Here is a 57671-nt window from a genome sequence, read left to right as displayed (position 1 = left end):
AAGAGCTTACGGATCTATTCTTTCTATCTGTAAGCCTAGAATTATATTGTCAAAAATTAATAAAGAAATTAGTTGTTTTTTATCTCAGTTCTTTGTTAACAAACGTCTTTGGGAATACCCCAATATAGTTAGTTTTATTTCTATCGGCCTCCTCTCCTTCTACTTCACAGAAATTTAAATATTCATCTAAAATTTCGTGCTTATTTTCGAAAAATCTATTTTGAATATTTTTCTGAGCTCCGCGACCATTTAAAGTTTTTTTAGACATACTGAAGTTGAATTATTAATTTCAAAGTTAAACACTATATTGGAATTTATCCTTTTTATCTTGGATTATTTCCATAGATATATTTATTCAAATTCCAATAACTAGCAGTTTATTCTTCAATATTCAACCTTAGAAACAACAGAGTTACATTGATATCCAAGGCTTTAATAGTAAAAAGGAAATTCAGTTAATGTCAATTATTACAAGGGTTTAGCTCAGTTTTTAATTTTACGAAATCTATTTGTGTTTTATTAAAATCGATGTAAGTTTGTTAGCAAAACCCTAATTCTCTAATTAAATAAACATCTTTTATGAAAAAAATTTTACTTGTTTGCATGTCTTTTGCTTGCACAGCAATAGGTTTTACTCAGAACATCGAAAAGGAATTCTTACTTTCTGAATATCGATCTTCAGACGGATTTGAGTATGAAAAATACACTTATAACTCAGATATGTTATTGAGTTCTACAGACGCACTTCTTATAGATGACAACGTTAGATATAGAGATACTTTAACTTACGATGTAGCAAACAATGTGATTAAACTAGATGGATATCAATAAATAAACGGCAACTGGACCCACGTTTATTATTTGGACTACGAATACGACCAAGATGGAAATCTTACCACCCGAAAAAATTACAATAGTTTTGGAGGCTCGACTTTTGAGCTAGGAGGAATTTATAAATATTTTTATAACAGCAACAACCAACTTGAGTCTTGGGAGCTATACTTTAATGAAACAGATTTGATTGAAGTTGGCACCGTTACCTATAATGCCGAGGGTAAAAAATTAGAAGAATTTGTAAAAGACACTTGGCAAACGGGAACTTTGAGCGACTCTTGGAAAATCGAATACACTTACAATTCTGATGGTACATTATTAAGCTCAAAACCGTCAATTTGGGATGGAACAGCGTGGTATGTTCCTGGAGTAGAATGGTTTTACTACGACGACAATAAAAACTGCATTAAGTGGGAACACAAAACCCCAAGCGGAAGTAGAGTTACAAATAAACATTTATATGAATACGACACCGATTACATAGTTGAACAACTAGTGTTACCTGTAAATCCAGAGGACGGTGCAAAAACAAAAAGTTTAGTTGAAATGGTTAACAAACCAATACTTGAACACTGGTACACCGAGAATGATTTAGGTGAGTTAATTTATGTTTGTGATTATATCTATGATTATGAAGAACTTGGAACAATGGGCGTTTCAAATCAAAATTTATTTGCAAACAATTTACGTATGTTCCCTAATCCTGCTACAGACCAATTTACAATTTCAAGCGATAAAAATATAATTACCGCCATTGACATTGTAGACACAACTGGAAAAGTGATTTTAAAAGAAACTAATTTAAATAAGAAGGAAGCAAATTTGAACATCGCTAATCTTCAGTCTGGTGTTTACTACATTAGATCAACAACTACAAAAGGAATTAACACTCAAAAATTAGTAGTTCAATAAGTTAGAAACATTAACAAATGTTATTTATAAGTTGGGTTTTGCTTTGTGCATTTCCCAACTTATTTTTTTATTTCGAAACCAGATTGTTGTTAATTAAATCACTCCAGCATGCTTTTTGAAAATAGGATTTCATTAAAATCTAACACAAATTCAAACAACATTCATTATCATTTTCACGCTAAGCTTTGAAATGTTCAGGCTCCAAAAGATTTCCTCAACTTTAAATAATTGTTAATAACCATTTGACAACAAATTGACGAATCAATCAAATCACATCGATATAATTTTCATCTTTATACTTTGAATACTATTTATAATTTTTAGTACGCATTCTTATGGAAATTACCCACGTTATTAAAAGAGATTTTACCACCAAACTCTTTCATTTACAAAAGATTACAGATGCAATTTTAAAAGCAATGACCGCTGCAAATCACGGTGGACCTGAGGATGCAAAGCGCATATCTGAGATGGTTTATGAAGCTTTGCTAGAAAGAAAAAGCATGGATGGGAAATATATCCCAACTGTAGAAGAAGTTCAAGATTTTGTGGAAACGAAATTGATGGAAAGTGGATTTTTCGATGTAGCAAAAGGGTATATCCTTTACAGAAATCAACAAACCCAAAAACGAAAGCTAAACATATTCGAGAAACGAATAAATTTAAAGCCATACGAATACCCAGCGCTTTACGAATATGTTCCAGCTATTCGTCATTCATATTGGATTCACACCGAATTCAACTTTACTAGTGACATCCAAGATTTTAAAACTCGTCTTACCGACGTAGAACGCAACGCCATTAAAAATACAATGCTGGCTATTTCTCAAATTGAAGTAGCAGTGAAAAACTTCTGGGGCGATTTATACCATAGAATGCCAAAACCAGAAATTGGATCGGTAGGATCGACCTTCGCAGAAAGTGAAGTTAGACACCACGATGCATATTCACACCTTCTTGAAATATTAGGCTTAAACGAGGAGTTTAAAAACCTAAAAAAGAAGCCAGTAATTATGATGCGTGTTCACTATTTAGAAACCGCACTGAAAAATGCAAAAAGTGAAGATAATAAGGACTACGCCGAATCTGTTTTACTTTTCTCACTCTTTATCGAGCACGTTTCATTGTTTTCGCAATTCTTGATTATCATGGCTTTTAACAAGCATAAAAACATGTTGAAAGGTATTTCAAACGTGGTCGAGGCTACTTCAAAAGAAGAGCAAATTCACGGTGACTTTGGAATTGACTTAATAAAAATCATTAAAGAAGAGAATCCAGATTGGTTTGACGAAGGCTACCACAATATGATTCAAGAAATGTGTAGAGAAGCTTTTATCGCCGAGAGCAGAATAATCGATTGGATTTTTGAAGATGGCGAATTAGACTTCTTGCCAAAAAATGTTGTAAACGAGTTTATCAAAAATCGTTTCAACAAGTCGCTTGAAAGTATCGGAATTGAAAAAATATTTGACATAGACGAAAGTTTATTAGCGGAAACTGAATGGTTTGACGATGAGATTATCGGTACCAAGCATGGAGATTTCTTCGTAAAACGCTCAATAAACTACAGCAAAAGAACCCAAAGTATAACCAGTGATGACCTTTTTTAAATGAACGAACTAAACACCAACCTCGACACACAGACTACAACGTCAAATTCAGAAACTGACCACTTAGTAAACGCTAGAAAAGAAGCACTACACAATACAAGTGAAGAAAAACAAGGCTTTAAATGGCTTACAGAACACAGCCGTAACTTTTTAGCTTCTGGCTACCTTACACCAGGGGTGACTCCAGAAGAACGCATTAGAGAAATTGCAGATAGAGCGGAACAAATTTTAGAAATACCAGGTTATGCTGATAAATTTTACCATTATATGTCTGAAGGGTTTTTCTCTTTAGCATCACCTGTTTGGTCTAACTTTGGAAAAGAACGAGGACTTCCTATCAGCTGTTTTGGATCGCACATTAGCGATGATATGGGGAATATACTTTACACCCAATCTGAAGTTGGTATGATGTCTAAACTTGGAGGAGGAACTTCAGGGTACTTTGGAAAAATTCGTCATCGTGGAGCTGAAGTAAAAAATAATGGTCAAGCCTCAGGCGCTGTTCATATTATGCAGCTTTTTGAATCTATGGTTGATGTTGTAAGCCAAGGTTCGGTTAGAAGAGGACGTTTTTCACCATACCTACCAGTTGAGCATCCAGACATTATGGAGTTCTTAGAAATTGGTACTGAAGGGAATCCTATACAAGAATTAACGCACGGTGTGACTGTAACCAACCAATGGATGCAGGAAATGATTGATGGAGACGAAGCTAAGCGTACTATTTGGGCAAAAGTATTGCAAAGAAGAGGTGAAATGGGCTACCCTTATATCTTCTTTAAAGACAACGCAAACAATTCGGCTGCAGATGTTTATAAAGATAAAAACCTACCTATTTACGCCAGTAATTTGTGTACTGAAATAATGCTACCATCTAACGATAATTGGTCGTTTGTATGTGTACTATCTTCAGTAAACTTATTACACTATGACAAATGGAAAGATACCGATGCCGTTGAAACTATGGTATATTTCTTAGATGCTGTAATTACCGAATTCATTGAAAAACTAGAAGTTTATCGTGACTCTGATAGTCGTGAAGACAAACAAACGTTCCTTTTCATGGAACGCGCTTATAATTTCGCTAAGGATAACCGCTCTTTAGGACTTGGAGTTTTAGGATGGCACTCGTTATTACAATCTAAAATGCTTCCGTTAAATAGCCAAGAAGCTTATAACTTAAACAGTGAGATATTTAGAATTATTAAAGAGAAGTCGTACAAAGCTTCGGAAGAATTAGCTGAAAAATTTGGGGAACCAGAAGTACTTAAAGGTTATGGCAGACGTAATGCTACCTTAAATGCTATTGCACCAACAACTTCCTCTGCCTTTATTTTAGGACAAGTGTCACAAGGTATCGAACCTATCTGGTCTAATATTTATGTAAAAGATATCGCCAAGATAAAAACTACAATTAAAAATCCATTCTTAGAGAAATTACTTGAAGAGAAAGGTATGAATACTCTTGAAGTTTGGAGAAATATTCGAGATTACGACGGTTCCGTACAGCACTTAGACTTTCTAACCGATGAAGAAAAAGATGTGTTTAAAACTTATTCTGAAATCGATCAAATGGATTTAATATATCAAGCTGCTAACCGTCAAAACCACATTGACCAAGGTCAGTCTTTAAACATTATTATTCATCCAGAAATGCCAGTTAAGGAGATTAATAAAATTCACGTAACTGCCTGGAAACTTGGTTTGAAATCACTGTACTACCAACACAGTATGAATGCTGCACAAAAGTTTGCTCAGAAAAAAGATTGCGCAAGTTGTGAAGCCTAAACTTCTTGATTAGCCAACTATTTTATAAAAAAACAGGTTCAATTAATTTTGAACCTGTTTTTGTTTTTATTGATAACTTCAGCAAATGCCGATTAAAGGCATTAGTACTTATCCTTCAAATTTGTAAGCATAATCTCTGTCATTTCATCCAATGAAATTTTGCTTTCCCAACCCCAATCTTTTCTAGCTTCGCTATCGTCTATACTTTGTGGCCAACTATCGGCAATATCTTGTCTAAAATCTGGTTCGTAAGAAATTTTAAATTCTGGAATGTGCTTTTTGATACTTGCAGTAACATCCTCAGGATCAAAACTCATCCCAGCAAGATTATACGAACTTCTAATTTTAACATCTTCCTTATCGGCTTCCATAATGTTCACAGTCGCTCGAATAGCATCATCCATAAACATCATTGGCAACGTTGTTTCAGCATTTAAAAAGCAAACATACTGTTTGTGCTTAAGTGCCTTGTGGTAAATATCTACTGCATAATCGGTAGTACCACCACCAGGTAAGGTTTTGTAGCTAATTAAACCGGGGTAACGGATACTTCTAACATCTACCCCATAACGCTTATTGTAATATTCGCACCATCGCTCGCCAGTTTGTTTACTAATTCCATATACTGTACTTGGCTCCATAATAGTGTGCTGTGGGGTATCATTTTTTGGAGTTGTAGGTCCAAAAACAGCAATACTAGATGGCCAAAATACCTTTTCTACTTTTCTATCTTTAGCTAAGTTTAAAACGTGAAAAAGTGAATCCATATTTAAGTTCCACCCACGCATAGGGAATTTCTCTGCAGTAGCCGAAAGCATAGCTGCCATTAAATAAACTTCAGTTATTTCGTAACGAATTACAACCTCTTGTATGGCTTCATAATTGGTAGCGTCCAATATTTCGAATGGACCACTATTCATAAGCTCTTCATCGCCTTCACGGATATCACTTGCAATAACCTTATGTGACCCAAATTTCTGTCTTAAATACATTGTTAGCTCTGTTCCTATTTGTCCACAGGCCCCAATAATCAGAATCCTCTTTTTCATCAATTTTCTTTTTATCAAAATGAGGTGCAAATATACGGATAATCAACTCTTTCCCTTTAAAAAAATTAACGTGTCATTTCGTTAATAACCAGTATATTTGTGGTTCTTTAATTTTTTATGAAGTTTATAATTCCTATTTTAATAGCTATTAGTTTCTTTTTTTCCTGTGGAAATAATTCTGAAGAACAAAAAGTAGAATTGCCAAATACCAATATGTCTATAATTTTTGGCGATACAACCTATACATATCCTCAACTTTCAGAACCTGCAAAAGAACAAGCTGTAAAATGGGGAGTTTTGGAAGATCTTATTCAAGAAGCAAAAAGTGCTAACGGAAGTAACTACCGCGACTTACGAGAACATGCCGTGAGGCTTAGAGAAATTTCAGATTCTCTATTTAAAAAAATTCCAGATACGCTTAATACAAATCCTATAAACAGCAGGTTGTTAGTTCTAAAAACTAGATCAGAATTATTATACCAAACATCACATCAAGACAATATAGACTCTTTAAATATCCAAGAATCTGTAAAAGAACTAAACATTGCAGTGGAGAATTTAATCATTCACTTAAATGAGAAGTTTTTAAAAGACAAAATAGATTATCAAAGAAAAGAAGACGAAGAGAATGAATTAAAAAAGCAAGAGCGTTTTCGAGATTCTATTTTTGAACTAGAGTTACAAGATAAAAAGAACTAGAAGTGTAACAATAATTCCGAATGAGCAACTTATTGCATAGAAAAAATAAAATAGCCCAATACTAATAATTTCAATTGAAGATGAAAACAATGGGCAGTCCTTGCCTAACAAGCAAGTAAGCATCTTCCGCTAAAAACAAAAATCAATATAAATGAAAACAAAATTTTTAAAACCCGTTGTAGCTTTCGCGGTAATCGCAGCTGCTACAACCGCTTGTAAAGAAAAAACCGAAGTGGCGGTAACTGATACTGAGCCACACGGAATTATCTTAGCAAACATGGACACTACTGTGAACCCAAAAGATGATTTTTACAACTACGTGAACGGAAACTGGATGAAGAACAACGAAATTCCAGACGATGAAACTAGTTGGGCTGGATTTACAATTCTTCGTAAAAAGACAAGTAAAGACATGCTTAACATCTTGGAAAAAGCAAGAAAGAGCGGAAAATATGCTCCAGAAACCGACCAAGCAAAAGCTTTGATGATTTACGAAACAAAGCTTGACACTTTGGCAAGAGACAAAGCTGGAATCGAACCAATAAAACCGGCACTTGAAAAAATTGCAGCTATAAATACTATTGAAGACTTTCAAAGAGTAATGAGTGAAAATGCTGTAGAAGTTTCACAGCCATTTTTAGGACTTGCAGCTTTTTCAAACCCAAGCAACAGTTCGATGAACTCTGCATATATCACTCCAGGTAGTTTAGGGCTTCCAGATCGTGATTTCTACACCAATACCGATCCTGCTTCTGTAAAAATTAGAGAGCAGTATGTAGATCACATTACAAGAATGCTTCAGTTTTTAGGTGATTCAGAAGAATCTGCCCGTAAACAAGCCGAAACTATTCTTGCTTTTGAAACAAAACTTGCTACGCCAAGATTGGATAAAGTTGCAAGCCGTGATTTTAGAAATTTCAACAATCCACGTAGTATAGACGAACTTCAAAAAATGCTTCCGCAGCTTCAGTGGAAAGAAGCCTTTAAAGGAATGGGCATTACAAAGGAAATGGATACTGTTATCGTAATGCAACCGAAGTATATGGAAACATTGAAACAAATGTTTGCTAAACCAGACTTTGATACTTGGAAAACGGTAATGCGTTGGTCTACTTTAAACAACGCTACAGGAATGTTAACCACAGAAATTGAAAAAGCTAACTTCGATTTCTATGCAACTACTTTAAACGGAACTAAAACACAAAAGCCAGCAGATGAACGTGCACTTTCAACTGTTAATGGAAGTGTTGGAGAAGCTTTAGGAAAGCTTTACGTAGATGAAATGTTTCCACCGGAAGCTAAAGAAAAAGCTGAAAAAATGATTGCAAATGTAATTGCAGCGTATAAAGACCGTATTAATGCTTTAACTTGGATGAGCGATAGCACTAAGGTAAAAGCAAACGAAAAGCTTGACAAATTCACTGTAAAAGTTGGATATCCAGACAAATGGAAGGATTATTCAGACATGCAAGTAAAAGAAGGCAATACCTATTACGACAATATGATTGCAGTACAAGCTTGGGGATTAAAAGATAATCTTTCTAAAATTGACGAGCCTGTAGATCGTACCGAATGGGGAATGAGCCCGCAAACTGTAAATGCTTATTTCAATCCATTCAACAACGAAATCGTTTTCCCAGCTGCAATCCTTCAGCCACCTTTCTACGATTACAAGGCAGATGAAGCTGTTAATTACGGTGGAATTGGTGCCGTAATTGGTCACGAAATTTCCCACGCTTTTGACGATAGCGGATCGCGATTTGATGCTAATGGAAACTTAGCAAACTGGTGGACAGAAACAGATCTTAAAAACTTCACTGAGCGCGGCGATAAACTTGCTGAGCAGTACAGTAAAATTGAAGTACTTGACAGTGTTTACATCAACGGAAAGTTTACCTTAGGCGAAAACATTGGGGATCTAGGAGGTGTGTTAGGCGCTTACGACGGATTACAGCGTTTCTTTAAAGAAAATGGACGTCCTGATAACATCGACGGATTCACTCCAGAACAACGTTTCTTTATGAGTTGGGCTACTGTTTGGCGCACCATGTCTCGAGACGAGGCGCTACGCAACCAAGTAAAAACAGATCCACACTCTCCAGGAATGGTAAGAGCTACACAACCTTTATTAAACATCGATGCTTTTTACGAAGCCTTTGATATTAAAGAAGGAGATGGCATGTACCTTGCACCAGAAGATAGAGTGCGTATTTGGTAGTTAATAAACTGTCTCATTGAGCGCAGTCGAAATATTTTGAATTGAAAAAAGGAGCTTTAATGGCTCCTTTTTTTATATGGAAGTTTTAAAAGCATAATCCAAAACTTTTTTCAAATTCTCAGAATCGACCTGTTTAAATTTTTCATCCACATTGCTTTCGGCAAATGTAGGTGGCTCCAAACTTAGCTCTTTTGCTTTCTGTATATAATATTCAGATTTTTTGGGATGGTATGGATTTACAGCATTAAAAACAGTTCCAAAAGCGTCTTGCTTAATAATGTTTACTAAGATATTAATGCAGTCGTCACGATGAATTAAATTAACCGGGGCATCTCCATCATTCAAATCTTTACGACCTGCCAGATATTTTGCGGGCTGTCTACTACCACCTATCAAACCACCAAAACGAACAATAGTAGTTTTTAATCCCTTAGAATTTGCAAATAATTGCTCCACCTGCCTTAATTGCTTGCCCGATATAGTTTCTGGTTGTGGCTCGTCCTTTTCAGTTACTTTTCCTTGGCTATCATCATAAACCGAAGTACTACTCACCAAGATTATTTTTTCAACCTCAGTTTGTTTTATCTCTTCTAGAAAATGCACCATTTTAAGTACATAGTCGGCGCCAGTGTTGCGTCTTAATCCAGGAGGTATCATAATTATTAAATAATCGGAATTCTTCAGTAATGCTTTAACAGACCCCTGCACTCCTCTATCTGTAATTTCAACAGGATAGGCCTCTACTCCATTCTTCTGTAATAAAGTAGCTTTTTCCATAGTTGTAACAGAGCCTTTCACCTTATAACCTAATAAGTGTAAACGATAAGCTAAAGGCTGACCTAACCAACCAAGACCCGCTATGGCAATTGTTTTACTCATTATTTAAAATAATTTCAGGATTTATAAAAAGCGAATCTACAGTTTTCTTTTTTAATGAATCTACATTAAAAGTTCGCTTTACCACAACCGCATCTGTAATCACGAAGGGTTTAGGCATAGCATAATCAGGACGTTTGGTTATGTCGAATTCTGGGTTATCCATTAAATCGAATGAATATTCCATTACCTTAAAACCAACAGAAACATCCTTTTCAACAGAAAATTCAACTTTCAATGAATCGTTTGGAGAAACATAGTAATTGATAAGGGCAGGGTTTTTGGTTCCTCTATAGTCTTTTGATAAACTAGATACAGGCATTTCTTTTCCATTAAATTCTAGTGAATTAAATGATGTACTTTCTTCACTATACAAATCTATTTTATTGACATTTCGTTTAGGGACAATTACGAGCGTAACATTTCTAAGGTTATTTATTAAAGTGTCATTTTCTAAAAAAACCTCAAAATCTGCAATATTTTTCTTTGGAGCTTCAGCTGCGTAACTGTAATTAAAACCATATTTACTATAGGGAACCTCAGCTAAATTTAAAGTATTATTACTAGGATTTTTACCAAGATATTGTTCAGTCCATTCGTCAATTTCTTTGTCGTAAGTAAGCCAGAAAGTTTTTTTATTATCTGCATCTTTATAGTAAACAAGACTGGTTGGCTTTCTCCGTTCTTCAGTAAAGTCACTTTTTGAATGCGCAACGATAAAGAAAGAAATAGCTAGTATAAAGCACAGTGCCGATACTATGTTCTTCCATTTGTAATACGCAAAAACTGGAAGCATCAACCCGAAGAGTAATACAGTGAACACACAACTAATAACAAGCATTTTTAAGCCTAAACCAACTGGAAAAAACTGAATAAGAGGTGCAAAAATAAAGATAGCAGGCACCGCTAAAAATGCCATTGCTAAAAGATTTGGTCGTTCTTGACGTATCATTACAAAAAACGAAAGAAGTCCAAAAAAAACAGGAATAATAAAAAATGCGGCTCCCTTTAAGATGATAAAAACCGCCAAATTAATCAAGAGCCAGAAAAATAACGGAGCCACATAAATTGAAGGTTCATTGAACTTAATAATATACCTTTTATAGACTGAAAATACGATTGCCAATGACAGCAATACAAAAAATGCAATATACCAATGCCCGTTATATGTAAATCCTTGTTGAATTTCGGCATATTGTGGATAGAGTGCTAGTATTAATTTCCATCCAAAAAACCCAATGAGGCCGCAACTAATTAATGATATTAAAAAGGGAACAAATCCTTTGGCAATTGCTCTTCCTGAAATTCTTCCCCTTTTAACACCATAAAAAATTAAGAATACAAATATCAAAAAAGCTAAAATTAGCATCGGTAATATCCATGAAAATGGATAATTAATCATTTTCACCAAAGGGAAATTTAAATAAACATCATCCGTTTCAGACTTTATATTTGAAAGATCGGCATCGGCGAAATAATGGATTAACGGCAGTAAATAACTGCCTTGATGCATCAAACTATTCCAATCTAGGTGATACATATTGTCATTTGCCGTGTGATAGTTAAAGTGGCTATCTATAAAAGCGAAAAAGAAACTATCAATATCCCCATCTTCCCTAAAGATGGTGGAGTCGGTATCATTTGGCAACATTTTATAAACGCTATACATTAAGGAAGAGGCAACAGGAAACTCTGGATTCGCTTTGATAAATTCTTTCACGAGTTGAGAATTTCCTCCATTTGTTTCCAAAATCATATTACTCGGACCACTCGTGCCACGCGCTTCAAAATTCAATATTAAACCTACATTTTTAGCCCAGGGATGTCCGTTTACAAAGAGTTTGGCACCGTCCAAACCAATTTCTTCAGCATCTGTAAAAAGAATAATTATATCGTTTTTTGGTGTTTTTCCAGAAGCAAGGTAAGCGCGTACGCTCTCTAAGATAGCAACTAAACCCGTACCAGCATCGCTAGCACCAAATGATGGCACAAGCGCGCTGTCGTAATGCGAAAGCAGCAAAAGTGCCTTTCCGTCTTCAGCGCCCTTAATGCGAGCAGCAATATTAGTGGGCTTATTAAGTGTTTTTGATTGTGGATTTAAACTAAACCCTTCTTGAATATGAGGTTCCATCCCCAACTTTCGCAATTCAGACAATAAAAACTTTCGAACGTCTGCATGACCTTGTGAACCTAAATAATGAGGGGTTTTGGCAATTTTTTCAAGAGGTATCAGCGCTCTATCTACTGAAAATTCGGTAGCCGATTTTACTTCATTTCCATCATACTTCGGCATTAATCCATAAAAACTGTAAAAAACCAATGCTGTGATAAGAAGCAAGGATAAAAAAGCATTGAAGTGTTTCATAAATTTAGTTTTTGGAATTTAATCAGTGATGCCCGATACTACTTGGGAAATGAGGTGCTGAAAATTCTATTAAAATATTAAATTCACTTACCGTAGATAAATTTAATACTAACAAAAATAAGAACTTTAATGAATTAACAACTTACCTAATAACCAATAAACCACAACCCAATTAAGTAATACCGGCCACCTGCTGACTAAAAGTAACTACTAAACCCCATATACCATGTAGCAGCCCTTTCGGCAGGATTGTTAATAATATCCTTTTGCCACTGGTAACGATAGTTTATTCTAAAAACTGTTTTAGGCGTTGGTCTAAAGCTAATTCCTGGAGTTACAGCTAAAAGTTGATCCCCAATATTAGTGTCTGTTTCTTTAAATTTACCGACATTCCAATCTACATAATCAAATCTCGCAGCAAGATTAAATGTGGCATCTTCCCACTCGAATATTTTATTTTTATAAACTGCTTGGACTACATCTATAAAAAAACCATGCTGTTTATTGCCATATTGTGGCGTATAAGATTCTGGTGTTTCAACTTTTACGAAAGCTGCTTCTCCAACTATATACGTATTGGTAGTTTGAATTGTCGTATTCCAATCTATCGCAAAAACATTAACCCGAGCTTTGTCTTCTACTGATAAACCATCCTCTTCAAATTTGTTGTATGCTCCCCCCATATACGAGAGACCAAGTTCTCCAATCTTTCTGTTTTTAATTGCCAATTTTCCTGAAAACATTGCTTTTCCGCTAAAATTTTCTTCGAATAAATTGTCGCCATCTTTATAGGCGGGCAAATAAGTTTTATCTTCCTCATTGGAAATAATTTTACTGTTAAATCCATTAGTGAGGTAAGCTTCGTAACCAAAAATCCAATTTCCAGAATACGTTTTACCATAAACTCCAAATCCTGCGTTAGATTGGGTGGCCGCGAGCATATTTACTGCTACATCAGGGCGTTCAACAAACTCCCATTTAGGACCATCGTGATTTTCATTAAAAGCGCCTATTGGGTTCATAACAATTCCACCTCTAAAATTAAACATTGGGTGAAAGGCTACATCGAGTGCGGCAAATTCAATGGCTATTTCCTTCCCGCCGTCTTCAAATTCAATTTCAGTTAAAAATTTAATTCTTTCTGAAATTGAAGCCGCCAAAAAAATTGTCAACCTTCTGGCTTGAAAAGACAGTCCGTCGGTGATTCCTTCTTCTATTCGATGCATCGTATTAGCTTCTAAATATCCTCCTAAAGCTACTGGAACTTTCTCGAAGCTAAGCGACGGCCTGCTAAAAACTGCATCCATATTTAATTGACTTTCCTGTACCGATTGCTCGATACCCGATTTTTCTTCCTGAGCTAACGCAGTTTCCATATAGAAAAAAATTAGTAAGTATAGCCCTATTTTAAAATAGTTCGATGTATATATTTTCATCATCAATTGTTGTTTTAAATGTTTTTAGATCTTGATCTGCCGGTCCTTCTAACACCTTTCCTTTTGTATCAAATTCACTACCGTGGCAAGGGCAGCTATACATACCTCCGCCTACGTTTAATTCGCACCCTCGATGCGTACATTTCATTAATGAGGCGATATAATTCTTCTCTTCTGTTCTATATACACAAATTGGAAAATCTTGGGAAGTAGTGTTCACCAAAACGAAATCTCTATAGGTCGTACTTGTTTTTTTTACAATTTCAAATTCAGAAAGAGGTACTACTATTTTGTTTTTAAAAGTTTTAAAAGAAGCATAGTAAATACTCTGACAAGAAGTTAAAATGGCAGAGGCAAAAGGTAAACCTACCAAAGCGACCCCACAGGTTTTTAAAAATTGTTTTCTGTTCATATTTACAGGGATTCTATAAATTTTATAAGTTGACTTTTTTCTTGTTGACTTAAGTTTTGATATTTATTTTTAGCGTTTTCAGCTTCACCTCCATGAAGTAAAATTGCTTCTTCAATACTTCTAGCTCTCCCGTCGTGCATTAAATAATATTCACCACCTTGTGAATCTTTGGAAAGCCCAATTCCCCACAGAGGTGCAGTTCTCCATTCGGAAGAAAGCGCATATCCTTCAGTGTAACCGTCATCTAGCTCGGGACCCATATCGTGCAAAAGCATATCGGTGTAAGGGTGAAATTCCTGATAAGAAATAGCTGTAATTGGTGAATAAGAAGTTCTTAGCGTGGGTTTATGACAAGCAGTACATTGTGTGTTTTCAAATAGTGCTTTTCCAGCTACAACCTCTGGGTTATCTTGATTCCGAGGAATAGGTGCTTTAAGCGTTTTTAAATAAAACACTACATCGTTAATCGTTTTTCTATCAATCTCGGGTTGAACCTTATCCCCACTATAAGTATCATAGGGTTCATAATAAGAGTTTATTCCTATATCTTGATTATAGGCATCGGCAGTTTGGTGAAGCAAGTCGTAAACATTTGCTTTTTTTCCAAATCGTGTAATATATTTTCCGTTTTTAGATATGGTTCCAGGTCGGTCCTTAACATAATCAGGTCTATCGTTCCAATGAACTCTACCACTTATACCATCGCCATCTAAATCGTCGGGATCTGCCATTGCCAATAAATCTTCATCTGATACAGCATCGAGAAATCCAAGACCCGTAACAATGGGTGCTAGAAATTCGGCGTGTGGGGCCCCTGAAGGTAAGATTTCAGGTTTGTAGCCTGGAATTGCCCTATTTTGTAATTGGGGAGCCCCTTGATCTAAAAAATTATTTATCCCGGGCAAATCCTGCCCAAAACGAGTAAACGATACAAACGGATGCCCTTTTCCATCGCCAGCATGACAACTCACACAGCTAGTACCGGTAAAAATAGGTCCCAGTCCTGTTTCTATGGTAAATATTTGATCGTTAAATGCCTTATCTCCCTCTATAAATCGTATAGATTCAGCTTGGTTTAAGTTCTCAACTGGACCATCGAGCAGTTCATACTCTTCAGGTTCCTGTGGAGCTAATGCTTCACATGAGTACAATAAAGGAATAGAAATTAGAGGAGCAAATAAAAATATTTTAGTCTTCATTATTTTAATTTTTAGGCAAAGCTAAAAGTATTTTTTAAAATAAAAAATAAATTAGTTACGTTTGACTAAAAAAGACTGTGTTATATCAAACTTCCTCTATTCTTTCAAAAATAAAACTTAAAAAGACCTTACTTACATATAAAAACAAAGTATTAGTTAATTAAGACCCTTTATTTATTTTAAAATTTTACTTATATTACAAAGTCGCAAAAAACTGATATTATGGGAATTAAAAGTTTTACAGGGAAAAGAGCAAAGCCTCAGAACGCTTCGGAAAAAATTAAAGTGTCTGATTATATGACACGAAACCTGATAACATTCAAACCTGAGCAATCGATAATAGAAGTAGTTGAAGTACTTGTAAAGAGAGGAATTTCAGGTGGTCCTGTTATTAACGACAACAATGAGTTGGTAGGAATTATATCTGAAGGTGACTGTTTAAAAGAACTTAGTGATGCTAGGTATCACAACCACCCTATGGAAGACGTGAAAGTAGAACTTCATATGATTAAAAATGTTGAAACTATTGATGGCGAAATGAATGTACTTGATGCCGCCAATAAGTTTTTGGAATCAAAACACCGCAGATTTCCAATTTTAGAAAATGGAAAGCTAGCTGGGCAAATAAGTCAAAGTGATATTTTAAGAGCTGCATTGGAACTCAAAGGGCAAACTTGGTAAACTCTTTTTAACAAATTAAATAGGAAAGCCATTCTCGATTGAGAATGGCTTTCTTTTTAACATTAAACAATCGATTTACTGCTTAATAATCTTTTGTGTATTCACTTGTCCTTCAATAGTGGTTTGTAGGATATAAGTTCCAACTTGAAGATTAGAAATATTTAATTCTGCAGAAGTATTGTTTACATCTTTAGACAATAGCTTTTGCCCTAATAGATTAAACAAGGTAACAGAATCAATATTTTGAGCAGATTCTAAGTTTAAAATATTATTGGCAGGATTTGGATAAACACTAAATTGAGTAAACTCATTGTCATCAACACTTAAAACAGGGCTACAGTCACCATACCAAGTGTAAAGGCCATCGTAATCATTATCCCAAATACCCCATACGCCATTTTCATTTTGAGCTGCCGAATTACCAACTAAATTCCCTGAAGTTATACCCCAATAAACATTAGTATTATTTGAACTTTTTGCGGATAATCCAATCCAATATTTTTTTGAATTATTGACATCCCCTGTAAATTCAAATGCATCAACTGTCATATCAACTTTATAAACATTGTGAATAGACACATGAGAAGATCCTACTGCGTTAACATTGTTAAGAGTTATTGCGTTTTCTGATCCAATTACATTACCTGGAAAACCATTATTGTCTTCATAATAAGTTACATCTACCTCACTTATTGGCCACTCTGAAAACATATATGCGGATATATGCTCAAGTGAAAAGCTTTCGTTTGCTTCTAAGGTTAAGTCATTGGCTACAGTGTATGCACTACCTGTAGTTATGTTTAAAGCATCTTCAAATAACCAATCGTATGGTGGATTTAACTCTGCACAACTTCCTTGAAGATTTATAGTTCCATAAATCTGAATTGGCATTCCTTGTGGTTCATTAACCCCGGCGTCAATAACCGCTTGCCATCCCGAAGATGTTTTTTGAAGTGCATCTCCTGTAATAGTTTCTCCCAACACGGAAATTGGAGGTGCCCATGGCCCAGAACTACCTGATCCCTCTAAACTGTATTCTACCCAATATGTCCCCGGTGATAAGGTTAAACCATTAATACTAGCGGTTATCTTTTGGATTTTTCTATCGGTATTAGATTGGTCATCTTCTAAAACTCTATATACGCCAGAATCTACGACAGTCTCTAAAACATTTGTAGATAAATCTCCCCAAACTACTGAACCTCCACCACTTGGATCTCCATTCCAAATTTGAACATACATTGCTGTAATAGAAGGGGGTAAGGTTCCTGTTTGATATGCATAGACATCAATTTTGGAAATGTCAAAACCATCGTGTAATACAAAACTTTCCGCTAAACTTTGGCTGTTGTTATAATTAACCCCAAATCCAAATAAATCCATGCCATTAGTTACATTCTCCAAAATACTTAAGTCTGGAGCATCATTTATAAATGGACCACTAGTGTAGATAAGGTTTTCACCAAATTCCTCAGTTCCATCAGGTCTAGCGGCTGGACCGTAAGAACCAAAATTGGCGATTTTGGTGTTTTGCAAATCAATAGAAATACTAGAGTTTTCAACTCCTCTTGGGGATTCACCGATTGGAGAAGTAGAGGTTTCATAAAAAGCAGCGGGTAACACTGCAGACTGCTGTGATTGATTCGTCTCTATGGACGAACTTTTTAAATTGCTTTGTGCATTCATAATACCGAAACTGGCAATGAAACACATCGTTAATGGTAAAATAATTTTTCTCATAATTGTTAATTTTGGTTTAATTAAGGCCGAAAAGTATAGGTTAAATCACTAGAAATCAATGTTAAATGAGTATACTGTTGTTCTCAATGAGTATTCTGTAAATTGAAACTAGCAGTAATTATGAAATCTTTTTTGTTAAAGACATTAAATCCAAATTTTATAAACCTTTTGAAATCAAACTTACATCTAGTAAGACTCAGCCGTTGTAAACACCTGTTATAAAAGGGTTTTCATCATTTCCTCACTCAAAAACAAAAACATTTTAAATATCAAATACCCGTCTACAAATGCTTGTAAGCAACTATAAACGATAGTAAGCGTGTAAATACCGACTAGCATTTGAATGTCGATATATGTTTGTACTGTCGAATAAGATGATGTTCGATAGTATCAATTGTTTAACTCGCCTGTAATTTACCTCAGGCAAAAAAATTAGAAATCATGAACGCACTTAGAAACAAAGTACAGTTGATTGGAAGATTGGGGCAAGACCCAGAAATTGTAACATTTGCCGATGGCAATAAAATGGCTAAATTTTCAATGGCCACAGATGACAGTTACAAAGACAAAGATGGTAACAAGGTGGAACGTGCTTACTGGCATAACATCGTTGTAAGAGGAGGACTCGTTAACGTAGTTGAGAACTATGTAACAAAAGGCCAAGAAATCGCTATAGAAGGTAAACTTACCAACCGATCTTGGGAAGACAAAGAAGGTAACAAACACTACATTACAGAAGTTATGTGTAATGAATTGCTTATGTTGAGTAAGTAATAAGTAAATCCTCGGCTCCGCTCGTACACTAGAATATATTCACTGTCGACAAGCGGAGCAGAGGGTTGTTTTATTTTATAATTTCAAATTATTTATAATCATGGCAATTGGATATATGTATATACTGAAATGTAGTGATGACACCTACTACCAGGTAGTACAGTCAATTTGAAGAAAAGAATTTTAGAGCCTCAAGCAGGTCTTGGAGCTAATTATACCATTAAAAGACTACTAATAGAATTATATTATTTTGAAAAGTTTGCTAGAATTGATTTGGCATTTCAACGAGAGAAACAAATACAAAATTGGAGCCGTAAGAAGAAAGTAGCTCTCTTAATGAAAAATTATGAGAAGATGCATAGATTAGCTATTTGTCAAAATAATTCTCACCATTCTTTCTACAAAAATCGATCCCCGAGCGGAGCCGAGGGGAAAGATGTTTAAATTTAGTGTTTTCTTCTCAAAACTAATTCCAAAAAAGAGGTCCCTGAGTGGTTCCGATAAATTGCTTTTAGGCATTTTATTGGGATTGTACCGAAGGGCCGGGATTAACGCAAAATTATTATTAGTTTTACCATCATGCATTCCACTACAGATCCCCAGCAAACCCACATACTATCCTTACTAAAATCTCATTTTGGATACGATGAATTTCTTCCCAATCAGGAAAAAATCATCAATAGTGTTTTAAACCAAAACGATACTATTGCTATTATGCCTACTGGGGGAGGTAAATCATTATGTTATCAACTTCCAGCTTTAGCAATTGAAGGAACTGCAATTGTAATTTCGCCTTTAATCGCATTGATGAAAGATCAAGTAGATGCATTAAAAGCGAATGGAATTTCGGCTAATGTCTTTAATAGCTCTCAGCCTCAGGAAGAGCAGCAAGAGGTTTTAAAAGATTTACAAAACGGAATTTTAAAGCTGTTATACGTAGCACCAGAAAGTCTACCCTTACTCAACTATTTGTTGAGTACTATAAAAATTAGTCTTTTTGCTGTAGACGAAGCGCATTGTATTTCAAGTTGGGGTCACGATTTTCGACCTGCGTATACCCGACTCAAAAGTTTAAAACAACAGTTTCCAGAGGTTCCTCTAATTGCGCTAACGGCAACAGCCGATAGACCTACACAAGTAGATATTGCAACACAACTCGCTATTCCTAATGCCAATAAATTTATCGCGTCTTTTGACAGACCTAACCTTTATATTGACGTACGTCCGGGGCAAAACAGAAATAAGCAGATTTTTAATTTTCTTGCCAAAAGAGGTAAGCAGAGTGGTATAATTTATTGTTTAAGTAGAAAAAGTACAGAAAAACTTGCCGCAACACTTAAAGCAAAGGGTTATAAAGCTGAAGCTTACCATGCAGGGCTCAGTTCGGAAGAACGCAATAGCGTTCAAGATAACTTTTTAAATGATCGCTCCCCTATTATTGTTGCAACTATTGCTTTTGGAATGGGAATAGACAAAAGTAATGTACGGTGGGTTATTCACTATAATATGCCTAAAAATATTGAAGGCTATTACCAAGAGATAGGACGAAGTGGTCGCGACGGATTAGCAGCACACACCCTACTTTTTTACAGTTTTGCCGATGTTATTATGCTTCGAAAATTTGCTGAAGGCACCGAAACTGAAGCTTATCAATTAGCAAAATTAGAACGAATGCAGCAATTTGCTGAAGCTTTAAGTTGCAGAAGAAAAGCACTTCTAGGGTATTTTGGAGAGCATATCATTGAAGATTGTGGCAATTGCGATATCTGTAAAACCCCACCAAAGTACTTTGACGGAACCTTAATTGCACAAAAAATATGCTCTGCAGTAGCACGTTTAAAAGAACAAGAAGCTATGGGGATGGTTCTAGATGTACTGCGTGGCGCACAAAATGCTCAAGTATATGATAAAGGGTATCAAAACATCAAAACCTTTGGTGTTGCAAAAGATATCGCGTGGAGAGACTTGCAGCAATACACTATCCAACTATTAAATCAAGGAATACTACAAATTCACTTTCACGAAAACGGCAGACTGCTGCTAACTCCGCTTGCTAAACAAGTTCTTTTTGAAGGGAAACAGGTACAATTAGCAAATGTTGTTAAAGAAGTAGAAAAAGTAAAAGCAGAAAAAACATCAAGAATAAGAGCCGATCTTTTTGAGAAACTGAGAACTCTTCGTTCTAAATTGGCACAAGAAGCAAAGATGCCTGCCTATATAATTTTTAGCGATGCCAGTTTAGAAGATATGGAACATAAGAAACCGAGAAATCGAGAAGAATTTGCCGAAGTATCTGGTGTTGGAGAAGCTAAACTTGAGAAATATGCAGATGAATTTCTTAAAATTATTAATCGGCATTTAGATAGTTTAGAAAGTAAATTACCAACTCACGAACGCAGCTATAAAATGTTTGTAGAAGAGAATCTTTCTCCTTCAGAAATCGCGAGTAGACGCGGACTTTCTGAAGATTCCGTTTATGGTCACTTTATCAAATCACACAAATCTGGTGCAGACATTGACCTTTCCCTATTCATTTCTTCAGAAGAAATCCAGAAAATTAAAAAAGCAAAAGATGAACTTGAAAATCCTGATGCTTTAAAGCCTTATTTCGAATACTTTAAAGAGAAAATACCTTATTGGAAAATAAAAATGGCCTTGTACTTATAATGTTTTCAGATTAAATATAAATTTCTTGTGCTAATCTAAAAGTATTTGCGTGAGCTTCAATTATCGTTTTTATATCAGGTGAATATCCTCCTCCCATACTTACTTGTAAAGGTATTTTTAAATCTTTACACATCTGCAAAACATACCGATCTCTCTCTTTACAGCCGTTAATAGTGCAATTTAACCTTCCTAATTTATCCGATTCTAAAATATCAACACCACTTAAATAAAAGATAAAATCAGGACGCTGTTCATCAATCAATCTTGGTAAAGTATTTTTTAAAATTCTAAGATAAACTTCATCACCACTTCCATCAGCCACGGCGATATCTAAATCACTTTTTTCCTTTTTAAATGGATAATTTCCGGCTCCGTGCATTGAAAAAGTAAACACCGAATCATCATTCTGAAAAATTTCAGCAGTACCATTTCCTTGATGTACATCCAAATCTACAATCAATATTTTTTTTGCTAATCCTTTTTTCTGAAGATATCTAGCTGCAATAGCTTGATCGTGCAGCATACAAAACCCTTCCCCGTGGTCGGTATATGCGTGATGGGTTCCGCCAGCAATACTTAATGAAATTCCGTATTTTAAAGCATATTCACTGCCGTCAATAGTTCCTTGTGCTATTAGTTGCTCCCGTTTAATAAACTCTTCAGACAAAGGAAAACCTATTTTTCTAGCAGCCCTTCTGTCGAGAGATAGGTTTATCAAGCTATTATAATATTCTTCAGTATGAACGGCTAAAACATCCTCTTTAGAAGGCATAGATGGCTCAAAAAAGTCTTCAGCTTTACAAGTTCCTTCGTGAAGTAATTGTTTCGGCAGAAGCTCATATTTTTCCATCGGAAATCGATGCCCCTTTGGCAAGGGATAGCTAAATAAGGGATGAAATGCAATTTTCATCATTGAATAATATTTTGTCTAAAACGCTATTTTAGATAGTTTCAGGGTTTTTTATTTCTTTACCAATGATAGGAATCTTCTTAGTATAGAATGTTATACGTATTCCGAAAAGAAGAATTATTCCACCAATAATCATTTGAAAAGTAATTTCTTCATTAATAAACATCCACGCAAAAAGTGTCGTTAATACAGCCTGACCTAATAAACTTACGGATACTCTTGTAGCACGCATGTGTTTGGTGGCATAGCCCAAAAGTAGCCACGCTGCTAATTGACATACTAGACCTTGAACTAAAAGCGATAACCAACCCATTTCGGTAAATCCGGTAAAAGGTTCATTCATTATAAAACTTAACACCCCTAAAAACACGGCAGAGCTAAGTGTGCTTATTGTAATAAATGGAACAACTTCTACTTCATAAAGTACAAATTTGCTCACCAACATGTATACTGCATAAAATACACCTGAGAGTATTGCAAATACAAATGCAAGATCAAAGTCTAAATTCACAAAAAAGTGAAATCCTACTAAGGTTATCATCCCCATAATGGCAATTAAAGTGCCTATCCAGAAATTCCGAGTCGGCTTATTCTTCAAAAAGAAAAACGCACCTATCCCTACCCAAACTGGGGAAAGATTTGTAAGCAACGTTGCTTGTGTAGCTGTAGATTGCTGTATTGCGATATTCCAAACAGTAACGTCAAGTGCAAATATAAATCCGCAAAGCACAGTTAATAGAAGCATTTTTACCGAAGGAACTTTTAATTTTCCTGAAAATATTGCAAATGGAACTAATACAGATGCCGCAATTGCCATTCTATAAAAAGCAGAGATTATAGGAGGCGACAATTTAAGCTTCACCAAAATTGGGAAAATAGAAATACAAATGATTCCTATGACAAGGGCAATTCTAGGCTTTGTCATAAAAGTAAAGTTGAAGGTATTAATAAAGCCGGCAAAATTAGTCTATATAAACCGATAAAAGTCTGTTTATAAGTTGAAGAATTTAAAATTTAACGTAAAATTAATTACTTGTGAAGTTTAAGCTGAATTCGCTTTCTTTCTACATCTACATCAAGCACTTTTACAATAATTTGTTGGTGTAAATGAACATACTCACTAACGTCGGAAACAAATGTATCTGCCAAATTTGAGACGTGAATTAAACCACTTTCTTTGATTCCTATATCTACAAAGCAACCAAAATTTGTAATGTTATTTACGATTCCCGGCAACAGCTGCCCTTCTTGTAAATCGGTGATGGACTTTATATTTTGATTAAAAGTAAACACTTTCGCTTCTTCGCGAATGTCTAATCCCGGTTTTTCTAATTCTTTAATAATATCTTTTAAAGTAGGAAGTCCAACTTTATCGGTGACGTATTTTTCTAGTTTTATTTTCTGAAGAAGGGATTTATTTCCTATCAAATCTGAAATATTTATTCCTTCATCCTTAGCCATTTTTGAAACTACCGAATAACTTTCAGGATGCACAGAAGAATCGTCTAAAGGATTTTTACCATTTTTAATTCGAAGAAATCCCGCTGCTTGTTCAAAAGCTTTTCCCCCTAACCGAGGGACTTTCATTATATCTTTACGAGATGTAAAAGCACCGTTTTCTTCGCGATAATTCACAACGTTTTCAGCTAATTTCTGACCGATTCCCGAAACGTAGCTCAGTAAAGGAATACTAGCGGTATTTATATTTACACCTACCGCATTTACACATAATTCCACAGTAGTATCCAATGAACTTTTCAGTTTCGTTTGATCTACATCGTGCTGATACTGGCCTACTCCGATAGATTTTGCATCAATTTTTACAAGTTCAGCAAGTGGATCTTGCAAGCGTCGCCCGATAGAAACCGCACCACGAACGGTTACGTCGTAATTAGGAAATTCATCACGAGCTATTTTGGAAGCTGAATAAATAGAAGCTCCTGCTTCACTCACAACAAAAACCTGCATTGGATTTTTAAACTGAATGCGCTTAATAAATTGCTCTGTCTCTCGAGAAGCTGTTCCGTTTCCAATTGCAATTGCTTCAACTTTATGAGCATCGGCAAGGGAACTAATTTTTTTCATTGCTCCTTTTATGTCGTTTTTTGGAGCGTGTGGATAAATGGTTTCATTGTGCTGTAATCCACCTTGAGCGTCGAGGCATACAACTTTACAACCCGTTCTAAATCCAGGGTCAATAGCTAAAACACGTTTTTCACCCAAAGGCGAACCAAGTAATAATTGCTTTAAATTTTTAGCGAAAACGTTGATTGCAGTTTCATCAGCTCTTTCTGTTGCGGCAGATAATGCTTCATTAGAAAGCGCTGGAAACAATAAGCGTTTATAACTATCTTCAATCGCCAATTTTATTTGTTTTGAAGCCGCGTCATTCGATTTTACTATTCGACTTTCAATTTTTGAAAGTGCAATTTCATCGTCGATTTCAACTTTATTTCGAATAAATCCTTCCGAAGTTGCGCGTAGAATTGCTAGTAATCTATGCGATGGAATTCGATTTAAAGGTTCATTCCAATCAAAATAATCACGGAATTTCTGCGCCTTTTCATCATCTTGAAACTTCTTTACAACTTTTGTTGAAATCGCCGCGAAGCGTTCCAACTGTTTCCGAAGCATATTGCGGATATCGGTACGCTCGTTAATCCATTCAGCAATAATATGGCGCGCACCTTCCAAAGCATCGTCTTCGGAATTCACATCACCCTTTACATACTTTGAAGCAAGCGAAGAAATTTCTGAGCTTGATATACTACGAGTTTGCGCCATTATAATTTTTGCCAATGGTTCTAAACCATTTTCGCGAGCTGTGTCTGCTTTGGTTTTGCGCTTCTTTTTGTACGGCAAATACAAATCTTCTAAAGTAATTAAATCTGCAGCCTCTTCAATTTTTTTCTGAAGTTCAGCCGTAAGAACGTTCTGCTCTTCCAAAGTTTTAAGGATAGCAGATTTTCGTTTTTCTAGGGCCTCAAATTGTTCTTTAAACCTTACAATATCACCAATCTGAACCTCATCGAGATTTCCCGTCAATTCTTTTCGGTAACGCGAAATGAAGGGAATAGTACAGTCTTCATTCAAAAGCTTGATGGTGTTCTCTACGCTCTTACGAGGAAGTTGGGTTTGGGAGGTAATTGCGCTTATCAAGTTCACTTAGTTTTGCTTTTCATATTTTCACCAAAAATAAAGAATCTGCAAGCAATATTAGGTTTCTAACTTTCTAATATTATTTAATACTACAAGTGATTTTCTGAATTTAGATATCACCCCTCCGGGGCTTTAGACTTTCTAGCTCTTTGTATTGATGGGCTATGCCACATCATTTTGGTATTAAGCCCTTTCAGGGCTGAGTCAATTCCAATTAAATATTCAAAACATAAAAAGGACAAGTTTCCTCATTTTGGAGCGCATTCCGGCTAAGCCCTATAGGGGTTAAAAATATTATCGAGGGGCAGAGTCCCTCGTGAAGTAAACACAGAGCCGTGAGTCAAGCCCTGAAAGGGCGACATATCAAATTACAAGTCCAAATTAGGCTAGCCGTGCTAATCCCAAACATACTTCTCGTCATAATCAACTTCATACTTTTTTAAAAATGCTCGAAATTCAGCCTTAAATGTTCTTTTAGAATGATGTTCATGCTGATTAGAAATGTAGGCAACCACTACTTCTACTTGCGCAGGATTTACCGAAAACGCACCATAACCATCCTGCCAATAAAAGTTTTTATAAGCTACTCCCTTTGTTTTTATCCATTTGGAAGAATTCGATTTTAATAATTCTACCAATTTCATTAAGGCAATTTTTTTAGAGAGTTTGCATAGAATATGTACGTGATCTGTGTAACCACCTACTTTAATTACTTGAGAATCGAGTTTGTTACAGATACCACCGAGATAGCTATGAAGTTCCGCTTCTACTGGAGGGAATATCAGCGGTTGTCGATGCTTGGTGCTGAATACGATATGGACGTAATTTTGAACGAGAGATTGACCCATAATAATTAGGATTTAACGCTTTCAGGCTTCAGTTTCAGCATTCCTTTAATAACGATGGGTAACCCTTCCTTCGTTAAAAAATAACGCCCTTTCAATGCTAGACTATAAATTTAGATCTTAATAAAGAAATAAACAATTCTAGTATTAAAAGGGCATCATTATGAAACAAAAGGTGAACCTTTTACTTCTAGAAAATTCCGATAATAAAGTCCTACAAGAGTAATATCAGATAGCAAAGAAATTTTCTTACTTAGTTTATCGTCGCCCCATTTTCAACTCCACTAGTATCAGGATTCATAAAAACTAATTTTCCATCGGCGTCTTCTGTCATCAAAATCATTCCTTGACTTTCCACTCCGCGAAGTTTTCTTGGTGCTAGATTTACCAAAACAGTAACTTTTTTACCAATAATCTCTTCCGCATTAAAGCTTTGAGCAATACCGGAAACAATAGTGCGGACGTCAATTCCTGTGTCAACTTTTAAAACCAAAAGTTTATCTGCTTTCGGCATTTTTTCGGCTTCAATGATTGTACCCACTCGCATATCGAGTTTCATAAAATCTTCAAATTGAATTGTTTCTTTCTGTGGCTCTACTTTTTTATTGTCAGCAGCCTGTGCTGAGCTTGTCGATTCATTCATCTTTTTACTGGCTTGTAGTTTATCTAATTGGGCTTGAATTTGTTCGTCTTCAATTTTGCTAAATAGCAATTCGGCCTTATTTATTTTATGACCAGGTTTTATAAGTTCTGATTTTGTTGAAACGTCGTTCCATTTAATAGACCCTTCGACGGAGCCTGTCCTGAGCGAAGTCGAAGGGCTCAGGGTGACATTAAGCATGTTTTTCAATTTATCTGAAGTAAATGGTAAAAACGGTTCGCTTAAAACAGCCAAAGCAGAAGCTATCTGCAATGCAACATACATTACTGTTTTGGTGCGATCTTCATCAGTTTTGAACGTCTTCCAAGGTTCTTCGTCGGCTAAATACTTATTTCCTAAACGAGCTAAATTCATCATCTCCGCTTGAGCTTCGCGGAAACGGTAACGCTCCAACGAACTTGCAATTACAGCAGGATATGCTTTTAATTCATTTAACGTCTGCTCGTCAATCTCAGAAAAAGTTGATGGTTCTGGAACTATTCCTCCGTAATATTTATCGGTTAAAACCATTACTCGGTTAATGAAGTTTCCGAAAATGGCAACCAACTCACTGTTGTTACGAGTTTGGAAATCTGCCCAAGTAAAATCGTTATCTTTTGTCTCAGGTGCGTTTGCTGTTAAAGTGTAACGCAACACGTCTTGCTGATTTGGAAAATCTTCTAAATACTCGTGTAACCAAACTGCCCAGTTTTTACTAGTTGAAATTTTATTTCCTTCAAGGTTTAAAAATTCGTTTGCCGGAACGTTTTCAGGAAGAATGTAACTTCCTTCCGCTTTTAACATCGCTGGAAAAATAATACAGTGGAAAACGATATTGTCCTTTCCAATAAAGTGAAGCATTTTGGTTTTATCGTCCTTCCAATAATCTTCCCAATTTTTGTTTTCGCGTGCTGCCCATTCTTTGGTTGCTGAAATATAGCCGATAGGCGCATCAAACCAAACGTAAAGTACTTTTCCGTCTGCTCCTTCTACTGGCACAGGAATTCCCCAATCCAAATCACGAGTTACCGCGCGAGGACGTAAGCCATCGTCTATCCAACTTTTACACTGTCCGTAAACGTTAGTCTTCCAATCTTTTTTATGGTCTACTAGAATCCACTGTTTTAGAAAATCTTCATATTCATTCAATGGCAAAAACCAGTGTTTTGTCTCTTTTAATACAGGCACATTTCCTGAAATTGCACTTTTCGGATTGATTAAATCTGTAGCGTTTAAACTAGAGCCACATTTTTCACATTGATCGCCATAGGCTTCCTCATTCCCACATTTAGGGCAAGTTCCTGTAATATATCTGTCTGCAAGAAACTGATTAGCTTCTTCATCGTATAATTGCTCGGTAACTTCTTCGGTGAATTTGCCGTCTTCATATAGTTTTTTGAAAAAATCTGAAGCGGTTTTATGGTGAATTTCAGCAGAAGTACGCGAATAGTTATCAAAAGAAATCCCGAATTCCTCAAAGCTTTTTTTGATGATTCCGTGGTATTTATCCACTACTTGTTGAGGCGTAATTCCTTCTTTTTTTGCTTTTATTGTAATTGGCACTCCGTGTTCATCACTACCGCAAATAAATGCGACGTCTTTGTTTTGAAGTCTTTGGTAGCGTGCATAAATATCAGCTGGCACATAAACACCTGCTAAATGGCCGATATGAACGGGACCGTTTGTGTATGGTAAGGCTGCGGTAATTGTATACCTATTTGGGTTTTGTTCCATAATTTTTTTTGAAAGTACAAAAGTACATATAAATGTAGTAATTTGTGGTTTTAAATCGATTCATGATAACACCAAATACACTTCAAAAAGGTGATACAATTGCGATAGTATCTACCGCTCGAAAACTTAAAAAAGAAGAATTACAACCAGCACTTAAAATTTTAGAAAGCTGGGGATTAAAGGCTGTTTTAGGAAAAACTATTGGAGCCGAAGAAAATCAATTTGCTGGGAATGAAGAATTAAGAGCCGAAGATTTTCAGCAAATGCTCGACAATCCAAACATCAAAGCCATTTGGTGTGCCAGAGGTGGTTATGGTACCGTTAAAATGATTGATATGTTAGATTTTTCAGCATTTCAAAAAGATTCAAAATGGATTATTGGCTATAGTGATGTTACCGTATTACACTCGCACATTCACAATTTAGGAATTGAAACCTTACACGCACAAATGTGCTTAGATATCGAAAATAAAACTGAGGAAGCAAGAGAATCAATTCGGAAGGTTTTATTTGAGCAAGAATATTCAATCGCTTTTAATGTTAATACTTACAATAAAACTTTTCAACAAAAACAGCAGCTAAGCTCGATTCAAAGCAAAATAGTTGGCGGAAATCTTTCTGTGCTTTATTCGCTCTGCGGAAGTAGTTCAGCAATAAATACTGATGGCAAAATTCTTTTTATTGAAGACTTAGATGAATACCTATATCACATTGATAGAATGATGATGAATTTGAAAAGAAATGGAGTATTTAAAAATTTGAAAGCATTGATTGTTGGCGGAATGACAGATATGCACGATAATACAATTCCATTTGGAAAAACTGCTGAAGAGATTATATTAGACGCAGTTAAGGATTATAATTATCCTGTATTTTTCAACTTTCCCGCTGGGCATATTAAAGATAATCAAGCGTTGATTTTTGGGAGGGAAGTTAAATTGATCTCTGAAAACGATCAGGTGATTTTGAACTTTTAAAAAATTCAAGTCCGTTGTCAGGTTGAGCGCAGTCGAAACCTTTTTATAATCAAGATTTTCAAGTTCTCGACTGCCCTCGAACGGACATCACTATTTATTACTCAAAATTTCAATGTTTTAATCTTAAAAAAATGAGATACTTGAGTTTGTGAATATTAATTTAAAGACACTTACACTATGTTAATTGGTATTCAAATTCAATTGCAGATTTTCTTATTTGGTCAGATTCTAACTCATAAGCGTCTTACACTCATTAAAACCCCCCAAACCGCATAAACCTTTGACATTCTGTTGAATAGTTTTGTATTTTTAAAACAACTTAAAAATCCATAGTGTTTTATATGCTATGAAAATATTTTTTTAAGTGTTTGATCCATACATTACTAACCAATATAGAAAACAGTTATGAAAACTAAATTATTATTTCTAGCTACGCTATTATGTTTACTTTTGGCTACACCACTATATTCACAAATAACCAAGAGAACGAAAACAAAAGATGCTACAAACCAGAAAACTACCACTCCTTCTAATAAAAAATTAGCAGATACTAATCAAATTATGGTGGTTAATCCTGATAACAGAAAAATAGTTCCAAAACGGCAACGAGTGATACACGGCCGCATCGATCCTATTACCGGAGAACAGATTCCTCCAACTAAAAAAGGACCACCAAGTAAAGAGTTTGCTATTATCTTTCCTCATATCTCACAACAATATCCAAATTCCAACTTTTATGTTTTAGGAGAGAGTGTATCGGGAAACACTGAAGGACATATGCCCGAAGTAAAACTTTACGGCGAAGGTCCAGCAGGACGTACAGTAGAAGTAAAGATGTTTAGGGTTGATCAAAACAATAGATTGATTCAAGATTGGACTCCGATTCGCGAAAAAATAAATCCAGAGGGATTTTGGGGAGCGAGTATACCTTGGGGTACATATGAGGATGAAGGAAAAAGCGTGAAACTCAAATTATTAGTTAGGAATTCCGCAAATAAATCAGATATAATAACATTGTTTGTAGGCAGAGAATAGTTGTGGGCTAATTTGCAGAATAAAAACAAATAGCTGAGGTTAAAAAAATCATCTTTTAAATTGCTAAATGAAATTTTAAAAGTTGAAACTTGAATTTTAATTTTTCAGTAATTTTAGCGTATTATGGCCAATCACAATGAACTCGGAAAAATAGGGGAAGAAATAGCCGCTCAATACTTAATAAAAAACGGCTACAAAATTCTACGTCGTAATTTCTTTTTTGACAAAGCTGAAATTGACATTATCGCCCAAAAAGAAGAAGATACCGTTGTAATTGTTGAGGTTAAAACTAGAAATAGCGACTTTTTTGGCGACCCTCAGAGTTTTGTTACTCCGGGAAAGATTAAAAACTTGGTGAAAGCTGCAAACGAATATATAATTTCAAATGAACTCGATGTTGAAGTTCGTTTTGATATTATTGCCATATTAAAAAATCAAAAAACCGAAAGTTTAGAGCACTTCGAAAATGCTTTCTATCATTTTTAATGCCTAGAAAACTTGCCTACTTTCAAGTTGTAAAAACCATGAAACTCATACATTACCTTACTGTTTCTTGTAGGCTTCTAAAGTATCAATGATACCAAATAAAGTATTTTGACCTTGAGGCTTTCCGATAATCTTTTTATCCTTATCCAAAACGAAATAAGTAGGAGTTCCTGTCACATTATAATCTAAAGTAATAGCTGCGCGGTCCTCATCCTTTCTCAATACGTGGATAAAATTACTGAGCTGCTCTGTCGTTTGCTTCCAAGGTTCATCCTCCATTTCTAATCCAACAGCTATTACTTTAATTTTATTACTATTTATAGTATTCATCTTTTCATTCAAAATAGGCATTTGTTCCATACAATGAGGGCAGTCTGAGCTCCAGAAAGCCAGGACATAATATTCAGCCACGTCTGTGGAATAAAGTGTGTTTTCGTTATCGTTTTCATCCTCCCAACTAAAGTTTGGGACTTTAGCTCCAACGGAAAGGTTTTTAAATAAGTCTAATTTTTTAATTAGAACAGTATCATCATGTGAGGTGGCAAGGTCTGTCAAATAATTGTCGGCTAAATAATTGGCTGCGTTGTTTTTGTTTTTATCAACTAAAGATTGCCAAAACCCCGCTAACACTGTTTTTTGAAATTCAGAATCGCTGTTTTTAATTTCGAAATATATGTCATTTATAAGAGAGCGATAAAATGTAGAACCTTGAACTAAAGTGAATTCTTCGTAATATTTTTCAATAATTTTTAAAGGAAAAGAGGAGCTTTGTAGTTGCATATCCTCAAAGTCAAAATTGCTAAAGAAATTTGTTTTCTTCTCTCCGTAGTATAAGCTTCTATTTTTAAAATCATTTGGGATATAGGGCTTATTAGCCTTGACGAATAATGAAGCAAAAGAATTTTTTGATTCATTCTCAGCCCTATTTTGAATATCTATTTGTTTTCTAAGAAGCGTTTTAACGTCTGTGGTATTTGGACTTTCAGAAGTCAATTCCGAATTCAATGCATTTTCAATAGCATCTATTTCTTTCAAATACTCATTAAGGATTTTATTTTGAGAATCTGTGAATACTACACCAGTGGTTTCAGAAAAAGTAAATGACACCTCTTCATTTCCATCATATATAAAATCAAAATAGTTGTTTTCTTCTGGTAAATTATAAACCAATCGGTAACTTCCTTTTGAAAGTGAATCGAAATTCAATTTCAACTTTCCATCATTTCCAATTTTGGTGTCTTGTGCATAAATTTTACCTGTTGGCGTTAAGCGGTATAAAATAGCAAAATCAAAGTCTTCCTTTGGAGAAAATTCTCCTGTCATAGAATCTTGACAATAAAGAAAGAATGGACTTAAAAGAACTAGAAGTAATATTTTTTTGATCATGATAGTTAATTAATTTACAAAGCTATCAATCTTTTGATTGGAAAAATAATCTTTGCAAGTTAGTAGGTGGGGATTACTTTTTATTATTTCTGTAACTTTAGAAGATTAAACTCACTTTTTAATTTCAACATTAAAAATACAATATGAACGACGATATAATTCAAGCGATAGAAAAGCAAAAGGAAAACCCGAATTTAAAGTATCGATTAAAAGTTCGCACAGAAGTATTTACAGATCTTTTATTCTTAACACTCTTCGATTCAGAAACATCGGTTTCTAAAAACCTACAAATCTTGGAAGCAATGTTTGAGGAATTGTCTGACATTGCCTGTTGGAAGCCTGAAAAGCCTTGTAGAAAAATGTGGAGAAACTATGTTGAAAAGCTTCCTGAAATTTTAAAGAAATTAAACAAAGATGCTGAAGCATTTTTAAAAAATGATCCTGCGGCCAATTCTATTGAGGAAATTTATTTGTCGTACCCTGGATTTTACGCCATTGTAATACACAGGTTAAGCCACGAGTTTTATAAATTGAGAATGCCATTAATTCCAAGATTAATGAGCGAATATGCGCATCATATTACAGGAGCAGATATCAACCCTGGGGCTCAAATTGGTGAGTCGTTTTATCTAGATCACGCTACTGGGACCGTAATTGGAGAAACAACGATAATTAAAAATAATGTAAAAATTTACCAAGGCGTAACTTTGGGAGCGCTATCGGTAGCAAGAGACTTACGCAACATAAAACGTCATCCTACAGTTGAAGATAACGTAGTAATCTATGCTAACGCAACAATTTTGGGTGGTGAAACTGTAATTGGAGCCAACAGTATAATTGGAGGTAATGCTTGGGTCACCAAGTCTATTGCACCAAATTCACTAGTATCAAATATAAGTCAAGTAAGAGTTAAAACAGCAGAAAATGTATAAAAACATCATAGATTTTATAGGAAACACTCCACTGATAAAAGCAACCCGTTTGGTAAACAATCCAAACATTACTCTGCTTTTAAAATTAGAAGGACAAAATCCTGGTGGTAGCGTAAAAGATCGTGCAGCTTACAATATGATTAGGTCGGCATTAGATAGAGGTGAAATTGATAAAAACTCGAAACTAATTGAAGCTACTAGTGGTAATACAGGAATTGCTTTAGCGATGATTGCGGGGATATTTAAGTTGAGTATTGAACTAGTTATGCCTGAAAATTCTACCAAAGAGCGAGTTCAAACTATGCGTGCCTATGGAGCAAAAGTTACATTAACCTCAGCCGATATTGGAATTGAAGGCGCAAGAGATTATGCAGAAAGAAAGGTAGCAGAGGAAGGTTATTATTCTTTCAATCAATTTGCAAATGACGATAATTGGAAAGCCCATTATAAAACCACCGGTCCAGAGATTTGGAATGATACCGACGGTAATATAACGCATTTTGTTTCGGCAATGGGAACAACAGGTACAATTATGGGAGTTTCTACATTTCTAAAAGAAAAGAATAAAGACATTCAAATTATAGGTGCACAACCTACCGATGGAGCTAAAATTCCTGGAATTAGAAAGTGGCCAGAAGCTTATCTACCAAAAATATTTAATCCAAAAAAAGTTGATCAAGTTATTGAAGTTAGTGAAGAAGAAGCTACAAAAATGACGAAACGCTTAGCCGAAGAAGAAGGCGTTTTTGCCGGAATGAGTAGCGGCGGAAGTGTTGCAGCTGCCTTAAAACTAATTGAAACTATAGACAGCGGAGTTGTGGTAGCGATAATTTGCGACCGTGGAGATCGATATTTATCCTCTCCACTGTTTGATTAAACCTCAATTTAATTTCAAACCTAACTGGTTTTAAAAACCTGTTAGGTTTGAAATACTAATCTTTAAATAACTCCATTGCCTGAAGTGCTTTATTAACAGAAGTAATATTTTCAAAAGTTAAAAGCAATCGCAAGCCGTTGCGAGTTTGTTTCTCTTTCATAGTCACTTTTCGAGGATGGCTCTGAACGTACTGAAGCACTTTTGTAAAAGTTGGACTTTGATAAAAAGCACTTTGTTGGTTTGCAATAAAATACCCAACCATTTTATTGTTTTTAATAACCAATCGCTCTAAGCCCATAGAAATAGCTAGCCATTTCAACCTCACGCTGTTTAACAAGTCTTCAGCCTGTATTGGCAACTCTCCAAAACGATCAAGCAACTCCTTTTCAAATTTTTGAAGCTCATTCTCGTCTTTGAGCTCGTTTAACTTGGTGTAAAGATTTAGTCGTTCGGTAATATTATTTACATAATCATCAGGGAAAAGCAATTCAAAATCCGAATCGATTGTAATTTCCTTTACAAATTTCTTATTACTCAACGGAGCTGAAGAATCTTCGTAGAGATCTTTAAATTCTTTTTCTTTTAGTTCTTCAATGGCTTCAGATAGAATCTTTTGATACGTATCAAAACCAATTTCATTAATAAATCCACTTTGCTCACCTCCTAGTAAATCACCCGCACCGCGAATTTCTAAATCCTTCATCGCGATGTTTATTCCGCTTCCCAATTCTGAAAATTGCTCTAATGCAGTGATTCGTTTTCGTGCATCGTCAGTCATCGCAGAATAGTCTGGAGTAATAAAGTAACAGAATGCCTTTTTATTACTTCTACCCACTCGCCCACGCATTTGGTGTAGATCTGAAAGACCAAAATTATTAGCGTTGTTAATGAATATAGTGTTCGCGTTAGGCACATCCAATCCACTTTCTATAATTGTGGTAGAAACCAATACATCAAATTCATTATTCATAAATCGAAGCATTAGGTCTTCTAGTTTCTTACCATCCATTTGCCCGTGACCAATACCTATTTTAGCATCAGGCACCAACCTTTGGATCATTCCAGCAACTTCTTTAATGTTTTCTATTCTGTTGTGAACAAAGAAAACTTGTCCGCCACGCGAAATTTCATATTGAACAGCATCGCGAATATTCTCCTCACTAAAACGAATAACGTGCGTCTCTACTGGATAACGGTTTGGCGGTGGAGTAGTAATTACCGAAAGATCACGTGCAGCCATTAAACTAAACTGTAACGTACGTGGAATTGGCGTAGCAGTTAATGTCAATGTATCTACATTTTCCTTTATAGTTTTTAGTTTATCTTTTACTGCAACTCCGAATTTCTGCTCTTCATCTATAATTAGCAGTCCCAAATCTTTAAATTCGACCGATTTATTTACTAACTGGTGTGTCCCAATTACGATATCTAAGCGGCCATCTTTTAATCCTTCCAAAACTGCTTTCCTTTCTTTCGCAGTTCTAAATCTATTTAGGTAATCGACTTTCACTGGCATTTCGGAAAGTCTTTCAGAAAAAGTCTTAAAATGTTGAAAAGCCAAAATAGTTGTAGGCACTAAAACAGCAACTTGTTTTCCGTTATCAACCGCTTTAAATGCAGCTCGAATAGCTACTTCTGTTTTTCCAAAACCAACATCACCACAAACCAATCGGTCCATCGGGCGTTCGTTTTCCATATCTTTTTTAACGTCCTCGGTAGCAGAACTCTGATCTGGAGTATCTTCATAAATAAATGAAGATTCCAACTCTGCCTGTAAGTAACTATCAGGATCATATGCAAACCCTTTAAGGGTGCGTCTTTTTGCGTAAAGCTCGATTAAATTAAAAGCAATTTCCTTAACTCGGGTTTTGGTTTTTTGCTTTAGCTTTTTCCAAGCATCGCTACCCAATTTATAAATTTTGGGCTCTTTACCATCTTTCCCGTTGTATTTTGAAATTTTGTGAAGACTATGAATACTCAGGTATAGAATATCGCGTTCGCCGTAAAAAAGCTTGATGGCTTCCTGCATTTTTCCTTCTACTTCAATCTTCTGTAAACCTCCAAATTTCCCTATCCCGTGATCGATATGAGTAACATAATCCCCCACTTCAAGGTTGTTTATTTCCTTTAACGTTATCGCTTGTTTCTTGGCGTAGCCATTCTTAAGTTGAAACTTATGATAACGTTCAAAAATTTGATGGTCGGTGTAGCAAACTATTTTCAGATCATCATCAATAAAACCTTGAAACAAAGGAAAAACAACTGTTTCAAATTGATTTACATTTTGTTCGGCATCCTCAAAAATGTCGTGAAAACGTTTTGCCTGCTGTTCGCTACTGCAAAAAATGTAGTTTTTATAACCGTTATCTGTGTTTTCATTTAAATTTTCAATTAGCAAATTGAATTGCTTATTAAATGAAGGCTGTGGCTTGGTTGAAAATATTACCGAAGACACTTTTTCTAGTCGATTAGCATCTTCTTTTAAATTCCTTCTTCCCTTTACATTTAATGTAACAGTTGTAAACTCTGTAAGTTGCCCTTTCAGCAATGTAGAATCGCAAAATAACTCTGAAGGCTTTGCTCGTTTTATTTCAGAATCGATTGCGTTAAAAGCTTCGGTTGCTTTTTTGAAAAGATTATCTATTGCACTGCTAAAAAGTTCTTCGTTTTTTAGAAAAACCACTGTTTTAGAAGCGATATATTTTAGAAAAGACTCTCGGTTTTCATCGATTATCTTGTTTTCAATATTTGGAATTATTGAAACTTTTTTTATTTGTTCTAATGAAAGCTGTGTTTCCACATCGAAGGTTCGAATACTATCTACATCATCACCAAAAAACTCAATTCGATATGGTTCATCATTACTAAAACTGAACACATCTAGAATTCCTCCGCGAACCGAAAACTCACCTGGTTCTGTAACAAAATCAGTGCGTTTAAAACGATATTCAAACAAGACTTCGTTTACAAAATCAATTGAAAGCTGATCGTTTACCGCTATTTTTAGGGTGTTTTGTTCTAATTCCTTTCGAGTAACAACTTTTTCAAAAAGTGCCTCGGGATAAGTGACGATAAATGCCGGTTTTTTTCGAGAATTAATTCGGTTTAAAACCTCACTTCTCAATAAAACATTAGCGTTATCCGTTTCTTCTATTTGATATGGCCGGCGATAACTTCCAGGATAAAAAAGTACATTTTTATCACCCAAAAGGTTTTCCAAATCGTTAAGGTGATAAGCGGCTTCCTCTTTATCATTCAAAATAAAAAGAAAAGGCAAATCGGTATTTTTAAAGGCTTGGGCCAAAACCATCGAAATGGAAGAACCAACAAGGCCTGATACTGAAATTGCTCGTTGCTTTTGGGATATAGCTTCTCCTAGTTTTTGCGTTTGCAAAGACTGAGAATACAGTGAAGTAGCGAATGTTTTGCTCATTGAACGGCAAATTTAATCCAAACCTATCAGGTTTTCAAAAGCTGACAGGTTTTAATTTCAACTTTATCATTTTAATAACATACATCCCTGAAATGAATCTGTATTTTTAGAATTAACTGAAACTACATCCAATAGGTTTAAATCCTTAGGTGTTTAAAAATTTAAGTAATGGCGTTTAAAGAATACGATGTTTTTGTAATAGGAACTGGCACGGCGGGTAAAACTGTAGCATACGATTGTGCTGCCGAAGGAATGAAAGTTGCAATCGCCGACAACCGTGAATTTGGCGGAACTTGCTCTCAAAGAGGATGCGACCCTAAAAAAGTTTTAGTTGGATTTACCGAAGCCATACAACTTTCAGAAAACTTGAAGGGTAAGGGCATTACATCTATTCCTAAAATTGATTGGAGAGATATACAAAAATTTAAATCGAAATTTACTGATGCTGTTCCTGCTGTGACTGAAAAAGAGTTAAAAAAAGCAGGAATTTCAATGTATCATCAATCGCCAAAATTTTTAGATGAAAACACACTATCGGTAGAAGGGAAAACTGTAAAGGCTAAAAAAATAGTTATCGCAACAGGACAAAAACCAATGGAACTAAAAATTCCCGGAAGAGATTATTTAAAAATTAGTGACGATTTTTTTGAGCTAGAGGAATTACCAGAAAACATGGTTTTTGTAGGCGCGGGATATATCGGGATGGAATTTGCGCACATTGCTGCTCGCTGTGGAGTAAAAGTTACCGTAATTGAATTTTCAGATAGACCTTTAGGTCCTTTTGAAGCCGATATTGTTGAACACCTCACAAAAGCTTCAGAAGAAATTGGAATTAAATTTATTTTTAATGCAAAGGTTACTGAAGTAGAGAAGCTTCAGAAAAACTATAGAGTTTCATTTGAGGTAAATAGTAAAGCTGAATCGGTCGATACAAGAATGGTCTTTAACACCGCCGGTCGCGTTCCTTCTATAGACGAATTAGATTTAGAAAAAGGAAATGTAGCATTTGAAAAGGGAGGAGTTTCAGTAAATGAATTTCTTCAAAACACAACTAATAAATCTGTTTATGCTTGCGGTGATGTTTCGGCAAGTGGGTCACTGCCGTTAACCCCAACATCTTCTCAGGAAGCTCGAGTTGTTTCTTTAAATATTAGAAATAGGAATAAGACTAAAATGGATTTCCCGCCTGTGCCTTCTGTGGTTTTTACAATTCCTCAGGTTGCCACTATTGGAATGACTGAAGACGAAGCAAAAGAAAAAGGCTATAACTATGTAGTAGAATACAAAAGCGTTCCTAAATGGTTTAATGCAAAACGTCTAAACGACAAAGTTTACGCCTATAAAACTATTGTAGATAAGGATAGAAACATCGTCCTTGGCGCCCACATAATTGCTGCTGGCGCTGGTGAAATGATTAATTTGTTTGTGTTGGCTATTTGTGGGAAACTCACCATTGAAAATATTAAAGCAATGATTTTTGCTTACCCTACTTGGGGGAATGATATTAAAGGGATGGTTTAAGGGAATAGAAATTAGAAGATGAAGATGAAGATGAAGATGAAGATGAATTGAAGATGAAGGTGAAGATGAAGATGAATTGAAGATGAAGGTGAAGATGAAGATGAAGATGAAGATGAAGAAATAATCCATAATTATGAAAACCCTTATATTTAAAGAATATTTACCGCAATTATGCCAAGTCAAAATAAACTCATTTCAAAGAAGAAACCCACTTACCCTATTACTGATAGGTTTTTAAAGTATTTAACCCGTCACGGGAGAACCATTAAAATTCCTATTTACTACGACGATTTATTGCGATTTCAGGGGTCTGTTTCTGTATATGATAAAAATGGAAAAGACACGCTTTGGGTGCGAGTTTACTATTCTGAATTTGAAACAGAAGAAATAAATGAGAGCTTAAAAAAAGTATACTCCATTTTACATTCTGATGGTAATGAAACTATTTTACCTTTCTTAAATATTGATAGTGTAGATTACTGCACCTTTGGAAATTCAAAACCATTTCGTATAAAAGTTCGTAATATTCTTAACGATAATTACCTCTATATCTACATTAAAAAAGCAGATGCTTCCCGAATATACGGCTTAGAACTTGAGGATTTACTTTCACCTAACCACATTAACTTTTTGGTGAGAAAAAACACTTTAATAGAAGAGCATATTTCAGGAATTCCTGGTGACGAATTTATAAACAACCATTTGGATGAATGTTCTAAAAGAGACAAACTAGAGATAGCCAAAGAATTTGTAAAATTCAACGAACGCTGCTTTATACGTCTTCTTGGAGATATGCGATCATACAACTATGTAATGGTACTTACTCACGATTTTGACCGTATTCAATATAGAATTCGCGCCATAGATTTTGACCAACAATCTTATGAAGGAAATGCAAAGGTCTACAAACCTCAATTCCTAAAAGAAAATAATAAATTGGTTGAAATGACAATGGAACTTCTTCAACAAACGTCAATAGACCAGTATATTAGTGAAGAAAGATCATTGCTGGCAAAACGAGCTACAAATGAGAAAAAAAGGTTGAAAGCTTTAATAAATTGCATGAAAGAAGATACTATTTCACCTCCCGAAAAGATTGAAGAGTTAAAAATGGATCTTTTTGAACTCACAGGTGATGTGAACTTTAAAAAAGCAATTAATATGGGGCAGGTATTGGAAAGCGCATTAGCCTTTGTAATTCGTAATTACAAAAATGTAAATCCATATATCATAAGAAGAAAAAGACAGCAGCGTCCTCAGCCTTAGAACAAAACACAGTATTTCTAGCTCATTTTAACACTAATTCATCCTATTTAAGGCTTTGAATTTTTGATAATTCTTTTGTTTTATTTTCATATTAAAGCATAGCCTTGTTTATCTTTATAGCCTTACATATATCCTTATAAAATACAATCCATGAAGATAAAGAAAGTTTTGGTGGCTAACCGTGGTGAAATAGCCATTCGAGTATTGAGAGCCTGTTCAGAAATTAATTTGCAAACAGTTTCTATCTATACTTTTGAAGACCGCTATTCACAACATCGCTATAAGGCGGATGAATCTTATCAAATAGGTGAAAACGACCAGCCTTTAAAACCCTACTTAGACGGAAATGCAATTATTGAACTTGCAAAGTCTAAGAATGTAGATGCCATTCACCCCGGATATGGATTTTTATCTGAAAACTCTGAATTTGCTCGAAACTGTGCCAAAAATGGAATTATCTTCATAGGTCCAGATCCAAAAGCTATGGACGCCTTAGGAGATAAAATTACTGCCAAAAAAATTGCAGAAAAATGCGGGGTACCTATTATTAAAAGTAATGAAAACGAATTATCTTCTTTGAAAATTGCCATTTCCGAAGCAAAAAAAGTAGGTTATCCTATTATGTTGAAAGCTGCCTCTGGTGGTGGTGGACGTGGAATGAGAATCATTCGCACTGAAGACGATTTAAAAAACAATTTCGATTCTGCAAAAAGCGAATCGCTTAATGCTTTTGGCGACGATACTATGTTTCTCGAGAAATACGTTGAAGACCCTAAGCATTTAGAAGTTCAAATAGTAGCCGATAACCACGGAAATATTCGCCATTTATACGAGCGAGATTGCTCTGTACAAAGACGTCACCAAAAAGTTGTTGAAGTTGCTCCCTCTTTTAATGTTTCCCAGAACGTAAAGGATGCACTTTATAAATACGCAATTAAAATTGCAGAGGAAGTAAATTACAATAACGTAGGTACCGTTGAATTTTTGGTTGATAAAGATGACAACGTTTTCTTTATTGAAGTGAATCCACGAATTCAAGTAGAGCACACAGTTACCGAAATGGTAACAGGAATAGACCTTATAAAAACTCAAATTTTTATTGCGGGAGGCTATAAATTAAGTGATAAACAGATTAAAATTTACGGGCAAGATTCACTTGCAACATATGGCTTTGCTATGCAGTGCCGTATTACAACCGAAGATCCCGAAAATAATTTCACCCCCGATTACGGAACTATCACTACCTATCGCAGTGCTGGCGGAATGGGAATCCGTCTAGATGCTGGTAGTATCTATCAATCTTATAGCGTAAGTCCTTTTTTCGACTCTATGCTTGTAAAGGTTTCTGCCCACGGACGAACATTGGACGGTGCAGTGCGTAAAATGTCACGCGCACTTAGAGAATTTAGAATACGCGGTGTAAAAACTAATATTCATTTTCTTCAAAATGTAATACACAACGATACTTTTAAAGAAGGTAGAGCTACGGTGAATTTTATTGCCAACACCCCTTCTCTATTCGAAATAAAACTTCCACAAGATCGTACTTCTAAAATTGTAAATTATTTGGGAGAAGTAATTGTAAACGGAAACCCAGATGTAAAGACCATCGATAAAAACAAGGTTTTTAGAACACCTAAAGTTCCAAAATTTGATAGAAGCCAAGAATTCCCAAAAGGCACAAAAGATATGCTCACGGAAATGGGACCCGAAAAATTCTGTGCTTGGCTAAAAGAAGAAAAAAAGATTCAATATACAGATACAACAATTCGCGACGCGCATCAATCATTACTCGCTACTAGGATGCGTAGTTATGACATGCTGAAAGTAGCTGAAAGTTTTGCAAAAAATCACTCAAATACATTTAGTATTGAGATGTGGGGAGGTGCAACCTTTGATGTTTGCCTTAGATTTTTACATGAAAGCCCTTGGACGAGATTACGCGAACTTCGTAAATTGATGCCAAACATACTTTTCCAAATGCTACTTCGAGGCTCTAATGGAGTTGGTTACAAGGCATATCCTGATAATTTAATTGAAAAATTTATTGAAACCTCTTGGGAAAACGGAATTGATATTTTTAGAATTTTCGACTCATTAAACTGGGTGAAAGCAATGGAGCCAAGTATTAACTATGTTCGAAACAAAACTGGTGGGATTGCCCAAGCTGCTATTAGCTATACAGGTGATATTCTTAACCCAAATGAAACCAAATACACCCTAAAATATTATACGCAACTTGCAAAAGACTTAGAAAATGCCGGGGCGCATATGATTGCGATTAAAGACATGGCTGGTCTTTTAAAACCTTATGCCGCTGCAGAACTGGTGGCTGTTTTGAAAGATACGGTTAAAATTCCGTTGCACCTGCACACTCACGATACTTCATCAATACAATCTGCTACCTACCTAAAAGCCATTGAAGCGGGAGTTGATGTTGTAGATGTGGCTTTAGGCGGACTTTCGGGGCTTACCTCTCAGCCAAACTTCAACGCTATTGTTGAGATGATGCGCAATCAACCGCGAGAAAACAAATTTGATATCACCAAACTAAACGAGTTTTCTAATTATTGGGAAGATGTTCGCGAAATGTATTACCCTTTCGAATCTGGTTTAAAAGCAGGAACAGCGGAGGTTTACCAACACGAAATTCCAGGAGGACAGTATTCAAATTTACGTCCGCAGTCGGAAGCACTTGGCTTAGGCGATCGTTTTGATGAAGTGAAAAAGATGTACGAGCAGGTAAATGGTATGTTTGGAAATTTAGTAAAAGTAACGCCAAGCTCCAAAGTAGTTGGAGATATGGCTATTTTTATGGTTACAAACAACCTTACTCCAGAAGATGTTATGCAGCGAGGCGAAGACATTTCCTTCCCAGAATCTGTAATAAACTTCTTTAAAGGGGATCTTGGACAGCCAATTGGAGGTTTCCCAAAAGAACTTCAGAAGATAATTTTGAAAAACAACGTGGCTTATACCGACAGACCAAACGCACATTTAGAGCCAATAGATTTTGATGCAGAATTCAAGATTTTCCGTAAGAAATTTCAACAAGGCTTTACAAGACAAATTGAGTTTGAAGATTTCCTTTCCTATAGTTTATATCCACGTGTTTTTGAAGACGCACACGAAAAGTATAAGCAATATGGCAATGTTGCTATTCTTGCTACTGAAAATTTCTTCTACGGAATGAAACTTCGCGAAGAGGCTATTATTGAATTAGAGCCAGGGAAGTCTATAATCGTTAAATTGCTTTCGGTAGGAATACCTAATGAAGATGGAGTACGTATAGTTTTCTTTTCGGTAAATGGGGAAAACAGATTTATTCAAATTAGAGATAAATCTATTAAGGTAGAAAAAGAAGTTCATGTAAAAGCCGACACTCAAGATCCAAATCAGTACGGAGCACCTTTACAAGGAAGCTTATATAAGGTATTGGTAAAAAAGGGACAAAAAGTAAAGAAAAACGATCACCTCTTTATTATTGAAGCTATGAAAATGGAATCTACAATCACAGCAAATAAAGATGGAAAAGTGAAGTCTATCACCCTTAAGCCTGGAACTATGGTGATGAAGGACGATTTAATTGTAACACTTGAATGAGGGGGAAAGTGAAAGTGAAATCGAAATCGAAATCGAAACTGAAATCGAAGTTGAAGTTGAAGTTGAACTGATATAAGAATAAAGAGCAATGAAATTTTAATTGGTAAGATCTACAAAGTTTTGTACTGAGGGAAGCTTGAGCGTTCTTTGTAGGTCTCAACGAAATTGAATTCAAAATCGAAACTAAAATTGAAGTTGAAGTTGAACTGATATAAGAATAAAGAGCAATGAAATTTTAATTGGTGAGGTCTGCTAGGCTTTGTGCTGAGAGAAGCATGAGCGATCCTTGTAGGGCTCAACGAAATTGAAATCGAAATCGAAGCTGAAGTTGAACTGAAATAAGAATAACGAGCAATGCGATTTTAATTGGTAAGATTTATATGGTGAAGGCGGGTTCTTGCAGGTTTAATTTACAATTGAAAATTACCTAAATAATTATCCTTTTAAATTAAACTTATCTTTTCCGAAGAAAAATTAATCGCCACCCCATTGCTTTTCAAATAAATAACACTACATTTGCACCCCTCTTAGGCAAAATACGTTTTGTTTTAAGATGAGGAAACAATGAATTATTAACGATTGACAAAAAACTAATGGATACATTAAGTTACAAAACAGTATCTGCTAACAAGAATACCGTTGTAAAAGAATGGTTGCTAGTAGATGCGGACGGGCAAACATTGGGTCGTCTTGCAAGCGAAGTTGCTAAATTACTTCGCGGTAAGCACAAACCAAGTTTCACCCCTCACGTAGATTGCGGTGACAACGTAATTATTATTAACGCTAGTAACATCAACCTTACTGGTAACAAATGGGCCGACAAGACCTACATTCGCCACACAGGCTATCCTGGTGGACAACGTAGCTTAACTGCTGCCGAAATGTACAAAAAAGACCCTACAAGGCTTGTTGAAAAAGCTGTAAAAGGAATGCTTCCAAAAAATAAATTGGGCGCAGATTTGTTCAGAAACCTTAAAGTGTATGCAGATGCAAATCACGGACAGGATGCACAAAAACCTCGAACTATTAACTTTAACGACAACAAGTAATGGAGACAATTCACAAAATAGGCAGAAGAAAAACCGCTGTTGCACGTGTGTACCTTAAAGAAGGAAAAGGAAACATTACTATCAACAAGCGTGAGTTGGATAAATACTTTACTACTGGAACGCTTCAGTATAAAGTTAAACAACCTTTAGTACTTACAGACAACGAAAACACTTTCGATATCAACGTAAATGTATTCGGTGGTGGAATTACAGGACAAGCAGAAGCTATTCGTCTTGCTATTTCTCGCGCAATGTGTACGTTAAACGACGAAAACCGTGGAATTTTAAAACCAGAAGGTTTATTAACAAGAGACCCAAGAATGGTAGAGCGTAAGAAATTCGGACAAAAGAAAGCTCGTAAGAAATTCCAATTCTCGAAACGTTAATATTTCGACAAAGCTTCTACTGAGCGTTGCCGAACTACTCAGCAACCTTAGTATTGAGCGTATCTTGACAAAATTATTACTCAACTCGATTGGGTATCTCAAATGGGATACCCAATTAAAGTTGAAAAGTTCATAATCATTATTAATTATTAAAGCTGTTAACCCGAAAACCGGGTGTTAGTTTAGCATCTAAACCAAATTCATATTTAGAAGAGGTTGCTATCCTTTCACAGAACGTAAACTAAAACAAAATGGCAAAAAAAGTAGAAGTAAAAGACTTACTTGAAGCTGGTGTACACTTTGGACACCTTACCCGCAAATGGAACCCAAATATGGCGCCGTATATCTATATGGAACGCAACGGGATTCACATCATCAACCTTTACAAAACTGCTGCAAAAATTGAAGAAGCTAGTGAAGCTCTTAAGAAAATCGCAGCTAGTGGTCGCAAAATCCTTTTTGTAGCTACTAAAAAACAAGCAAAAGACATCGTTGCTGAAAAAGCAAAAGCGGCAAACATGCCTTACATCACAGAAAGATGGCCAGGTGGTATGCTTACAAACTTTGTAACTATCCGTAAGGCTGTTAAAAAAATGTCTTCTATCGATAGAATGAAGCAAGATGGTACTTTCAACACACTTTCTAAGAAAGAGCGTTTGGCAGTAGATCGTCTTCGTGCTAAATTAGAGAAAAACTTAGGTTCTATTTCTGATATGAGCCGTCTTCCTGCAGCACTTTTTGTTGTAGATACAACTCGTGAGCACATTGCAGTTGCTGAAGCTTTAAAATTAAACATTCCTATTTTCGCAATGGTGGATACTAACAGTGACCCTCGCGTTATTGATTACGTAATCCCATCTAACGATGATGCTTCAAAATCTATTGAAAGCATTATGAGTTTTGTTTCTGAAGCTATCATTGAAGGACTTTCTGAAAGAAAATCTGGAAAAGAAGATGACGAAGAAGGAATGGCTAAAAAAGCAAAATCTTCTAAAGATTCTAAACCTGCTAAAAAAGCAAAAGTAGAAGTTGAAGTTCCTTCAACAGACGAAGAAGACGTAAAAGCAATGAAAGAGGCTAAGCAGCCTGTACGTCAGAAATCGAAAAAAGAAGTTCTAAACGAAGAAGAATAATAACAATATTTTAAAATTTAAAAGTCGTTTGGTTCTTTTCTTTGTTGAAAATTAATTGAACGACTTTTTTAATATTAAACCTAAAAAATTTAAGAAAATGGCAAAAATCACAGCCGCTGAAGTAAATAAGCTAAGACAAACAACTGGAGCCGGAATGATGGACTGTAAAAAGGCATTAGTTGAGGCAGAAGGAAATATGGAAGAAGCAATCTCTATCCTTAGAAAAAAAGGACAGAAAATTGCTGAAAAAAGAGCAGATCGCGATTCAAGCGAAGGTGTTGCAACCGTAAAAGTAAACAGCGACAACACAAAAGGTGTTGCCATTTCATTAAACTGTGAAACCGACTTTGTTGCTAAAAACGATTCATTCGTAGAAATGGCAAACAAAATGGCTGAGGTGGCATTAAATACTTCTTCTAAAGAGGAGTTTTTAGCTGCAGATTTTGAAGGTATCACAATTGCTGAAAAACTAACTGAGCAAACTGGTGTTATTGGTGAGAAAATAGAAATCGGTGGTTTCGAAATTCTTGAAGCGCCATTCGTAGGTTCTTATGTACACGTAAACAAAATTGCTGCTTTAACAGGTCTTTCAAAAGCTGTTGACAACGCAGAAGAGCTAGCAAAAGATGTTTCTATGCAGGTAGCTTCTATGGGTGCAACTACGCTTTCTTACAAAGATTTTGATCCAGAATTTATCGCATCAGAAACTGAAGCTAGAATTGCTGTTATCGAAAAAGATAATATCGAGTTAGGCCGTTTAGGTAAGCCACAAAAAAATGTGCCTAAATACATCTCTAGAGCACAATTAACTCCAGAAGTTTTAGCACAAGCTGAAGAAGATGCAAAAGCAGAATTAAAAGCTGAAGGTAAACCAGAACAAATCTGGGACAGAATACTTCCTGGAAAACTAGAGCGTTTTATTAGTGATAATACTACGTTAGACCATGAAAAAGCATTGCTTGACCAAAACTTTATTAAAGACGAAAAGAAAAGCGTTGCAGATTACGTAAAAACGTATGGCGATGTTGAAGTTGTAGGCTTTAAAAGAGTTTCATTAGCATAAGCTTTTAGAAATATTTTATACAGAAAGAGGCTGAATTAATTCAGCCTCTTTTTTTTATGGATACTGTCAAGGGTAACTCAGGCAATAGCTGTCTGAAGACCTATTTATTGTTTTATAAATTTCTTTACAACTACCCATTAGTTGAATTATTTTATAATAACTCACATTTTCCAAATACTTCTTTTATTTTTGAAGAAACAGAAAAATGTCCGTTCGAGCGCAGTCGAGAACTATTTATTGTTTTACAAACTTTTTCACCTCTACTCTCCCACTTTCATCCGCTATCTTTAAAAAGTATATACCGCTGGATAGCTTTGAAATATCTATTGAAAGATGACTTTTAGAATTAAAATTTTGAGTACGCAAAAGCTTGCCTTCTGTGCTGAAAATCTGGATACTAAAGTTCCCTAAAGCTTTTGTTGAAGAAATTTTTAAGCTTTCTTTTACAGGATTGGGATAAAGGCCGAAATATGAATTGCTGAAGTGTTCAACAGTTAATGGCTCATCTCCATAAATTGCCATATTTCCATCTTCATTGATTAAGGATAGAACCTTCTGTCCGCCGGCTGTTATATCAATTTCATATAAGAATATTTTATTTTGTAATTGTGGTGTAAAAAAACCATAAATATAGAGTGATTCGAAAATTTGGTTTTCATTTAATGAACAAGTTACAGCACCAACAGTCCAATCGCTAACTGTAAATTTATCTTCGACCAAGCTATAATCAATATTATCTCCAATTATAAATGTGCAAAACTGTGTAGACAAACTACTTATATCTATTTCAAATTCAACATCAAGTGGAGCTTCATTATTATTAGGTGGATAATTATTTTCACCATCTATTATTACATTGCTTAAATACCAGGTATTTTCAAAAAGATGGGGATCTTGAGCGTTTGATGAAACATAAACTAGGCTCGTAAAAAGAAAAATTATAATTGTTTTCATAATTTGTTGTTTTAAAAGGTTTTTGGAACCTAAACAACTCCATTAGCGCCAATGTCTCACGATAGTTGTAAATTCTAAAATTAAAAATAGCTAAAAAAAATAAAGCATCTATTTTATCAGATTCTTGGAACATCTTTATTTTACCCTAATACAAGCTAATTTCCAAATACTTCTTTTATTTTTGAAGAAACAGAAAAATGTCCGTTCGAGCGCAGTCGAGAACTATAAGGACATCAACTTCATAAACCTTTCGGCTGCGCTCAGGAAGACTATAAATTATAATGATGCAAGAACCAAAAAAACGCCTTTTCCTTGTTGATGCCTACGCTCTTATTTTTAGAGGGTATTTCGCATTTATAAAAAATCCACAAATTAATAGCAAAGGTCAAAACACTTCGGCTATTATGGGATTTATGAATTCACTAATAGACGTAGTAAAAAGAGAACGTCCAGACCATCTTGCGGTTTGCTTTGATAAAGGCGGCAGCGAAGCTCGAAACGAAATGTTCCCTGAATACAAAGCGAATAGAGACGAAACTCCAGATGCAATACGTTTTGCAATTCCATACATCTATAGCATACTTGAGGCAATGAAAATCCCAGTAATGGTAAAAGAAGGCTTTGAAGCAGATGATGTAATTGGAACCTTGGCAAAAAAAGCTGAAAAAGAGGGTTATACCACCTATATGGTAACTCCAGATAAGGATTTTGCACAATTGGTTTCCGAAAATATATTTATGTACCGCCCTGTTTTTGGTGGAGGTTATGAAACATGGGGAATTCCAGAAGTTCAGAAAAAGTTTGAAGTAGAAGATCCGCTTCAGGTTATAGACTTCTTGGGAATGATGGGAGACAGTAGCGATAACATCCCGGGACTTCCAGGTGTAGGTGAAAAAACAGCGAAAAAATTCATAAGGGAATTTGGCTCAATGGAAGCCCTACTAGACAATACCGATAAGCTTAAAGGCAAAATGAAGGAGAAGGTAGAAGCTAATCGCGAAATTGGTTTACTCAGTAAACAACTGGCAACTATTATGCTGGATGTTCCTGTAGAATTTAATGAAGAAGATTTTGAAGTTTGCTCTCCTGATACAGAAAAGGTATTAGAAATATTTGACGAATTAGAGTTCAGAAGACTTAAAGATAATTTCCTAAAATCTTTCTCTGTAGAAGCTATGGCTTCTAATGGCACAAGCCGTGAACCAAAAGATGCAGAAAACAACGCTCCTACTACAAAGCAAAAAACATCAAAAGTAGCTGAACGCAGCCAAAGTGCTGGTCAAGGCCAATTTTCACTTTTTGGAGGCGATGGAGAGGCAGCAGCAGATGCTAAAGATTTTAATACACGGGCAACTATTGAAAATACCGAACACTTCTACCAAACCGTTCAACCTGGGATGGGCGCAAAGTTGTTTTTTCAAAATTTAATGAAGCAGAAAAGCGTGTGTTTTGACACAGAAACTACAAGTTTAAATCCGCTCGAAGCAGAACTCGTTGGTATTGCTTTCTCTTGGGAAAAAGGAAAAGGTTTTTACATTCCGTTCCCAGAAAACCGCGAAGAAACACAACAGATTCTAGAAGGTTTACGTCCTTTCTTTGAAGATGAATCAATTGAGAAAATAGGACAAAACTTAAAATACGATATTAAGGTTTTAGCAAAATACGATATAGCTGTAAAAGGGAAACTATTTGATACTATGCTTGCGCATTATCTTATCAATCCAGATATGCGCCATAATATGGACGTATTGAGCGAAACCTACCTCAACTATACTCCTGTTTCCATAACCGCATTAATCGGTAAAAAAGGTAAGAATCAACGCAGTATGCGCGATGTTGATATTGTTCAACAAACCGAATACGCAGTAGAAGATGCCGATATTACCTTACAACTTAAAGAACATTTTGAGAAAGAATTAGGCGAGGCAAACACTCAACAACTTTTTGATGAAATTGAGGTGCCACTATTACGTGTATTGGCCGCGATGGAATTGGAAGGTATTAATCTCGATAAAGGCTTTTTAAACAGTTTATCAGAGGCTTTAGATAGCGATATACTTCAATTGGAAAAGAATATTTACGAAGAAGCTGGAGAAACATTCAACATTGCTTCTCCAAAGCAATTGGGAGAGATTCTTTTTGGGAAAATGAAGCTTATCGACAAACCGAAAAAAACCAAGACCGGTCAATATTCTACTTCAGAAGATGTGCTTTCATACTTAGCGAAAGACCATAAAATCATCCGAGATGTATTAGAATATCGCGGCTTAGCTAAGTTAAAAAGCACCTATGTTGATGCTTTACCAGCACAGATAGAACCAACCACAGGTCGTGTACATACCGATTATATGCAAACCGTCGCAGCAACTGGGCGATTGAGTAGTAATAATCCAAACCTTCAAAACATTCCTATTAGAACAGAGCGCGGACGCCAAGTGCGAAAAGCATTTGTCCCAAAAAATAAAGACTATGTTTTAATGGCTGCGGATTATTCGCAAATTGAACTTCGCGTTATCGCTGCTTTAAGCGAAGAAGATAACATGATAGATGCTTTTAAAAACGGAGAAGACATTCACGCTTCTACGGCTGCAAAAGTCTTTAATGTACCATTAGAAGAAGTTACCCGTGAACAGCGAAGCAATGCTAAAACTGTTAACTTCGGGATTATTTACGGGGTTTCGGCTTTTGGATTAAGCAACCAAACCGATCTCTCTAGAACTGAAGCCAAAGAACTAATAGACACCTACTACAAAACCTACCCAAAACTTAGAAATTACATAAGTTCTCAAATAGACTTCGCACGGGAGCACGGATATGTGCAAACCGTTTTAGGCCGTAGACGCTATTTAAAGGACATTAATGGCAGCAACCAAGTGGTAAGAGGTGCGGCTGAAAGAAACGCTGTAAACGCTCCAATTCAAGGTAGTGCAGCAGATATCATCAAGCTTGCCATGATTAATATTTACAACAAGCTTGAAGAAGAGAATTATGAAAGTAAAATGCTCCTTCAGGTTCATGATGAATTGGTTTTTGATGTTTATAAACCTGAGTTAGAAAAGTTAAAAGCCATGGTAAAACACGAAATGGAAAACGCTTACAAGCTTACCGTTCCTTTAGATGTGGATTTGGGAGTAGGAGAAAATTGGCTAGAAGCGCATTAAACACCTAAAGGCTAAAATGCAAAAAAAATCAAATACTGAAGTAAAACAAAGGGCGTTTCTTAAGAAATGCCCTTTGAAATTTCATCAGTTTATGTCAATCTCTTTGCGAAATCATTTCTAAAGTGCCATAATCGTCTGTTGGCATTATGATTTTTAGCGTATTGTCATTTAGCGTATAGTCAAAAGTTTCTGTTATTGGCTCTGGACCTTCTATGGTAAACTTAATTTGGTCTCCCACAATTTCATAAGTGCCTTCATTTCTTTCGGTGCCTTGGCATCCAAAAACAATTTCTCCGTTTATTTCCTCTTGTGTTATCACACTAAACGATTGTGAGAAATCATTATTAGCAGAAAAGTTACTCGTTCCCTCTATACATGGAATTTCGTTAATTAGATTTCGATTAAAAGATCCGTCGTTGTTTAAGTCTACAGGAATAGCCACATTCATTTCAGTTAGCGACCAAGAACCTACTATAGACGTTTCTGCTGAATTACTATCATCATGAGAAGAGCAAGACGTAAATAAAACTATTGTAAATAAGGCGATAACTAATTTTTTCATATCATTTGATTTTCGTTAGAGATTCTCAAAATAAAACAATTATTTTCTTTTCTCGCTTGTCGCTACATCTTTTTAAATTTTTGAATTAAAACTACACACTCAATTTTAACTTAAATTCTATCTTTGATACTATGGAAAACACCCCATTAATATCGATTAAAGATCTTGTTCTTTCCTTTGGGGGCAAGAAAAAGAAAACTGAAGTTTTACATACTATATCTTTTGATGTATTTGAAAACGAAATTTTAGGGATTGTAGGCGAATCTGGTTCAGGTAAATCGGTTACATCTTTAGCACTTATGGGGTTATTGCCAAAAAAACAAGCCAACTTATCGGGAGAAATCTATTTCCAAGGAAACGATTTATTGAAGTACGATGAAAAGAAATTTAGAAAAATCCGCGGTAGCGAAATCGCAATGATTTTTCAAGAGCCTATGAGTGCGCTTAACCCTTCATTGAAATGCGGTTTTCAAGTTTCTGAAATACTCATGCTTCACTTAAATATGAATGCTTCTGAAGCCAAAAAGGAAACCATTTCGCTGTTTGAAAAAGTGAAACTGCCACGTCCCAACGAAATTTACAACAGTTATCCACATCAAATAAGCGGTGGACAAATGCAGCGAGTTATGATTGCCATGGCTATTGCTTGTAAACCTAAATTACTCATAGCAGACGAACCAACAACAGCACTTGATGTTACGGTACAGAAAGAAATTATTTCGCTTCTAAAATCGATTCAGAAAGAAACTAAAATGGCTATGCTATTTATTTCACACGATTTAAGTTTGGTTTCAGAAATTGCAGATAGAGTTTTGGTAATGTATAAGGGGAATATCGTTGAGAGTGCCACTACCGAAGAGATTTTTAAAAATCCTCAAAACGAATATACCAAAGCATTATTGGCGTCGCGACCTTCATTAAATGTGCGTTTAGCAGAATTGCCAACCATTGCTTCTATTGCTGATAAAAGTTTTAAGCCTAGAGAAATAAAAGCGACCGAACGCGCTAAAAAACATAAGCAGATATACACTCAGTCCCCTATTTTAGAAATCGTCAACCTTGAAAAATACTATTTCAGCAATGTGGGGCTTTTTGCCAAAACAGAAGTTGTAAAAGCAGTAGATAACGTTAGTTTTTCAGTTTTTGAAGGAGAAACTTTAGGGCTTGTAGGCGAATCGGGTTGTGGAAAATCTACTTTGGGAAAAACAATTCTTCAGCTTGAAAAAGCGACTGAAGGAAGTATAAAATATCGCGGTAAAGAACTTACAACGCTTTCAAAAACTGATATTAGAAATCTGAGAAAAGAAATTCAGATTATTTTTCAAGATCCATTTTCCTCTTTAAACCCTCGTTTGATGATAGGCGAAGCTTTGATGGAGCCCATGGAAGTTCACGGTTTAGGGAAAAATAAAAAAGAAAGAAGAGAGCGCGTTATTTCGCTTCTAGATAAAGTAGGTTTGGATGAGACATACTTTTACCGTTATCCGCACGAGCTATCAGGGGGGCAACGACAACGTGTTGGAATTGCTCGAACAGTAATAGTAGAGCCAAAACTTGTTATTTGTGACGAATCGGTTTCTGCTTTAGATATTTCTGTGCAGGCACAAGTTCTTAATCTCTTGAACGAACTGAAAAACGATTATGGCTTCACATATATTTTTATATCGCACGATTTGGCGGTGGTGAAATACATGTCGGATCAACTATTAGTGATGAATAAAGGGAAAATAGAAGAACTAGGAGATGCCGACGAAATTTACGAAAACCCGCAGACCGAATATTCAAAAAAGCTTATTCAAGCGATTCCTAAAGGGATTTAATCTTTCCTGAACAAAAAAGGCTATCCAAAAAGCAAGTCTCACTTTCTGTTCGAACGCAGTCGAGAACTTTAAATTACTGACTTCTAAATAGGTCTCGACTACGCTCGACCTAACAAATCAAATAATTTTTGCTTTTTAAATAACCCCTATTATATAAAAAAAGTAGAATTATTTTAAAATTTCATTTCAGGAATGTCACCTTCAACTACTAAATCACCTTCAGTTGCTTGTTGAATTTCTTCAACAGAAACACCAGGTGCACGTTCCAACAGGTGAAATTTACCATCTCTAACTTCCATTACTGCAAGATTGCTCACAATCTTCTTTACACAGGCAACTCCAGTAAGCGGTAGAGTACATTCCTTAAGCAATTTCGATTCGCCAGCGCGATTCGTATGCATCATGGCCACAATAATATTTTCGGCTGAGGCTACTAAATCCATTGCGCCTCCCATTCCTTTTACCATTTTACCCGGAATTTTCCAATTGGCAATATCACCGTTTTGAGATACTTCCATTGCTCCCAAAATAGTTAAATCGACGTGTTGGCCACGTATCATACCAAAACTCATTGCAGAGTCGAAGAAGGAAGCTCCGGGAAGGGCTGTAATAGTTTGTTTACCGGCATTAATTAAATCTGGGTCTTCTTCCCCTTCATAAGGGAATGGTCCCATTCCTAGAATTCCATTTTCACTTTGAAATTCTACACTAATATCGTCACGCACAAAATTCGCAACTAAAGTTGGAATTCCTATTCCTAAGTTCACGTAGTATCCGTCCTTAACTTCTTTTGCTATTCGTTGTGCTATTTGGTTTTTATCTAACATCTCAATATTGTTAATTTGAAGTAGGTTTCCACCTTGGTTTATTCTGAGCGATGCCGAAGGGCTCAACCTGACATAATTATTTTTCCTTTGCGTTCTCTGATTCTTTATAGTCTAATATTTCATCTCTGAAAACGCTAAGATTCCAATTACTTATTTTTTACGCACTGTAAGTTGCTCAATGCGTTTTTCATATTTCTCACCTTGAAAAATTCGCTGAACAAAAATTCCAGGAATATGAACTTGATTCGGGTCTAATTCACCAGCAGGAACAAGTTCTTCTACTTCAGCTACTGTAATTTTTCCAGCACCACACATGGCAGGGTTAAAGTTTCTTGCTGTACCTTTAAAAATAAGATTTCCAGCTTCATCGCCTTTCCAAGCCTTTACAAATGAGAAATCAGCTTCAAAAGCTCTCTCCATTATGTGCATTTTTCCGTTAAATTCACGGGTTTCTTTACCTTCAGCTACTTCGGTTCCGTAACCTGCAGGAGTAAAAAAGGCTGGAATACCAGTTCGAGCAGCTTCACATCTTTGTGCTAGCGTTCCTTGAGGAACAAGCTCTACCTCCATTTCGCCACTTAGCATTTGGCGTTCAAATTCGGCGTTTTCTCCTACATAAGAAGAAATCATTTTCTTTATTTGGTGCTTTTTAAGCAAAAGACCTAGACCAAAATCATCTACACCTGCATTATTTGAAATACAAGTAACACCTTGAATGTTTCGTCTAACCAATTCGTTGATTATGTTTTCAGGAATACCACAAAGACCAAAGCCTCCGAGCATAAAAGTCATTCCGTCTTCAATGCCTTCACAGGCTTCTCGAACGTTTGCTACTGTCTTATTTATCATTTTTAAAATTTTTCTGAAAATTACAAAATTTGTCTGAGTATTCAGGACAATTCTACAAACACCTAATAAACACCTAACTGTTAAATCAATAGAAAAACAGCTCTTTTGATATCAGTAAAAAGTCTAAAATTTAGTTTTTATGATTATTAGATTTTTAATTAAAAATCAAACTCATCTGGAATTTCTTCCTTATCAGCATCCCTATCTCTCCATACTGCACAGTTAGTTTCAATAGAAAGATTACTTGGACGCTTAAAGTTTTCAGTAGACACATCTAAATCTTTATCGGCATAGCAACTCTTCATATACATTCCCCAAATTGGTAGTGCCATTGTTGCTCCTTGTCCGTATCTAGTGCTTCTGAAATGTGTAGCTCTATCATCTCCTCCTACCCAAACTCCTGTAACGAGATTTGGAACCATCCCCATAAACCAACCATCACTGTTGTTTTGTGTAGTCCCCGTTTTACCAGCAATAGGATTTTTAAAATCGTATGGATATCCTGTCATAACTTCTTTGTAAAAAGGTGAATTAACAGCCCAATTTCCTCTTAAACGAGTACCCGTTCCTGATTGCGTTACTCCTTCCATTAAACTAGTTGTAACATACGCAGTTTCGTTACTTATAACATCTCGTGTTTTTGGAACATTTTGATAAAGAACAGTTCCATTTTTATCCTCAATTCTTTGAATAAGAATAGGCTCTATATATACTCCTTCATTTGCAAAGGTGCTGTAAGCTCCAACCATTTCATAAACCGATAAATCTGCAGTTCCTAAAGCAATTGATGGTACTGCAGGCATATTATCTGTATTTGCACCCATTTTTTTCACTAGGTCGATAACTGGTTCTGGTCCAACCCTATCAATAAGTCTTGCTGTAATTGTGTTGATAGAATTTGCAAGAGCGTGTTTAAGAGAGACCATTCCTCCATAACTACCTCCCGAGTTTTTAGGTGTCCAAGGTTTTATTAAGTTGTGTTTTCCAGCTGGGATTGTGTACATAGTATTTGGTAATGTATCACAAGGAGACATATGCATTTGGTCTATAGCTGTTGCGTAAACAAATGGCTTAAAAGTGGAACCTATCTGGCGTCTTCCTTTTTTAACCATATCGTATTTGTAATGTTTGTAATCTATTCCACCAACCCATGCTTTTACTTCACCTGTTTGTGGTGTCATAGACATCATAGCTGCTTGCAAAAATGATTTGTGATAACGAATAGAATCTAACGGAGTCATAATTGTGTCAATGTCTCCTTTCCAAGAGAAAACACGCATCGGGATTGCTTTTTTAAAGCTTGCAATAATTTCTTCCTCGTCTTTTCCTTGTCTTTTCATATCGCGCCAGCGATCACTTTTTCGCATGGCTGAATTTAAAATCCCTTCGGTTTCTTTTTCTGTAATATCTCTAAAAGGCGCTGTTTTATTCCCTTTATTTTGTTCGTCAAAAACAGCTTGGAGGTTTGCCATATGCGTTTTAACAGCATTTTCGGCGTGAAGTTGCATTTTACTATCTATAGTAACATAAACCTTAAGTCCGTCTTGGTAAATATTGTATTTACTACCATCTGACTTTGGATGTTCTTTTATCCAATTTTCCATAAAATGACGCGCATACTCACGGAAATAAGTCGCACTTCCTTCATCGTGACCTTGCGGTGTAAATTCGATATTCAGTGGAAGAGCTTGTAGCGAATCTTTTACTTTTTCTGAAATATAATCGTATTTCTCCATTTGTGCTAACACCACATTTCTTCGGTTTTTAACACCTTCTGGATTTCGAATTGGATTATATAGGGAA

44 protein-coding genes (1 of these 44 only partly in view) are annotated in these 57671 nt (G+C 35.6%); 24 read left to right on the top strand and 20 right to left on the bottom strand.

Annotation, left to right across the window (positions count from 1 at the left end; all coding sequences use genetic code 11):
• Positions 1–79 precede the first annotated feature (79 nt).
• Positions 80–268, bottom strand: a complete 189-nt coding sequence (locus H4O20_RS11740) for a hypothetical protein (RefSeq protein ID WP_185099351.1) — start codon at positions 266–268, stop codon at positions 80–82.
• Between the two features lie 311 nt (positions 269–579).
• Here H4O20_RS11740 and H4O20_RS11735 point away from each other — a divergent pair, with 311 nt between their 5' ends.
• The 4 genes from H4O20_RS11735 to H4O20_RS11720 all read left to right on the top strand — a co-directional run bounded on the left by H4O20_RS11735 (position 580) and on the right by H4O20_RS11720 (position 5144).
• Entirely contained in the window at positions 580–831 is a 252-nt protein-coding gene (locus H4O20_RS11735) for a hypothetical protein (protein ID WP_185099350.1), read from the top strand.
• Positions 832–861: 30 nt separating this feature from the next.
• A complete protein-coding gene (locus H4O20_RS11730; protein WP_185099349.1) occupies positions 862–1746 on the top strand; it encodes a T9SS type A sorting domain-containing protein in 885 nt (294 codons plus the stop codon).
• 335 nt (positions 1747–2081) lie between these two features.
• Positions 2082–3356 carry a ribonucleotide-diphosphate reductase subunit beta gene (locus H4O20_RS11725; RefSeq protein ID WP_185099348.1) on the top strand — a complete coding sequence of 425 codons (1275 nt, stop codon included), beginning with the start codon at positions 2082–2084 and terminating at the stop codon, positions 3354–3356.
• Positions 3357–5144, top strand: coding sequence for a ribonucleoside-diphosphate reductase subunit alpha (locus H4O20_RS11720; RefSeq protein WP_185099347.1), 1788 nt, complete (start codon positions 3357–3359; stop codon positions 5142–5144).
• Positions 5145–5245: 101 nt separating this feature from the next.
• On the opposite strand, the gene H4O20_RS11715 is transcribed toward H4O20_RS11720, so the two are convergent.
• Positions 5246–6193, bottom strand: a complete 948-nt coding sequence (locus H4O20_RS11715; protein WP_185099346.1) for an NAD-dependent epimerase/dehydratase family protein — start codon at positions 6191–6193, stop codon at positions 5246–5248.
• Between the two features lie 117 nt (positions 6194–6310).
• Here H4O20_RS11715 and H4O20_RS11710 point away from each other — a divergent pair, with 117 nt between their 5' ends.
• On the top strand, positions 6311–6892 hold the full coding sequence (locus H4O20_RS11710) for a hypothetical protein (RefSeq protein WP_139854341.1): 582 nt from the start codon (positions 6311–6313) through the stop codon (positions 6890–6892).
• Between the two features lie 151 nt (positions 6893–7043).
• Complete coding sequence (locus H4O20_RS11705; protein WP_185099345.1) at positions 7044–9110, top strand: M13 family metallopeptidase; 2067 nt, start codon at positions 7044–7046, stop codon at positions 9108–9110.
• A gap of 72 nt (positions 9111–9182) precedes the next feature.
• On the opposite strand, the gene H4O20_RS11700 is transcribed toward H4O20_RS11705, so the two are convergent.
• The 5 genes from H4O20_RS11700 to H4O20_RS11680 form a co-directional block, all read right to left on the bottom strand.
• Positions 9183–9989: an NAD(P)H-binding protein gene (locus H4O20_RS11700; protein ID WP_139854337.1), complete on the bottom strand. Its 807-nt coding sequence runs from the start codon at positions 9987–9989 to the stop codon at positions 9183–9185.
• Positions 9982–12351, bottom strand: coding sequence for a M20/M25/M40 family metallo-hydrolase (locus H4O20_RS11695; RefSeq protein WP_185099344.1), 2370 nt, complete (start codon positions 12349–12351; stop codon positions 9982–9984). The genes H4O20_RS11700 and H4O20_RS11695 overlap by 8 nt, the downstream gene beginning before the upstream one ends.
• Before the next feature lie 197 nt (positions 12352–12548).
• Entirely contained in the window at positions 12549–13727 is a 1179-nt protein-coding gene (locus H4O20_RS11690) for an outer membrane beta-barrel protein (protein ID WP_260402670.1), read from the bottom strand.
• 31 nt (positions 13728–13758) lie between these two features.
• Positions 13759–14199 (bottom strand): ubiquinol-cytochrome c reductase iron-sulfur subunit, encoded by a 441-nt coding sequence (locus tag H4O20_RS11685; protein WP_185099343.1) that lies wholly within the window; start codon positions 14197–14199, stop codon positions 13759–13761.
• A gap of 2 nt (positions 14200–14201) precedes the next feature.
• Positions 14202–15398, bottom strand: coding sequence for a di-heme oxidoredictase family protein (locus H4O20_RS11680; RefSeq protein WP_139854331.1), 1197 nt, complete (start codon positions 15396–15398; stop codon positions 14202–14204).
• Positions 15399–15620: 222 nt separating this feature from the next.
• Between H4O20_RS11680 and H4O20_RS11675 the strand changes: the two genes are divergently transcribed.
• A complete protein-coding gene (locus tag H4O20_RS11675) occupies positions 15621–16079 on the top strand; it encodes a CBS domain-containing protein (RefSeq protein WP_139854329.1) in 459 nt (152 codons plus the stop codon).
• A 75-nt stretch (positions 16080–16154) separates the two neighbouring features.
• Here H4O20_RS11675 and H4O20_RS11670 read toward each other — a convergent pair whose 3' ends face one another.
• On the bottom strand, positions 16155–17819 hold the full coding sequence (locus tag H4O20_RS11670) for a T9SS type A sorting domain-containing protein (RefSeq protein WP_139854327.1): 1665 nt from the start codon (positions 17817–17819) through the stop codon (positions 16155–16157).
• A 441-nt stretch (positions 17820–18260) separates the two neighbouring features.
• Here H4O20_RS11670 and H4O20_RS11665 point away from each other — a divergent pair, with 441 nt between their 5' ends.
• The 3 genes from H4O20_RS11665 to recQ all read left to right on the top strand — a co-directional run bounded on the left by H4O20_RS11665 (position 18261) and on the right by recQ (position 21260).
• The gene (locus H4O20_RS11665; RefSeq protein WP_139854325.1) at positions 18261–18593 is read left to right on the top strand and encodes a single-stranded DNA-binding protein; all 333 of its coding nucleotides are present in this window, start codon (positions 18261–18263) and stop codon (positions 18591–18593) included.
• A gap of 168 nt (positions 18594–18761) precedes the next feature.
• On the top strand, positions 18762–19037 hold the full coding sequence (locus H4O20_RS11660) for a GIY-YIG nuclease family protein (RefSeq protein ID WP_246051383.1): 276 nt from the start codon (positions 18762–18764) through the stop codon (positions 19035–19037).
• A gap of 135 nt (positions 19038–19172) precedes the next feature.
• Positions 19173–21260 (top strand): DNA helicase RecQ, encoded by a 2088-nt coding sequence (recQ, locus tag H4O20_RS11655; protein ID WP_139854323.1) that lies wholly within the window; start codon positions 19173–19175, stop codon positions 21258–21260.
• Between the two features lie 10 nt (positions 21261–21270).
• Here recQ and H4O20_RS11650 read toward each other — a convergent pair whose 3' ends face one another.
• From H4O20_RS11650 to metG, 5 genes are all read right to left on the bottom strand, one after another.
• Positions 21271–22173 (bottom strand): histone deacetylase, encoded by a 903-nt coding sequence (locus H4O20_RS11650; RefSeq protein WP_139854321.1) that lies wholly within the window; start codon positions 22171–22173, stop codon positions 21271–21273.
• Positions 22174–22201: 28 nt separating this feature from the next.
• Positions 22202–23095 carry a DMT family transporter gene (locus tag H4O20_RS11645; protein WP_185099342.1) on the bottom strand — a complete coding sequence of 298 codons (894 nt, stop codon included), beginning with the start codon at positions 23093–23095 and terminating at the stop codon, positions 22202–22204.
• A gap of 104 nt (positions 23096–23199) precedes the next feature.
• Entirely contained in the window at positions 23200–25329 is a 2130-nt protein-coding gene (locus H4O20_RS11640; protein ID WP_185099358.1) for a Tex family protein, read from the bottom strand.
• 395 nt (positions 25330–25724) lie between these two features.
• Positions 25725–26177, bottom strand: a complete 453-nt coding sequence (gene tnpA, locus H4O20_RS11635; protein WP_185099341.1) for an IS200/IS605 family transposase — start codon at positions 26175–26177, stop codon at positions 25725–25727.
• Positions 26178–26427: 250 nt separating this feature from the next.
• Complete coding sequence (gene metG / locus H4O20_RS11630; RefSeq protein ID WP_185099340.1) at positions 26428–28548, bottom strand: methionine--tRNA ligase; 2121 nt, start codon at positions 28546–28548, stop codon at positions 26428–26430.
• A gap of 62 nt (positions 28549–28610) precedes the next feature.
• Here metG and H4O20_RS11625 point away from each other — a divergent pair, with 62 nt between their 5' ends.
• The 3 genes from H4O20_RS11625 (at position 28611) to H4O20_RS11615 (ending at position 31046) form a co-directional block, all read left to right on the top strand.
• Positions 28611–29525 carry an LD-carboxypeptidase gene (locus H4O20_RS11625; RefSeq protein WP_139854311.1) on the top strand — a complete coding sequence of 305 codons (915 nt, stop codon included), beginning with the start codon at positions 28611–28613 and terminating at the stop codon, positions 29523–29525.
• A 405-nt stretch (positions 29526–29930) separates the two neighbouring features.
• Entirely contained in the window at positions 29931–30560 is a 630-nt protein-coding gene (locus H4O20_RS11620; RefSeq protein WP_139854309.1) for a hypothetical protein, read from the top strand.
• Positions 30561–30683: 123 nt separating this feature from the next.
• Positions 30684–31046 (top strand): YraN family protein, encoded by a 363-nt coding sequence (locus tag H4O20_RS11615; protein WP_139854307.1) that lies wholly within the window; start codon positions 30684–30686, stop codon positions 31044–31046.
• Between the two features lie 57 nt (positions 31047–31103).
• Here the strand turns inward: H4O20_RS11615 and H4O20_RS11610 are convergent, their stop codons facing one another.
• Positions 31104–32432 carry a TlpA disulfide reductase family protein gene (locus H4O20_RS11610; RefSeq protein ID WP_139854305.1) on the bottom strand — a complete coding sequence of 443 codons (1329 nt, stop codon included), beginning with the start codon at positions 32430–32432 and terminating at the stop codon, positions 31104–31106.
• A gap of 143 nt (positions 32433–32575) precedes the next feature.
• Here H4O20_RS11610 and epsC point away from each other — a divergent pair, with 143 nt between their 5' ends.
• A complete protein-coding gene (gene epsC, locus H4O20_RS11605; protein ID WP_139854302.1) occupies positions 32576–33364 on the top strand; it encodes a serine O-acetyltransferase EpsC in 789 nt (262 codons plus the stop codon).
• The gene (gene cysM, locus H4O20_RS11600) at positions 33357–34241 is read left to right on the top strand and encodes a cysteine synthase CysM (protein ID WP_185099339.1); all 885 of its coding nucleotides are present in this window, start codon (positions 33357–33359) and stop codon (positions 34239–34241) included. The genes epsC and cysM overlap by 8 nt, the downstream gene beginning before the upstream one ends.
• Positions 34242–34296: 55 nt before the next feature.
• Here the strand turns inward: cysM and mfd are convergent, their stop codons facing one another.
• Positions 34297–37674, bottom strand: coding sequence for a transcription-repair coupling factor (gene mfd / locus H4O20_RS11595; RefSeq protein ID WP_185099338.1), 3378 nt, complete (start codon positions 37672–37674; stop codon positions 34297–34299).
• 168 nt (positions 37675–37842) lie between these two features.
• On the opposite strand from mfd, the gene H4O20_RS11590 reads away from it, so the two are divergent.
• The 7 genes from H4O20_RS11590 to tsf all read left to right on the top strand — a co-directional run bounded on the left by H4O20_RS11590 (position 37843) and on the right by tsf (position 47695).
• The gene (locus H4O20_RS11590; protein WP_185099337.1) at positions 37843–39195 is read left to right on the top strand and encodes an NAD(P)/FAD-dependent oxidoreductase; all 1353 of its coding nucleotides are present in this window, start codon (positions 37843–37845) and stop codon (positions 39193–39195) included.
• 171 nt (positions 39196–39366) lie between these two features.
• Positions 39367–40461 carry a hypothetical protein gene (locus H4O20_RS11585; RefSeq protein WP_139854297.1) on the top strand — a complete coding sequence of 365 codons (1095 nt, stop codon included), beginning with the start codon at positions 39367–39369 and terminating at the stop codon, positions 40459–40461.
• Between the two features lie 150 nt (positions 40462–40611).
• Positions 40612–44064, top strand: coding sequence for a pyruvate carboxylase (locus tag H4O20_RS11580; protein WP_185099336.1), 3453 nt, complete (start codon positions 40612–40614; stop codon positions 44062–44064).
• 593 nt (positions 44065–44657) lie between these two features.
• Complete coding sequence (rplM, locus tag H4O20_RS11575; RefSeq protein WP_139854295.1) at positions 44658–45113, top strand: 50S ribosomal protein L13; 456 nt, start codon at positions 44658–44660, stop codon at positions 45111–45113.
• Positions 45113–45499, top strand: a complete 387-nt coding sequence (gene rpsI, locus H4O20_RS11570) for a 30S ribosomal protein S9 (protein WP_139854294.1) — start codon at positions 45113–45115, stop codon at positions 45497–45499. The genes rplM and rpsI overlap by 1 nt, the downstream gene beginning before the upstream one ends.
• A 251-nt stretch (positions 45500–45750) precedes the next feature.
• Positions 45751–46632 (top strand): 30S ribosomal protein S2, encoded by an 882-nt coding sequence (rpsB, locus tag H4O20_RS11565; RefSeq protein ID WP_139854293.1) that lies wholly within the window; start codon positions 45751–45753, stop codon positions 46630–46632.
• A gap of 97 nt (positions 46633–46729) precedes the next feature.
• Positions 46730–47695: a translation elongation factor Ts gene (gene tsf, locus H4O20_RS11560; protein ID WP_139854292.1), complete on the top strand. Its 966-nt coding sequence runs from the start codon at positions 46730–46732 to the stop codon at positions 47693–47695.
• A 234-nt stretch (positions 47696–47929) separates the two neighbouring features.
• Here the strand turns inward: tsf and H4O20_RS11555 are convergent, their stop codons facing one another.
• Positions 47930–48649, bottom strand: coding sequence for a T9SS type A sorting domain-containing protein (locus H4O20_RS11555; protein ID WP_185099335.1), 720 nt, complete (start codon positions 48647–48649; stop codon positions 47930–47932).
• Between the two features lie 281 nt (positions 48650–48930).
• On the opposite strand from H4O20_RS11555, the gene polA reads away from it, so the two are divergent.
• On the top strand, positions 48931–51810 hold the full coding sequence (gene polA, locus H4O20_RS11550) for a DNA polymerase I (RefSeq protein ID WP_260402667.1): 2880 nt from the start codon (positions 48931–48933) through the stop codon (positions 51808–51810).
• 94 nt (positions 51811–51904) lie between these two features.
• Here the strand turns inward: polA and H4O20_RS11545 are convergent, their stop codons facing one another.
• Complete coding sequence (locus H4O20_RS11545) at positions 51905–52372, bottom strand: lipocalin family protein (RefSeq protein WP_185099334.1); 468 nt, start codon at positions 52370–52372, stop codon at positions 51905–51907.
• Between the two features lie 131 nt (positions 52373–52503).
• Between H4O20_RS11545 and H4O20_RS11540 the strand changes: the two genes are divergently transcribed.
• Positions 52504–54192: an ABC transporter ATP-binding protein gene (locus H4O20_RS11540; RefSeq protein ID WP_185099333.1), complete on the top strand. Its 1689-nt coding sequence runs from the start codon at positions 52504–52506 to the stop codon at positions 54190–54192.
• 173 nt (positions 54193–54365) lie between these two features.
• On the opposite strand, the gene H4O20_RS11535 is transcribed toward H4O20_RS11540, so the two are convergent.
• The 3 genes from H4O20_RS11535 to H4O20_RS11525 form a co-directional block, all read right to left on the bottom strand.
• A complete protein-coding gene (locus tag H4O20_RS11535) occupies positions 54366–55019 on the bottom strand; it encodes a CoA transferase subunit B (RefSeq protein ID WP_139854436.1) in 654 nt (217 codons plus the stop codon).
• Positions 55020–55169: 150 nt separating this feature from the next.
• Positions 55170–55868 carry a CoA transferase subunit A gene (locus H4O20_RS11530; RefSeq protein WP_139854286.1) on the bottom strand — a complete coding sequence of 233 codons (699 nt, stop codon included), beginning with the start codon at positions 55866–55868 and terminating at the stop codon, positions 55170–55172.
• A gap of 158 nt (positions 55869–56026) precedes the next feature.
• Positions 56027–57671: the 3' portion of a penicillin-binding protein 1A gene (locus H4O20_RS11525; protein WP_185099332.1), read on the bottom strand. 665 nt of this gene lie beyond the right edge of the window; only the last 1645 of its 2310 coding nucleotides appear in the window; the start codon falls outside the window, past its right edge; its stop codon occupies positions 56027–56029.

The sequence above is a fragment of the Aequorivita sp. 609 genome, from assembly GCF_014212065.1.
Taxonomy (GTDB): Bacteria; Bacteroidota; Bacteroidia; order Flavobacteriales; family Flavobacteriaceae; genus Aequorivita; species Aequorivita sinensis.
The sequence above is the reverse complement of the archived record's forward strand: the minus strand, read 5'-3'. Positions and strand labels throughout refer to the sequence as shown.

Excerpts from the sequence above, each read along its gene's own strand:
- H4O20_RS11665 (WP_139854325.1), top strand. The coding sequence starts at position 18,261 with ATGAACGCACTTAGAAACAAAGTACAGTTGATTGGAAGATTGGGGCAA.
- H4O20_RS11700 (WP_139854337.1), bottom strand. The coding sequence starts at position 9,989 with ATGAGTAAAACAATTGCCATAGCGGGTCTTGGTTGGTTAGGTCAGCCT.
- H4O20_RS11610 (WP_139854305.1), bottom strand. The coding sequence starts at position 32,432 with ATGATCAAAAAAATATTACTTCTAGTTCTTTTAAGTCCATTCTTTCTT.
- H4O20_RS11625 (WP_139854311.1), top strand. The coding sequence starts at position 28,611 with ATGATAACACCAAATACACTTCAAAAAGGTGATACAATTGCGATAGTA.
- H4O20_RS11735 (WP_185099350.1), top strand. The coding sequence starts at position 580 with ATGAAAAAAATTTTACTTGTTTGCATGTCTTTTGCTTGCACAGCAATA.
- H4O20_RS11620 (WP_139854309.1), top strand. The coding sequence starts at position 29,931 with ATGAAAACTAAATTATTATTTCTAGCTACGCTATTATGTTTACTTTTG.
- H4O20_RS11740 (WP_185099351.1), bottom strand. The coding sequence starts at position 268 with ATGTCTAAAAAAACTTTAAATGGTCGCGGAGCTCAGAAAAATATTCAA.
- epsC (WP_139854302.1), top strand. The coding sequence starts at position 32,576 with ATGAACGACGATATAATTCAAGCGATAGAAAAGCAAAAGGAAAACCCG.
- H4O20_RS11720 (WP_185099347.1), top strand. The coding sequence starts at position 3,357 with ATGAACGAACTAAACACCAACCTCGACACACAGACTACAACGTCAAAT.
- H4O20_RS11580 (WP_185099336.1), top strand. The coding sequence starts at position 40,612 with ATGAAGATAAAGAAAGTTTTGGTGGCTAACCGTGGTGAAATAGCCATT.
- H4O20_RS11710 (WP_139854341.1), top strand. The coding sequence starts at position 6,311 with ATGAAGTTTATAATTCCTATTTTAATAGCTATTAGTTTCTTTTTTTCC.
- H4O20_RS11695 (WP_185099344.1), bottom strand. The coding sequence starts at position 12,351 with ATGAAACACTTCAATGCTTTTTTATCCTTGCTTCTTATCACAGCATTG.
- H4O20_RS11675 (WP_139854329.1), top strand. The coding sequence starts at position 15,621 with ATGGGAATTAAAAGTTTTACAGGGAAAAGAGCAAAGCCTCAGAACGCT.
- H4O20_RS11540 (WP_185099333.1), top strand. The coding sequence starts at position 52,504 with ATGGAAAACACCCCATTAATATCGATTAAAGATCTTGTTCTTTCCTTT.
- H4O20_RS11555 (WP_185099335.1), bottom strand. The coding sequence starts at position 48,649 with ATGAAAACAATTATAATTTTTCTTTTTACGAGCCTAGTTTATGTTTCA.
- H4O20_RS11705 (WP_185099345.1), top strand. The coding sequence starts at position 7,044 with ATGAAAACAAAATTTTTAAAACCCGTTGTAGCTTTCGCGGTAATCGCA.
- H4O20_RS11615 (WP_139854307.1), top strand. The coding sequence starts at position 30,684 with ATGGCCAATCACAATGAACTCGGAAAAATAGGGGAAGAAATAGCCGCT.
- H4O20_RS11690 (WP_260402670.1), bottom strand. The coding sequence starts at position 13,727 with ATGGAAACTGCGTTAGCTCAGGAAGAAAAATCGGGTATCGAGCAATCG.
- H4O20_RS11715 (WP_185099346.1), bottom strand. The coding sequence starts at position 6,193 with ATGAAAAAGAGGATTCTGATTATTGGGGCCTGTGGACAAATAGGAACA.
- H4O20_RS11650 (WP_139854321.1), bottom strand. The coding sequence starts at position 22,173 with ATGATGAAAATTGCATTTCATCCCTTATTTAGCTATCCCTTGCCAAAG.
- tsf (WP_139854292.1), top strand. The coding sequence starts at position 46,730 with ATGGCAAAAATCACAGCCGCTGAAGTAAATAAGCTAAGACAAACAACT.
- H4O20_RS11545 (WP_185099334.1), bottom strand. The coding sequence starts at position 52,372 with ATGAAAAAATTAGTTATCGCCTTATTTACAATAGTTTTATTTACGTCT.
- H4O20_RS11535 (WP_139854436.1), bottom strand. The coding sequence starts at position 55,019 with ATGTTAGATAAAAACCAAATAGCACAACGAATAGCAAAAGAAGTTAAG.
- H4O20_RS11530 (WP_139854286.1), bottom strand. The coding sequence starts at position 55,868 with ATGATAAATAAGACAGTAGCAAACGTTCGAGAAGCCTGTGAAGGCATT.
- H4O20_RS11680 (WP_139854331.1), bottom strand. The coding sequence starts at position 15,398 with ATGAAGACTAAAATATTTTTATTTGCTCCTCTAATTTCTATTCCTTTA.
- rpsB (WP_139854293.1), top strand. The coding sequence starts at position 45,751 with ATGGCAAAAAAAGTAGAAGTAAAAGACTTACTTGAAGCTGGTGTACAC.
- rpsI (WP_139854294.1), top strand. The coding sequence starts at position 45,113 with ATGGAGACAATTCACAAAATAGGCAGAAGAAAAACCGCTGTTGCACGT.
- recQ (WP_139854323.1), top strand. The coding sequence starts at position 19,173 with ATGCATTCCACTACAGATCCCCAGCAAACCCACATACTATCCTTACTA.
- H4O20_RS11585 (WP_139854297.1), top strand. The coding sequence starts at position 39,367 with ATGCCAAGTCAAAATAAACTCATTTCAAAGAAGAAACCCACTTACCCT.
- polA (WP_260402667.1), top strand. The coding sequence starts at position 48,931 with ATGATGCAAGAACCAAAAAAACGCCTTTTCCTTGTTGATGCCTACGCT.
- metG (WP_185099340.1), bottom strand. The coding sequence starts at position 28,548 with ATGGAACAAAACCCAAATAGGTATACAATTACCGCAGCCTTACCATAC.
- tnpA (WP_185099341.1), bottom strand. The coding sequence starts at position 26,177 with ATGGGTCAATCTCTCGTTCAAAATTACGTCCATATCGTATTCAGCACC.
- H4O20_RS11670 (WP_139854327.1), bottom strand. The coding sequence starts at position 17,819 with ATGAGAAAAATTATTTTACCATTAACGATGTGTTTCATTGCCAGTTTC.
- mfd (WP_185099338.1), bottom strand. The coding sequence starts at position 37,674 with ATGAGCAAAACATTCGCTACTTCACTGTATTCTCAGTCTTTGCAAACG.
- cysM (WP_185099339.1), top strand. The coding sequence starts at position 33,357 with ATGTATAAAAACATCATAGATTTTATAGGAAACACTCCACTGATAAAA.
- H4O20_RS11685 (WP_185099343.1), bottom strand. The coding sequence starts at position 14,199 with ATGAACAGAAAACAATTTTTAAAAACCTGTGGGGTCGCTTTGGTAGGT.
- H4O20_RS11590 (WP_185099337.1), top strand. The coding sequence starts at position 37,843 with ATGGCGTTTAAAGAATACGATGTTTTTGTAATAGGAACTGGCACGGCG.
- H4O20_RS11645 (WP_185099342.1), bottom strand. The coding sequence starts at position 23,095 with ATGACAAAGCCTAGAATTGCCCTTGTCATAGGAATCATTTGTATTTCT.
- H4O20_RS11725 (WP_185099348.1), top strand. The coding sequence starts at position 2,082 with ATGGAAATTACCCACGTTATTAAAAGAGATTTTACCACCAAACTCTTT.
- rplM (WP_139854295.1), top strand. The coding sequence starts at position 44,658 with ATGGATACATTAAGTTACAAAACAGTATCTGCTAACAAGAATACCGTT.